Below are 56,830 nucleotides of genomic sequence, written 5' to 3'. Positions count from 1 at the left end.
CCAGTGTCGGCTCAGGGGGAAGTGGCATCCGCCAGCCAAGCCTGTGGGGGGTTGGGCCATCCGGCACTCTTTGCTACCCTGCCTGTTTCACCGATACCGCAGGGAGCCGCATCGATGCGAGCCATTGTCAGCCTGCTGGCCCTGTCACTGCTGAGTGCCTGCAGCGGCCAGTCAACCAAAGAGGATGCCATGTCAGGGAAAGCGCGCCTTCACTACCCCGTTACCCGCCAGAGCGAGCAGGTGGATCACTACTTCGGCCAGGCCGTGGCCGATCCCTACCGCTGGCTGGAGGATGATCGCAGCCCGGAGACCGAAGCCTGGGTCAGGGCCCAGAACCGGGTGACCCAGGATTACCTGGCGCAGATCCCGTTTCGCGATGCCATCAAGGGCAAGCTGGCCGCCTCCTGGAACTACACCAAGGAGGGGGCGCCGTTTCGCGAGGGGCGCTACCACTACTTCTTCAAGAACGACGGCCTGCAGAACCAGAACGTGCTGTGGCGCCAGCTGGCGGGCAAGCCGGCCGAGGTGTTCCTCGATCCCAACCTGCTCAGCCCCGATGGCACCACGGCGCTGGATCAGCTGAGCTTCTCCCGTGACGGCAAGACGCTTGCTTACTCCCTGTCGCTGGCGGGCAGCGACTGGCGCGAGATCCACCTGATGGACGTGGAGAGCAAACAGCCGCTAGAGACCCCCCTCAGGGACGTGAAGTTCAGCGGCATCAGCTGGCTTGGCAACGAGGGTTTCTTCTACTCGAGCTACGACAAGCCGGACGGCAGCGAGCTGTCGGCCAGGACAGATCAGCACAAGCTCTACTTCCACCGGCTCGGCACGGCGCAGGAGGAGGACCGCCTGGTGTTCGGCGCCATCCCGGCCCAGCAACACCGCTACGTGGGGGCGACCGTGACCGAGGATGATCGCTATCTGCTCATCTCGGCGGCGGACTCCACCTCCGGCAACCGCCTCTATGTGAAGGACCTGACCCGGGAGGGGGCCCCGCTGCTGACGGTGCAGGGGGATCTGGCTGCAGACGTGAGTCTGGTGGACAACAAGGGCAGCAGGCTTTACCTGCTGACCAACCGGGACGCCCCCAACCGCCGGCTGGTGACTGTGGAGGCGGACAATCCTGGCCCCGAACAGTGGCGCGATCTCATCCCGGAGCGTCAGCAGGTGCTGACGGTGCACAGCGGCAGCGGCTATCTGTTCGCCGAATACATGGTGGACGCCACCGCCCGGGTCGAACAGTTCGACCATGACGGCAAGCGGGTGCGCGAGGTGGCGCTGCCGGGGCTCGGCAGCGTGAGCGGCTTCAACGGCAAGCAGGATGATCCCGCCCTCTACTTCGGGTTCGAGAACTATGCCCAGCCGCCGACTCTCTACAAGTTCGAGCCCAACAGCGGGGCCATCAGCCTCTATCGCGCCTCGGCTGCGCCGTTCAAACCGGAGGATTATGTCTCCGAGCAGCGTTTCTACCAGAGCAAGGACGGCACCCGGGTGCCGCTCATCATCAGCTACCGCAAGGGGCTGAAACTCGATGGCAGCAACCCGACCATCCTCTACGGCTATGGCGGCTTCGACGTGAGCCTGACCCCGAGTTTCAGCGTCTCGGTCGCCAACTGGCTGGATCTGGGGGGCGTCTATGCGGTGGCCAACCTGCGTGGCGGTGGCGAGTACGGCCAGGCCTGGCACCTGGCGGGCACCAGGATGAACAAGCAGAACGTGTTCGACGATTTCATCGCCGCGGCCGAGTACCTCAAGGCCGAGGGTTACACCCGCACCGACCGGCTGGCCATCAGAGGCGGCTCCAACGGCGGTCTGCTGGTGGGAGCCGTCATGACCCAGCGCCCGGATCTGATGCGGGTCGCCCTGCCGGCTGTGGGGGTGCTCGACATGCTGCGCTACCACACCTTCACCGCCGGGGCGGGCTGGGCCTATGACTACGGCACCAGTGCCGACAGCGAGGCCATGTTCGACTACCTGAAGGGCTACTCGCCGCTACACAGCATCCGGGCCGGGGTCAGCTACCCCTCGACCCTGGTGACCACGGCGGATCACGACGACCGTGTGGTGCCGGCCCACTCCTTCAAGTTTGCCGCCACCCTGCAGGCTGACGGCGCAGGCCCCCATCCCCAGCTCATCCGCATCGAGACCAATGCCGGGCACGGGGCGGGCACGCCGGTGGCAAAACTGATCGAGCAGAGTGCGGACATCTATGCCTTCACCTTGTACGAGATGGGTTACCGGCAGTTGCCGGTCAGCCCCTGAGATCAGGGCCCTGCGGGGCCCTTTTTGTTGTCAGCCCCGGCTGCGACCATCCCTGTCTCGCCGCGATCCGGTTTCGGGCGGCGGGGGCCATCCGCCGCGCCCCCGGTGGTATAGTCAGTCACAGGATCAGCATTCAAGGAGTCCATCGTGAAGAAGATCATCTACATACTGCTGGGGCTTGCGCTGGCCGCCCTGGTATCCATAGTCGCTCTGGTGAGCCTGATCGACCCCAATCAGTTCAAGCCCCAGCTGGTGGAGCAGGTGCGCAAGAGCACGGGCCGCGAGCTGGTGATGCAAGGGGATATCGGCTGGCGTTTCTGGCCAAGCCTGGGTCTCTCCCTCGAGAAGGTGGCGCTGCGCAACCCGGCCGGTTTTGCCGAGCCGGATCTGGTGCGCTTCGAGCTGGGTCAGGCCTCGGTGGCCCTGCTGCCGCTGCTCTCCCACCGGCTGGAGATTGGCGAGGTGACGCTGAACGGGGCACACCTCTTCATCCAGACCAAGGCCGATGGCAGCTCCAACCTGAGCGATCTCATCAAGGCGTCCGAGGCTGCCAAGGGCAGCGAGCCCGCGCCAGGTGGCCAGAGCCAGCCCCCTGCGGGTAATGGCCAGACCTGGCAGATCAGCTTGCAGGGTGTGGTGCTGGAGCAGGCCAGCGCCCTGCTGCAGGACGATCGCGACGGCACCATTTCCCGCCTCGAACAGCTCGACCTCAACCTGGGTCAGCTGGTGGTGGATCAGTGGGTGCCTGTGACCCTGGCCGCCAGGGGCGCGCGCGGGGATCTTGCCTTCGATATCAAGGGACAGACTCAGCTCAAGCTGGCCCGGGAGGAGACAGCCAGCGAACTCAAGGATCTCAGCCTGAGCGGCAGCCTGAGTGCGCCGACACAGCGACTCGATGCCTTCTCCCTCAAGGCCGACCGGCTGGCACTGGGGCAGTGGAGCAGCCTCACGCTCAGTCTGCAGGGCGCTCAGGGAGCGGCAGACCAGCCGACTCTGGCCGGCTCCCTGGAGGGGACCCTCAAGGCGCGGCTCGATCAGGGGCAGCAACTGCTGGAAGTGTCGGATGCGGTGCTGGCCGCCAAGCTGCAAGGCTCGGCTTTGCCGCGCCCGCAACTGGATCTCAAGCTGGCCGGTTTTGCCCGCGCCGAGCTCGACAAGCAGACCATCACCCTGAGCAAGCTGGTGCTGGATGCCGACAAGACACTGCTGAGCGGGGAGGGGGTTGTGCGGCTCGGCGCCGTGCCCAGGGTCGACTTCGATCTCAAGGGCGACAAGCTGGATCTCGACGCCTGGCTCGGCAAACCGGCAGCGACCCAGGCCGCAGCGTCAGCGCCTTCGACTCCCGTGAAGGCGGCGACGGACAAGGAGGCCGCCCCCAAGGTGGCCCAGGCACTCTCGGCGGTGGAGCCGGATCTGAGCGCCCTCATGGCGTTTGATCTGGCCGGTCGGCTGCAACTGGGCAGCCTGCGGCTGAAGGGACTGGACTTGAGCACCGTCGATCTGCAGCTGGCGCTGGCGGGTGGCCAGCTCAGCCTCAAGCAGTTCAGCGCCGGCGTGGCCGGCGGTCAGGTGACGGCGAACGGCGTGCTCGATGCCCGTCAGCAACCTGCCCGCTACCAGGTACACAAGCGGGTGCAGGGGGTGAACGTGCGCCCGTTGCTGCAGACCCTGGCCCAGAGCGATCTGCTGGAGGGCAAGGGGGATCTCGAGGTACAGGCACAAGGTAGTGGCCTCTCCGAGCAGGCGCTGCGCAGCCAGATGCAGGGCAAGGTGAGCCTCAAGTTGAGCGACGGTGCCCTACACGGCATCAACCTGGCGGAGATGATCCGCGAGGCGCGGGCCACCCTGACCGGCAAGGGGGCCGAGCAGGTCAAGGAGGCCCGCAAGACCGACTTCAGCGCCCTCACCGCCAGCTTCCAGATTGCCAACGGCGTGGCCCGCACCAACGACATCCAGCTGTTTGCCCCGGCCCTGCGGGTGAAAGGCGAGGGCCAGACAGCCCTGGTGCCGGAGACCCTGGATTTCCTGTTCCTCACCTCCATCGTCGAGAGCAGCAAGGGCCAGGGCGGCAAGGATGTGGATGAGCTCAAAGAGATCACCATACCGGTGCGCATCGGCGGTCACTGGCAGGCTCCCAGCTACCGGCTCGACGTGAAAGCCTTGCTCGGCAACAACAAGCTGCTGGAGGAGAAGGCCCGCAAGGAGGCCGAGCGCGGCCTGAAAAAATTGCTGGGGGACAAGGCCGACAGCGAAGGCGTCAAGGGGGTTGCGGATCAGCTGCTCAAGGGGCTGTTCAAGTAGTTATCCCTCCTTTCATTGTCATTCAGAGCCCGCCCCGTGCGGGCTCTTTGCTGCCGCTAGTCCATGTGTCTGGGCCTGGCTGTTCACTGTCGGATGGGACTGGCAGTAAGAAAGCCCGGTTGCTTCTGGTTAAAAATAGGGATGTAGCCTTGGCTCAAAGGTGATATCACTGTTGGTTTACCAAGGAGTAGATGAATGAGTCGAAGTGAAGTCGTGAGAGAGATATCCCATCCGGACTGGCCTCTGGTCTGGCAGATCTATGGCAGCAGCTTCCCGCGCTACGAGCAACGCCAGCCGCAGCATCAGCAGGTCAAGATGGCGGATCCTCACTTTCACTGTCAGCTCTTTTATCAAGGCGACGTGCTGCTTGGCTTCATCTTCTGGTGGGCCTGCGACGAGCAGATTTATATCGAGCATCTGGCCATCAATCCGGCCCTGCGCGGCCAGAACCATGGCTCCCGCCTGCTTGCCGCCTTCTGCGAGACGGCGGGGCGCACCGTCATCCTGGAGATAGACCCGCCAGAGGATGAGATTGCCATCCGGCGGCTGCGCTTCTACCAGTCGCTGGGCTTTTGCCTCAACGACCATGACCATGTGCATCCGCCCTATCATCCCGACTATCAGGGGCACGGGCTGCGGGTGCTGAGCTACCCAAATCCCATCAACCCCGCTGAGTACCAGCAGTTCAACCGGATGCTGGTGACGCGGGTGATGGATCATGGCTTGACTGCCTGACCGGCAGCCAGGGTGAAGAACAAGGAGGTTCAATGAACAGGAATGTGCTGATCACGGGTGGCAGCCGGGGGATTGGAGCCGCCACAGCCCGCCATCTGGCGGGGCAGGGTTATCACCTCTGCATCAACTATCGGCGTGATCGGCAGGCTGCCGAGGCGCTGGTGGCCGAGATCCGGGCGCAACATCCGGTCGACTGCATAGCGGTGCAGGCGGATATCAGCGTCGAGGCCGAGGTGGTGCGCCTGTTCGGGGAAATGGACGCGCGGCTCGGGGTGATCACCCATCTGGTCAACAACGCCGGCATCTTGCAGCCCCAGATGAAGGTGCTGGAGATGAGCGCCGAGCGCATCAACAAGACCCTGACCACCAATGTGACCGGCTATTTTCTCTGCTGCCGGGAGGCGGTGCGGCGCATGACCCGTGGCGGCGCTATCGTCAACGTCTCCTCGGCCGCCGCTCGCCTCGGCGCGGCGGGTGAATACGTGGACTATGCCGCCTCCAAGGGGGCCATAGACGTGCTGACCAGAGGCTTGTCGCTGGAGGTGGCGGCGCAGGGGATCCGGGTCAACGGGGTGCGTCCGGGTTTTATCTACACTGAGATGCATGCCGACGGCGGTGAACCCGAGCGGGTGGAGAGGGTGAAAAGCCAGATCCCGCTGCAGCGGGGCGGTCAGCCGGCCGAGGTGGCCGCCGCCATCGCCTGGCTGCTGTCGGATGAAGCCTCCTACGCCACCGGCACCTTTATCGACCTTGCCGGAGGGCGATAGGCATCTGGTGCAGACTTGGTTGAAGGGGGCTGAATTAATCCGCCCCCAAACCAAGATTATTCGTAGACGGCAGTGGCTGTCAGTAACTGGTCGGCGAAGGTGAATATTTCATCGATTGAGCCGATAGGATGCCGGGTTTCTTTTTTATCGGCATCAAATAATCCAAGATATTTCTGCTTCGAATTGAAATGTAATCGGCAAAGCGGCTTGCGGTTATTATCGTCGAGCAGGATGCCAAAATAACTCTGGGTGTCTCTTGCCGCGATCCTGGTTACATCAAATTGTTGTCTCAGGATAGCTTTGACGACGTTGAAGCCTTCTACTTCCTCAATGCTGGTATCTATCTTCGATTTTTCTTCATTATTTGTCTCAGGCTCATTGTTATCGCTTGATGTGGCACTATCAAATGCAGGTGGAATGGCCGAGGCGCTGACACTGCTACCAATCGCAGATTTCAATCTGGCATTGATGCTGTCATTGAGGAATTGGCTGAGAGCCTTCTTGGTGATATCGGTAAAGGACTGTTTTACCCTTGCGGTAAGTACGCCGTCATAGATCCGGGATGCAAAGAACTTAACAAAATCCTCTTCTGGCGAGCCAAACTGCTCGGCTAGCAGTTTCTTGATCTGGCTGAGGTATTTTAGCTCTCCTGCTGCATCGACCACAGATTCAACATCGAAGGAGGTCTTGGTCAGCTTCAATACCTCAGGCACTATGTGTTCATCGATATCTTCCAGATCCAGCGTTAAAAATGGTTTTTCATCCATTTTGTTTGGCGCATCAAGATCTGTATAGAACTCATATTGTGCACCATTGGTCAGAATGCCGATCCGAGCATTGGTGACTGAAAAATAGCGAAAGAGTTGACCCGAGTGCTTGGCTGACAGCTTTTCACTGTATTTTTTGCACTCAACCAGGATTTGTACCTGTCCATCTTTGAGAATGGCGTAGTCAACTTTCTCTCCTTTTTTGATCCCCGTATCTGCGGTGAATTCCGGAATCACCTCCGTGGGATCAAACACATCATAACCGAGAACACGGTTGAGAAATGGCATGACAAACGCGTTCTTGGTTGCTTCTTCAGTGGTGATCATCGATGACTGTTGAGCAATCTTTTTGGCGAGGCTCTGTAGCTGTTCTGAAAAATCCATTTTTTCCTCTCTGCATGGAGACTGGGGCTGGCACTGTTGAGTCGATATTCATCCCCGTCATATCGGGGCAGAAACAGGGTGATGACATAGACACAGGTTGTCTCTGCTTATATTCAGCAAAGTGCCATACGATGCCAAGGTTGGCATGCCTGAAACAGGATCCAGCTCACCGCTATTGAGTTTTACATGAAAGAAAGCTGGGCCAGGGGCTGACATTCATAATGAAAAGGGGCGCCGCAGCGCCCCTTTTCATTGCTCCAGCCGAGCCTTGCTTTACTCCCCCAACAGCAGTTGCCAGACTGCCAGCACATGGCCGCGCTCGGGCTGCAACTGGTCGTCGCCCACCTTGCGGGAGATCTCCGAGAGGTTGAGGCGATGGCCCCGGTTGCGGATCTCCAGATAGGCCTGTTTCAGCCCCTCCGCCTGCTCCAGGGTGAGCACCCCCACCATGACGCACTCATCGAAGATGCGCACGTTATCGGACCAGCGGGTGAGGGCCTCTGGCTCGCCGCAGGCATGGGCCAGCACCAGATACTGGGCGATGAATTCGATATCCACCATGCCGCCGGGGGACTGCTTGAGGTCGAACTCGCCGGCGCCCGCCTTGAGCAGGTGATCCCGCATCTTGTGGCGCATCTCGCGCACCTCTTTGGCCAGGGTCGGCAGATCCCGCTCCTTGGCCAGCACGGCGCGGCGGATGCGGGCAAATTCGGCGATGACCGCTTCGTCCCCGTAGATGGGGCGGGCCCGCACCAGCGCCTGATGCTCCCAGGTCCAGGCCTCGTGCTGCTGGTACTGCTCATAGGCCGACAGCGACGAGACCAGCAGACCCGAATCGCCGGAAGGGCGCAGCCGCATGTCGATCTCGTAGAGGATCCCGGACGGAGTGCGGGTGCTGAACAGGTGCAGGATCCGCTGGGCGAGGCGCAGGTAGAACTGGCGGCTGTCGATGGGTTTGCGCCCGTCTGTATAGCTGTTGGGATCGCCGCCGTGCAGGAAGACGAGATCCAGATCCGAGCCATAGCCCAGTTCTATGCCGCCGAGCTTGCCGTAGGCCACCACGGCGAAGCCGCGCTGGCCGCTCACCGCCACTTCGGGCGGCACCCCGTAGCGTTCGCTCATCTGGGCCCAGGCCTGATTGACCACCTCTTCGGTGATCGCCTCCGCCAGCCAGGTGAGGTGGTCGCTCACCTTCATCAGCGGCAGGGCGCCGGCGATATCGGCCGCCACGATACGCAAGAGCTGCACCTGCTTGAACTGGCGCAGCGCCTCCATCTGCTGCTCCACGTCCTCCTCGGGGATGCGCAGCAGGAACTGGCGCAGCTGGGGCTTGTACTGATCGAGCGGGGTGGGGTGGTAGAGGTGCTGGGGATCCAGCAACTCGTCCAGCAAAATGGGATAGCGGGCCAGCTGCTCGCTCACCAGATGGCTGGCGTCGCACAGCCGTACCAGCTGGCGCAGGGCGGCGGGGTTTTCCGCCAGCAGCTGCAGATAGGCGCTGCGGGTGAAGATGCGGGTCAGCAGCTCGCACACCCGCTCGAACAGGCGGGCGGGTTGCTCGCTGGCCACCACCAGTCGCAGCAGCTCCGGCATCAGCCAGTCCAGCGCGATGCGCCCCTGCGGCCCCACCTGGCGACGTTTGTACTCCTCCTTGAAACGCAGCAGGGCACCGCAGAGCGGAACCGGATCCTGGACGCCCTGCGCTATGAGCAATTTCTCCAGCTCGGCGGCATCGAGCTCGGTGCGCCAGAGATCGAGCCAGAGCTGCTCCAAATGGGCGGGGGCCTCCTTCTCTTCGCCAACAACGGCGGCAAACTCCTGATGGACGGCGGCCATCTCCTCATCCAGATGAGCCATAAAGGCGCCCCAGTCCGTAAAGCCGAGGGAGGCGATCAGCCGCTGGCGATCCCGCTCCTCGGTGGGCAGGGTCTGGGTCTGCTGATCGCCTATCTCCTGCAATATGTTCTCGACCCGGCGCAGGAAGCGATACGCCACCAGCAAGCGGTCGCAATGCTCTGCCTCAAGGGCGCCGCACAGGGCGATGGCGGCCAGCGCCTCGGGCAGGTGGCGCACCCGCAGGGCGGGTTCGCGGCCGCCGCGAATGAGTTGCAGCGCCTGGGCGATAAACTCCACCTCGCGAATGCCGCCAGCCCCCAGCTTGATATTGCCCTCCAGCCCCTTGCGGCGCACCTCGGCGGCTATCATCGCCTTCATCTGGCGCAGGCCGTCGATGACGCCAAAGTCGATGTAGCGGCGAAACACGAAGGGGCGCAGCATCTCGGCGAGTGCAACGGCGTGCTCGCACTGGGGCCCCAGTACCCGCGCCTTGACCATGGCGTAGCGCTCCCAGTTGCGGCCGTGATGCTGGTAGTAATCCTCCATGGCGGCAAAGGAGATGGCGAGCGGGCCCGCGTCGCCGAAGGGGCGCAGCCGCATGTCGACCCGGAACACCTGACCATCCTGGGTGGGCTGGTGGAGGGCGTTGATCAGCCGCTGCCCCAGCTTGATGAAGAAGGGCTGGTTGGCCAGCTCGCGCCGTCCGCCGACCGTGTAGCCGTTCTCGGGGAAGGTGAAGATGAGATCGATATCCGAGGAAAAATTGAGCTCGCCGCCGCCGAGCTTGCCCATGCCGAGGATGAGCAGCGGCTGCGGGTTGCCATCCCCGTCTATGGGGGTGCCCAGCTCGCCGCACTGCTTCTCGTAGAGCCAGTCGCGGGCGGAGCAGATCAGGGCATCCGCCAGCTTGGTGAGGTGGATAAAGCTTTCCTCCACCGCGGCGTGCCCCAGCAGCTCGCGCCAGGCGATCACCAGCATGCGGCCACGACGGAACTGGCGCAGGGTGCGCTTGAGCGCCTCTTCATCGCTCACCTCGGCAAGCAATGCGGTCAGATCGGGCTGATAGGCAGGCCAGCGCTCGGTGCGCTCAAGATCCCCGGAGGCGAGGATCTGCGCCAGCAGCTCGGGCTGCTTGATGAGCGAATCGGAGACGAAGTCGGAGAGGCCGAGCAGGGTCAGCAGGGTCTGGCGAATCGCATCGGGCAGGGCATCATAGTCGGGCGCCAGCTCGACCAGCCGCTGCCACTGGCGTTGGGCCTGATCCTGCAGCAAGGGCACAAGAGAGGAGGGGAGGAAGGGAGAAGCTGAATGCTGGGCCACGGTTGCCGTCCTTGTGGTTAACGGATCTGCAGGGTGAATGAAAATGCTGGCAGCCAATCTAGCACTGTCGAGCGGCTCGGCACAGTGCGACGGGCGAGTCGCTCGCAGGTACTCTCATCAGGCTCAGTCTCGCCCCTGCGCCACAGCGCAGGGGCGAGCTGCATTAACCGGCGAGTGCTGCGTGGCCCTGTTCAGGGGCGCAGATAGATCTCGGGATCGTATTTTTCCATCAGGCTGGCCGGTTTGCGCGGCGGCGCGAAACCAAAGTCGGCGTAGAGGCCGTGGGCATCCGAGGTCGCCAGGCTGAGGTGGCGCAGCCCTTGCAATTGCGGGTGAGCCAGGATGGCCGCCACCAGCGCCTTGCTGTGACCCCGGCCGCGATGGGCGGGCAGCACGAACACATCGGCCAGATAGCCGAAAGTCGCTCTGTCCGTGATGACCCGGGCGAAGGCCACCTGCTGACCGGCGACATAGCCGCCGAAACAGAGGGAGTGGTTGATGGCTCTCTGTACCGTCGCCAGCGGAATGCCGAGGCACCAGTAGGCCTCCTCGGACAAAAATCGGTGGATCAAGGGCACGTCTAGCCGCCCCTTGTCGTCGCTTATCTCAAGTTGGGAGTGATCTTGTGGGTGCTGCATCCTGGCTCCTTGCCGTGACATGAATAAGAAAGGCCCCTCGCGGGGCCTTCCAGTTTACTCAAATCACGGTCTCAGGCCAGTTTGAAAGCCTGGATGATGAACGCTGTCCAGGGTCTGGCTGTGGTGCGTCATCCGCTCCTGTGTCCTGTCTGCGAGGTAACGCCCGTCAGGCCAGCTTGAAAGCCTGGATATGGGTATCCAGGGTCTGGCTGTGGTGCTCCACCAGCTCGGAGGCTTCCTGCAGCTCCCGCAGTACGACCACGGATCCTTCCACCACCTGCTTGACCTGCTCCAGGTTGCCGCTCATCTCCTCGGCCACCGAGCTCTGCTGCTCGGAGGCGGCGGCGATCTGGCGGTTCATGTCGGCCACCCCCTGTACCCGCTGCACTATGGTGGCGAGCTGATCTCCGGCCTGGGTCACCTGCTCCACCCCCTTGTCGGCCTGTTGCACGCTCTTGGCCATCAGTTCGGCGGCCTGGCGGGCATTGCCCTGCAACTGTTCGATCATCTTCTGGATCTCGACGGTGGCGGCCTGGGCCCGGTTGGCCAGCTCGCGCACCTCGGACGCCACCACGGCAAAGCCGCGACCCGCCTCACCGGCGCGGGCGGCCTCGATGGCGGCGTTCAGCGCCAGCAGGTTGGTCTGCTCCGAGATGCCGCGAATGGTATCCACGACGGATCCAATCTGCTCGACCCCCTGTTCCACCTGATTGACCACTGTGGAGGAGCGCTGGATGTTGCCGGAGAGGGTATCTATGGTGTTGACGGTGGCCGCCACGCAGCGGCTACCCTCTTCGGCCAGCAGGCTGGTTTCGGCGGTGGCGTGGGAGGCCTGCTCCGCATGGGCGGCCACCTCGCGAATGGCGCCCACCATCTGGCTCATGGCGCTGGCCAGCTGCTCTATCTGGGTGAACTCCTCGCTGATGGCCTCGTTGGCCTCTTCCATGCAAAGGGTGACCTGGGAGGCGATGTCGTTGAGCTCCTTGCAGGCGACGCGCTGGGTGCCGAATACCTGCTTGAGATTCTCCTGGGAGTGGGCCACCGCCTTGGCGATGTCGCCGAACTCGTCGCGGGACTTGAGCAGCACCTTGTGGCTCAGATCCTTGCGGGCGAAGCGTTCAAGCAGGCCCACCAGGTAGTGCACCTGCTTGACCATGAGGCGGGAGCCGGTCAGCAGCAGCACCACGAAGATGACCCCCATCACGGCGGTTTCCATCACCCCGGTCCAGAGCAGGCGATCGGCAATGGCATTGGCCTTGTCGGCATCTATGCCCTCGCTCAGCAGGGTGGTTTCCAGATTGTTGGCGTCGAACCAGAGTTTGATCAGCAACAAAACAGTACTGAACACCATGAGCAGTACCACTTTGGGTACCAGCCGGATATTGCTCATTCGCCGCTCCAGCGGGTTTAACTGCATAATATTTCTCCTTTTAATGGCCGGTTTTCCTTTGTCCTCAGGACTATCGGCATTATCTTCTTTTTTATTAATTCGCACCGTGCCTAAAGTAGGAAAATGTATGCGACATCACTTAACTCACCTGCGCGCCATGGATCTGCTGATGGCGTTTCTGTCGGTGATCTCCGTTGCGCTGGTCTGTGCCCGCTGGTGGGGCCACTCGGACTGGACCCCCCAGACACTGCAGCTCTTCTATGACGTCGACAGTCTGATCTGCTACTTCTTCCTCGCCCACTTCGCCTATGGCTGGGTACGCGCCCGCGACAAGCGTGCCTTCTTCAAGGCGAACTGGTTCTATCTGCCGGGCAGCCTGCCCATGGTGGAACAGCTGCGCTGGGCGCGCCTGATCCAGCTGTGGCGTGTCTATCAGCTGCTGCGGGATCAGCCGGATCTGCTCGGCATGTTCCGCCGCGAGCGCAACGAGACCACCCTCTCGGGGATACTGTTCCTGTTCTTCCTGCTGCTGGGGGTGGGCTCGGGCGTCATGTATCTGATCGAATCGGGTCAGCCCGGCAGCCAGATCCAGACCCCTTACGATGCCTTCTGGTGGACGCTGGTGACCCTGTCGACCGTGGGTTACGGCGATCTGGTGCCCAAGACGGAGGAGGGGCGCTTCGTCGCCAGCCTGCTGATCCTGTTCGGGGTCGGTCTGTTCGGTGCCATCAGCGGCTTCATGGCCAGCCTGTTTCTGCAGCCGGGGCGGGGGGATGGCGAACTGGAGAAGTGGCGGCATCACCAGAGTGCCCAGCAGGATCTGCTGCTGCAGGAGCTGCGAGCCCTGCGTGCCGAGGTGAAGGCGCTGAAACAGAAGTAGCCTGCGGCGTCTGGAATGGTCGCGTGGGGGAGGGGACAAGTTGCGAGCCAGCTCTCAGCTCGGGGGGAGGCGCTTTTCTTTGCTTGTCCTTTGACCCGCTGGCGGCTTAACATTCGGCCAGTCACCTAACCAAATGAAGAGAATCGATCGACCATGCGCGCCCTTCTCGGGATCCTGATCTGCTTGTGTGCCCAACAGGCACTGGCCGATACCCGTTATGTCTCAGACAACATCTTTACCTTTATCCACAATGGTCCGGGTACCCAGTACCGGATCCTCGGCAGCGTCAAGGCTGGTGAACCGCTGGAAGTAAAGGCGGTGAACAACGAGGCCGGCTTCACCCAGGTGGTGGACGGTCGTGGCCGCGATGGCTGGATCAAGAACAGCGAGCTGCAGGGCGAGATCAGCCTGCGCGAGCGGCTGCCCCAGGTCCAGAAGGAGCTGGAGGAGCTCAAGGCTCGCCTGCAGAACCTCAACGGTGACAACGAGAAACGCTTCACCGAGAAGGATGGCAAGATCGCCGAGCAGAGCAAGGAGATCGCCAGCCTGAAGGCCCAGCTCGCCAGCCAGAGCGAGGAGATGGGGAACCTAAAGGAGCAGAACGACGCCCTGACCCAGAGCTATGACAACCAGGAGCACGACATGCAGATGGACTGGTTCATCCGCGGTGGTGCCATGGTGGGCGGCGGCATACTGCTCGGTATCCTGCTCCCCATGCTGCCCCGTCGTCGCAGCCGCGGCGAGCGCTGGATGAACTGATCCAGGTTCTGCCCCGGTGTTGCAGTCGTGGTGAATGCAGGACAAACGGACCGTTTCTGTCGGTCGGATGAAGAAGGGTCGCAATAGCGACCCTTCTTTTTTGCTCCGCATAAAATTGTATACAAAATAAGGCGATGAAATTGCCCACCTCGCCAGCTCCCGGCTTTAATGTGCGTCAAATGAGCCAATCAGCGATATTTGTTAATATCAGGCAACAATTTCATTTCATCTATGGGTCGATATTGTATACATTGTCGGCGTTTCGGCGGCACGGCCGCCTTCGTCGATATAGCCTGCGGGCGTACAGGAAGACCCCATATGTTCAAAGCCACTCAAGTTCTTGCAGCTGACTACCTTCCCTCCGATCTGGCCGCCCTGCGCGAAGCCATCACCCAGAATTACGTGGTGGATGAAAACGCCTATCTGGCGGAGCTCTCTGCCATGTTGCCGGGGGATGGCGCCTCGCTGGAGCGGGTGACCCAGCGTGCCCGTACCCTGGTGACCAAGGTACGCAAGGAGAGTGGCTCCGGCGATGGCATAGACGCCTTCCTGCAGGAGTACAGCCTGGACACCCAGGAGGGGATCATACTGATGTGCCTGGCCGAGGCCCTGCTGCGCATTCCCGATGCCGAGACCGCCGACGCCCTGATCAAGGACAAGCTCTCCGGCGCCAACTGGTCGTCCCATTTTCGCAAGAGCGACTCCACCCTGGTCAACGCCTCCACCTGGGGCCTGATGCTGACCGGCAAGATCATCAAGCTGGACAAGAAGCTGGACGGCAATCCGGCCAACATGCTGGGCCGCATGGTCAACAAGCTGGGCGAGCCCGTGGTGCGCTCCGCCATGTACGCCGCCATGAAGATCATGGGCAAGCAGTTCGTGCTGGGGCGCGACATGAAGGAGGCGCTGAAGGCGAGCCGCAAGTCCCGGGAGAAGGGTTACACCCACACCTATGACATGCTGGGGGAGTCCGCCCTGACCCTGGCCGATGCGGACAAGTATTTCGGCGACTACCAGCGCGCCATCGAGGCGGTCGGCAATGAGCGCATCAGCGACGGCGGCCCGGCCCCCTCCATCTCCATCAAGCTGTCGGCGCTGCATCCGCGCTATGACGTGGCGAACCGCGAGCGGGTGCTCGGCGAGATGAGCGAGCGACTGGTGGGGCTGGTGCGTCTGGCCCGTGACAAGGACGTGGCCATCAGCATAGATGCCGAGGAGATGGACCGCCTCGAACTCTCTCTCGATCTGTTCGAGCAGCTCTATCGCTCCGATGCCAACCGCGGCTGGGGCAAGCTCGGCATGGTGGTGCAGGCCTACTCCAAGCGTGCCCTGCCTGTGCTCTGCTGGTTGACCGGGCTGGCCCGCGAGCAGGGGGATCTGATCCCGGTGCGGCTGGTGAAAGGAGCTTACTGGGACAGCGAGCTGAAATATGCCCAGCAGGCCGGTCTGCCCGGCTATCCGCTGTTTACCCGCAAGGCGGGTACCGACATCTCCTACCTCGCCTGTGCCCGCTACCTGCTGAGCGAGCCGACCCGCGGCTTCATCTCGCCCCAGTTTGCCACCCACAACGCCAATACAGTGGTCAGCATCCTGGAGATGGCCGGCGATCGCCAGTTCGAGTTCCAGCGCCTGCACGGCATGGGGGAGGAGCTGCACAACGCCGTGCTCAGCGAATGTCCCGGCCTGCACTGCCGCATCTATGCGCCGGTGGGTGCCCACAAGGATCTGCTGCCCTACCTGGTGCGCCGCCTGCTGGAGAACGGGGCCAACACCTCCTTCGTCCACAAGCTGGTGGATCCCAACACCCCGGTGGACAGCCTGGCCGAGCACCCGCTGCGCACCCTGAAGCGCTATGGCAGCCTGGCCAATGACCGCATTCCGCAGCCGGTGAACCTGTTCAGTGACCGCAAGAACTCCAGCGGCGTGAACATGAACATAGTCTCCATCCAGCGCCCCTTCTTCGCCAAGCTGAAGGAGCTGGAGAGCAAGCAGTGGCTGGCGGGCCCCATTGTCGATGGGGAGACCCTCAAGCGCAGCGAGGCTCGTACCGTGCTGAGCCCGCAGGACGTGAGCCAGCTAGTGGGCAAGATCCACTGGGCCGACGAGCAGGCGGTGGAGCAGGCGCTGGCCTCGGCCCATGCTGCCTTCCCGCGCTGGCGCGAGACGCCGGTGAGCGAGCGAGCCGCCGCGTTGGAGAAGCTGGCGGATCTGCTGGAAGCGAATCGCGAGCAGTTCATCTCCTTGTGTACCCGCGAGGCGGGCAAGCTGCTGCAGGATGGTATCGACGAGGTGCGCGAGGCGGTGGATTTCTGCCGCTACTACGCGGTGCAGGCCCGTGGCCTGATGGGGCAGGCGACCCTGCTGCCCGGCTACACGGGTGAGCAGAACGAGTTGTTCCTGCAGGGCCGTGGCGTCTTTGTCTGCATCAGCCCGTGGAACTTCCCGCTGGCCATCTTCCTCGGTCAAATCGCGGCGGCGCTGGCCACCGGCAACACCGTCATCGCCAAACCGGCGGAGCAGACAGGCCTCATCGCTCATCTGGCGGTGACCCTGGCCCATCAGGCCGGCATTCCGGGCGACGTGCTGCAACTGCTGCCGGGTGATGGCGCCACAGTGGGTGCCAAACTGACGGCGGATGCCCGCATCGGCGGCGTCTGCTTCACCGGCTCCACCGAGACCGCAAAGCTGATCAACATGACCCTGGCCCAGCGCGATGGCGCCATACTGCCGCTCATCGCCGAGACCGGCGGTCAGAACGCCATGATAGTCGACTCCACCGCCCTGCCGGAGCAGGTGGTGCGCGACGTGGTGAGCGCCGCCTTCCAGAGCGCCGGCCAGCGCTGCTCCGCCCTGCGGGTGCTCTACCTGCAGGAGGAGATAGCGCCGCGGGTGCTGGAGATCCTGACCGGTGCGCTGCAGGAGCTGAAAGTGGGCAACCCGGCCGAACACAATACCGATGTGGGCCCGGTCATCGATGCCGAGGCCAAGGCCGGGCTGGATGCGCACCTGGTGCACATGATCCCGCGTGCCCGCCTGATCGCCCAGGCGCCGATGCCGGCCGTGACCCTGGGGGGCCACTTCGTGCAGCCGACCGCGCTGGAGATCGGCTCCATCCGCGAGCTGGTGAAGGAGCAATTCGGCCCCATCCTGCACGTGGTGCGCTACGCCGCCAAGGAGCTGGACACTGTGATCGCGGATATCAACGGCACCGGCTACGGCCTGACGCTGGGGATCCACAGCCGCAACGAATCCCATGCCGAGGAGCTGGCCAGCCGCATCAACGTGGGCAACGTCTACATCAACCGCAACCAGATAGGCGCCATGGTCGGGGTGCAGCCGTTCGGTGGGCAGGGCCTCTCCGGCACAGGCCCCAAGGCGGGCGGCCCTCATTACCTGAGCCGCTTTGTGACCGAGAAGACCCGCACCATCAACACCACTGCGGTAGGCGGCAACGCCTCCCTGCTGGCGATGGGCGATGCCTGATCGGCATTGCGATTCCCAAAACCAAGGCCGCCTGCGGGCGGCCTTTCTATTGGCTCTACCTTGCCCTCTGGGCAGCCATCTTGGGGTCGCCAGCGGGCCCATGCGGTCGTAATATGGTCGCGACTCGTCACTTTTCACCGAGCCGCGTCCGGTGCATCATGCCGGGCAAGCCATTCTCATCTGACATCGCAACAAGAGTGTTCATCTGATGCCATTAACCGAACAGGCCCGCTGGTTCGTGCTGGGGGGCGATCACCTCGTCCTGCTGGATGAACAGGGGCGCATTCCACAAGGCCCCCGCGCCAGCCTGCCCGCCCATCTGCAATCCGCCACCTTTGAGCATTTTGATGAGTGGGACGGTCTGCCCTGTTATCTGCTGGATCTGGGGGTCGAGGCCGACCCAGGTCGGCTCATGCCGCTGCGTCAGCTGATGGTGGCTGGCGATGAAGAGGGTTTTCGCCTTGGGGGCCGTGCCTGGCAGCTGGCCACCTTCCGCCGCAGCCATCGCTTCTGCGGCGAGTGCGGCGCCCCCATGGCGCCCAAGAGCGGGGAGTGGGCACAGATGTGCCGGCAGGGTCACGTCGTCTACCCGCGCATCTCTCCCTGCATCATAGTGGCGGTGCGCAAGGGACCGGCCGTCCTGCTGGCGGCCCATCGCCGTCACTATCAGGCGGACGATCCCATGTATACGGTGCTGGCCGGCTTCGTGGAGGCGGGTGAGAACCTGGAGCAGTGCGTGGCGCGGGAGGTGTTCGAGGAGAGCGGCATCCGGGTGCGCAACGTGCGCTACGTGGCGAGCCAGCCCTGGCCCTTCCCCCACAGCTTGATGATGGGCTTCACCGCCGACTACGAGAGCGGCGAGATCCGGGTGCAGGATGAAGAGCTGGTGGCCGCCGACTTCTTCGAGGCAGACCGGCTGCCGCGGCTGCCCCCCCACGGCACCATAGCGCGGCGCCTGATCGCGCTCAGCCTGGGCGAGGCTGGCTGAGGTCGGGTTGAGCCCGGCAAAAAACGGGGCGCTTGTTTGCGCCCCTTCACATCTTTGCACTCCGGCGGCCCTGCGGCGCGTTTGGGCCGCCCGCCGCCGCGCACAAAGTGGTATCATATCCGCCATTTTATGCTGGATATGAACTCAGGAACTGGGATGAAAGAGCTGAAGAACGATCGATACCTGCGTGCCCTGCTGCGCCAGGAAGTGGACATGACCCCGGTATGGATGATGCGCCAGGCTGGCCGCTATCTGCCGGAATACAAGGCGACCCGCGCCGTCGCGGGGGACTTCATGTCCCTGTGCCGCAACGCCGAGCTGGCCTGTGAAGTCACCCTGCAGCCGCTGCGCCGCTATCCCCTCGATGCCGCCATCCTCTTCTCCGACATCCTGACAGTGCCCGACGCCATGGGGCTGGGCCTCTACTTTGAACACGGCGAAGGCCCGCGCTTCGAGCGCCCCATCAAATCCATGGCCGACGTGCAGGCGCTGCCCATCCCGGATCCGGAAGACGAGCTCGGCTACGTGATGAACGCGGTGCGCACCATACGCCGCGAGCTCAAGGGCGAGGTGCCGCTGATCGGCTTCTCCGGCAGCCCCTGGACCCTGGCCACCTACATGGTGGAGGGGGGCAGCGCCAAGGCCTTCACCAAGATCAAGCAGATGATGTATGCAGAGCCCATGACATTGCACCTGCTGCTGGACAAGCTGGCGGACAGCGTGATCAGCTATCTGAATGCCCAGATCAAGGCGGGCGCCCAGTCTGTCATGGTGTTCGACACCTGGGGCGGCGTGCTGACCCCGCGGGATTACCGCGACTTCTCCCTGCAGTACATGCACAAGATCGTCGATGGCCTGATCCGCGAACACGAAGGCCGCCGCGTGCCGGTCACCCTGTTCACCAAGAACGGCGGCCAGTGGCTGGAGCAGATCGCCGCCACAGGTTGTGATGCGCTGGGACTGGACTGGACCATAGACATAGCGGATGCCAAGCGCCGGGTCGGTGACAAGGTGGCACTGCAGGGCAACATGGATCCCTCCATGCTCTACGCCGCGCCAGCGCGCATTCGCGAAGAGGTCGCCACCATCTTGGCGGGCTTTGGCAGCGGCAACGGCCACGTCTTCAACCTGGGTCACGGCATCCATCAGGACGTGGATCCCGAGCATGCCGGCGTCTTCGTCAATGCGGTGCACGAGCTGTCGGCTCAGTATCACGGCCGCTGAGGCGACAACCATAGTTGTAATAACGGGGCCTTCGGGCCCCGTTTTAGTGAGAAACCAAATGAAAAAAGACCAAGAGCTTTCCAATAAAATTGAGGAGCTTGTTCATTTCCATTCCCAAGGTGGAGGTTTTGGTGATCCAGATGCGTTAAAAGAGCATGAATGGAAAATCGAACAGCTAAAGCATGAACGACAAATGTTGATCAGCCGCAAAGTAGAAAGAATCGAGATTTTATCAATTGTTATCGCGATACTGTCTCTCTTGATTGGCGTATTTCAGGTCTATCAAGCATTCCAATAAATGATTTATTTTGCTCCGTGTGGAGCATTGCTGCAGGAGGCTGGATGAGCAAGGGTTCTTGGGATTGGGGTATCGACCTTGGCGGGACCAAGTGTGAATGCGTGGTGCTCGATGGCGACGAGGTGCTGCTGCGCCATCGCATCCCCACCGAGCGCCAGGGCGGCTATCAGCACATGATCGGCCAGATCGCCAAACTGGTGGACGAGTGCGCCGCCAGGCTGGGTCAGCGGCCGACCGTGCTGGGCATGGGAACGCCGGGGGCGCGGGATCCCCAGACCGGGCTGATGAAGAACTGCAACACCACAGAGCTCAACGACAAGCCGTTCAAGGAAGATCTGGAGCGCAGGCTGGGCGTGCCCGTGCTGATCGCCAACGACGCCAACTGCTTCGCGCTGGCGGAGACCCACCTGGGGGCTGTGCGTCAGCACCATCCGGATGCCAAGGTGGTGTTCGGCATCATAATGGGTACCGGGGTCGGTTCCGGCATCGTCATCAATGGCCAGATCCTCAACGGCCACCACGGCATCGCCGGGGAGTGGGGCCACAACGTGCTCTCCCCCGACGGGCCCGAGTGCTACTGCGGCAAGCGCGGCTGCGTCGAGACCTTCATCAGCGGCCCAGCGCTGGAAGCCTGGTATCAGGCCAAGGCCAAGCGTCATCTGTCGCTGGCCCAGATTGCGGCGGCCAGCGCCCACGACCACGTTGCCAAGCTCACCATAGACAGACTGCACCTGCTGTTTGGTCAGGCGCTGGCCAACGTGGTCAACATTCTGGATCCGGATGTGATCGTCATTGGTGGCGGGGTCGGCAATGTGCAGAGTCTCTACAGCGCCGGGCGGCAGACAATTTTGCCCTTCCTCTTTAATCCCCGCTTCGCGACCCCCATTATTGCTCCAGCCCTGGGGGATAGCGCCGGGGTCTTCGGGGCCGCCCTGCTGGCCCGTGGCGTATTCCAGGATGCCCTGCTGTCGTGAGCCATCCATCTGCCCTCTTTGCCGTCGCTAAGGACACACTTTTTCCATGATCAAGATTGCCATCAATGGTTACGGGCGGATCGGCCGCAACGTGTTGCGCGCCCTCTATGAAAGCGGGCGCGATCAGACCATCAAGATAGTTGCCATCAACGAACTGGCGGCGCCCGAAGCCATGGTGCACCTCACCCGTTTCGACACCAGCCACGGCCGCTTCCGGTATCCGGTGCAGCTGGCCGGCAGCAGCATGCTGGTGGGGGAGGATCTCATCTCACTGTTTGCCGAGCGGGATCCTGCCAACCTGCCGTGGCGGGCGCTGGGGGTGGATGTGGTGCTGGACTGCACCGGGGTATTCGGCTCGCGGGCCGATGCTGAGCGCCACCTGGGAGTGGGGGCCGGCAAGGTCTTGTTCTCCCATCCGGCGGATGCGGACGTGGATGCGACCATAGTCTACGGGGTGAACCATCAGGTGCTGACGGGAAGGGAGCGGATCGTCTCCAACGCCTCCTGTACCACCAACTGCGTGGTGCCCGTCATAGAAACATTGCATCGAGAATTCGAGATAAATTGTGGTACTATTACGACAATTCATTCGGCCATGCATGATCAGCAAGTCATCGATGCCTACCACAGTGACTTGCGTCGAACCCGTGCTGCCAGCCAGTCCATCATCCCGGTGGATACCAAGCTGGCAAAGGGGTTGGAGCGAATCCTCCCCCACTTCGCCGGCAAGTTCGAGGCGATCGCGGTACGGGTACCGACCATCAACGTAACCGCAATGGATCTCAGTATTACTGTTCGTAAAAAAGTGACGGTTACTGACGTAAATCAAGCCCTGCAACGGGCATCCAGAGGTACATTAAGCGGTATTCTGGATTACACGGAAGAGCCATTGGTCTCCGTAGACTTTAATCATGATGCACACTCCTGCATCATTGATGGTACCCAGACCCGGGTCAGCGATGCCAACCTCGTCAAGATGTTGATGTGGTGCGATAACGAATGGGGCTTCGCCAACCGTATGCTGGATACCACCCGGGCCATGATGGCCGCAGGCTGAAAGCCTGCACCGGGCGCAAGGTTACTGTTTTTAACATTACCTGAAAATATAGAGGACTGAATATGTCTGTTATCAAGATGACCGACCTGGATCTGGCGGGTAAACGCGTACTGATCCGTGCTGACCTGAACGTGCCGGTAAAAGACGGCAAGGTCACTTCCGACGCACGTATCGTGGCGACGCTGCCGACCATCAAGCTGGCTCTGGAAAAGGGCGCCAAGCTGATGATCACCTCCCACCTGGGTCGCCCGACCGAGGGTGAATACAACGAAGAGTTCTCCCTGGCTCCGGTTGTCAACTATCTGAAAGACGCTCTGTCCTGCCCGGTCCGCCTGGCCAAGGATTACCTGGATGGCGTAGATGTCGCCGCCGGTGAGCTGGTTGTGCTGGAAAACTGCCGTTTCAACAAAGGCGAGAAGAAAAACACCGAAGAGCTGGCCAAAAAATACGCCGCCCTGTGTGACGTCTTTGTAATGGATGCATTCGGTACTGCTCACCGCGCCGAAGGTTCTACCTACGGTGTGGCTCAATTTGCCCCGATCGCCTGTGCTGGCCCCCTGCTGGCCGGTGAACTGGAAGCCCTGGGCAAAGCCATGCTCAAGCCCGAACGCCCCATGGTTGCCATCGTGGGCGGCTCCAAGGTCTCCACCAAGCTGACCGTGCTGGAATCCCTCTCCAAGATCGCTGACCAGCTGGTGGTCGGTGGTGGCATCGCCAACACCTTCATCGCGGCTGCTGGTCACAACGTCGGCAAGTCCCTGTGTGAACACGACCTGCTCGACACCGCCAAGAAACTGGCCGCCGAGACCAACATTCCGGTCACCACAGACGTGGTCGTGGGTACCGAGTTCTCCGAGTCCACTCCGGCCACCATCAAGTCCGTCTCCGACGTGACCGACGGCGACATGATCTTCGACATCGGCCCTGACTCTGCCAAGGCCCTGGCCGACATCATCATGAACGCCAAGACCATTCTGTGGAACGGCCCGGTCGGCGTGTTCGAGTTCGACCAGTTCTCCGCAGGCACCAAGGTGATCGCCGAAGCCATCGCTGCTTCTCCGGCCTTCTCCATCGCTGGCGGTGGTGACACCCTGGCCGCCATCGACAAGTTCGGCATCGCCGACAAGGTCTCCTACATCTCCACCGGCGGCGGCGCCTTCCTGGAGTTCGTGGAAGGCAAGGTACTGCCGGCTGTTGCGATGCTGGAACAGCGCGCCAAAGCCTAATTGACCCGAGACGGGGGGCAAAAGCCTCCCGTTTCGTTTATCATGTGGCCGCTGTGCCGGTTCATGATGAACCCCCCATTTTTTATTAACGGCATACGAGAACAGGACGATTAAACATGTCTAAGAAAATTTTCGACTTCGTAAAACCCGGCGTGATCACTGGTGATGACGTTCAGAAAGTATTCGCCATCGCCAAAGAAAACGGCTTCGCTCTGCCGGCCGTCAACTGCGTTGGTACCGACTCCGTTAACGCCGTGCTGGAAGCTGCCGCCAAGGTCAAAGCGCCGGTTATCGTTCAGTTCTCCAACGGTGGTGCCGTATTCACCGCCGGCAAGGGTCTGAAGCTGGAAGGCCAGAAAGCCGCCATCCTGGGTGCCATCTCCGGCGCCAAGCACGTTCACGCCGTTGCCGAAGCCTATGGCATCCCGGTTATCCTGCACACCGACCACGCTGCCAAGAAGCTGCTGCCGTGGATCGACGGTCTGCTGGAAGCGGGCGAGAAGCACTTTGCCGAAACCGGCAAGCCGCTGTTCTCCTCCCACATGCTGGATCTGTCCGAAGAGTCTCTGGAAGAGAACATCGACATCTGCTGCGAGTACCTGACCCGCATGGCCAAGATGAACATGACTCTGGAGCTGGAACTGGGTTGCACCGGTGGCGAAGAAGACGGTGTGGACAACAGCCACATGGACCAATCCGCCCTGTACACCCAACCGGAAGACGTGGCTTATGCCTACGAGCGTCTGTCCAAGATCAGCCCGCGTTTCACCATCGCTGCCTCCTTCGGCAACGTGCACGGTGTTTACAAGCCGGGTAACGTCAAGCTGACCCCGTCCATCCTGGACGCTTCCCAGAAGTTCGTTTCCGAGAAGTTCGGTCTGCCTGCCAAGTCCCTGGACTTCGTGTTCCACGGTGGTTCAGGTTCCACTCTGGAAGAGATCCGCGAATCCATCTCCTACGGCGTCGTGAAGATGAACATCGACACCGACACCCAGTGGGCTACCTGGGAAGGTCTGTTGCACTTCTACAAGACCAACGAAGCTTACCTGCAAGGTCAGCTGGGCAACCCGGAAGGCGCTGACAAGCCGAACAAGAAGTTCTACGATCCGCGCGTATGGCTGCGTGCCGGTCAGACTTCCATGATCGCCCGTCTGGAGAAAGCCTTCTCCGACCTGAACGCCATCAACGTACTGTAATTCGTTACCGTATCTTGATTGCTGCAAAGGCGCCCTCGGGGCGCCTTTCGTGTTTGTGGGGGCCAGTGCCAGACCCTGATCGCAGCAAAGACCTCCTGCTGTATCCGGGGAAATGGGTCTGTCGATAGCCTGCCTCAAGCCACAAAAACAGCAAAAGGTGTCCTTTGGGACGCCTTTTCCATTTCTGTGATCCACGGAGGCTGGATTGGTGGCGGGGGGCTGGGTATTATCGATGACAGGTTGTTTATTTTAGTAAACGCATGGCTACCAAGGCAGGACGCTGAGTATGCAGGCAGGAAAGCACAACGGACATCAGGAACACGTGGCCTCCTATTACGCGGCCACCCGCAATGACAATCAGCAGTGGCCCGAGCTCAGCGGTGAGTTCAATGCCGACGTCTGCATCATAGGTGGCGGTTTCACCGGCCTCAACACCGCCATCAACCTGGCACAGGCGGGCTACAAGGTGGCCCTGCTGGAGGCGAACCGCATCGGCTGGGGGGCGTCCGGCCGCAACGGCGGCCAGCTCATTCGCGGCATAGGCCACGACACCGGCCAGTTTGCCCGCTGGATCGGCGAGCAGGGAGTACGCGAGCTGGATCTGATGGGGCTGGAGGCGGTACAGCTGGTGCGAGAGCGCATCGAGCACTTCAACATCGACTGCGACCTGACCTGGGGCTATTGCGATCTCGCGACCCGCCAGCGTCATCTGGCCGGGTTTGAAGAGGAGGTGGCGCATCTGGCCAGCCTGGGCTATCAGCACGAGATCAAGCTGGTGCCACGGGAGGAGATCCACTCTGTGGTGGGGTCTGATCGCTATATCGGCGGCATGATCGACATGGGGTCGGGCCACCTGCATCCCCTCAACCTGGCGCTTGGCGAGGCGCGTGCCGCCGCCAGCCTGGGTGTGGCCCTGTTCGAACAGTCCAGGGTGGCGCATATCGATTATGGCGATCGGGTGCAGATCACCACGGCCCACGGCCGGGTCTGCAGCGATTATCTGGTGATCGGCTGCAACGCCTATCTCAACGATCTCAATCCTGAACTAGGGGGGAGGGTGCTGCCGGCCGGCTCCTATATTCTCGCCACCGAAGTGTTGGAGAAGCGGCTGCGCCAGCGGCTGCTGCCGCAAAACATGGCGGTGTGCGATCAGAACGTGGCGCTCGACTACTACCGTCTCTCCGCCGATGGGCGCCTGCTGTTTGGCGGCGCCTGCAACTATTCAGGAAGAGATCCGAGGGATATCAAGGCCTTTATGCAGCCCAAGCTGCAGCGGGTGTTTCCCGGGCTGGCGGATGTGGCCATCGAGTTCCAGTGGGGCGGCATGATAGGGATAGGGGCCAACCGCCTGCCACAGATTGGCCGCTTGCAGGATCATCCCAACGTCTTCTATGCCCAGGCCTATTCCGGTCACGGCCTCAACGCCACGCACATGGCGGCCAAGCTGGTGGCCGAGGCGATCAAGGGGGAGAGCCGGGGTTTCGATCTGTTCAGCAGCGTGCCCCACATGACCTTCCCCGGTGGCCCGGCGCTGCGCTCGCCCTTGTTGGCGCTCGGCATGCTGTGGCACCGGATGAAGGATATTTTATAAATGGCCATTATATTTATTTTGAAATTTGTGACAGAAGACAAATTTAATTTCTTGTCCATGTTCTTATATACATATAGCATTATTCGATCTGTTTTTTAATTTATCAGAGTGTGCTTATGAAAGAATTGGTCATAAAATCAGAAGCAGATTTGTATGCTTCCTTAAGTATCATCAAAAATGATGATCTTGATTTAGATGGATTGGCAATTCGCTTCGATGGTTGGCCAGTTATGTCAATTCATTTACATGGCGAGAAATTTGACTCTACAATTACGCCTGATTTGATGAAAGCATTTATTGAAATGCAATCATCTATATTTAGAGCGTACGCGCTGGCAAGATATAACACTATTCAGATAAGAGGGTTGAAGCAAGCAGAGAAGGATTTGCTAGAAATAAGAGTTAAAGTTAAGCCAGGAAGCTCTTTATTTGAAATTAATTTCCAGGAAATCCTGGAGAATATTTGTAAGTCCATGGTGGGGAAAATGGAAAGCAAGCACTTAGTTATTATGGTGCTCGGCATTGCAGCTATATATGGTTCAAACTCTGCGTTTAATTCTTATTTAGAAGGGCAAAAAGAAGTCCGTCTTGCCGAGATAAAAAATGAAGAACAGCGTAATTTAATAGAGCAACTGAAGCTCAGTCAAGATGGGGAAACAGAACGCCTCAAGATTTTGCATGAAATTATTAGTGATCAACCTAGATTGAAAACCATCAATCAGTACTATGCATCCGCTTCTAATGAAATATTGAAACGTTCTGGTGATGCAACGTTAATAACAATGCAGGGGATGGATATATCAGGTGACATTGCTACTGAGTTAACCAAGACCGAAAGAAAAAAATCTAATGAGGTATATTTGGATGGTAGTTATAGAATTCTAGGTGTTGACTCTTCTAAGACGGGAGAGTTTAAGGTTAAACTTAAAAACACAAGTACTAATGAATCATTCATTGCAATGATTGTAGATGAAAGAATAAATCCAGATTACATAAAATTAATCCAAAAAGCCGAATGGCAACAATTGCCAATTCGGCTACATGTAAACGCAAGAGAAGCCAATGGTGTGATTAAACAAGCTCATATTGTAAGAGCTGAATCAATTCACATAACACCAGCAAATTGATCGTTTACTGAGGGGGCTCGGCCAGGCGCCAGCCCTGCTCGGTTTTCATCATCCAGACGTCGGCCTGTTGCGGCAGCACCTGGCCCGCTTCGAACTCGCCGTATTTGCGCTCAAGCTCCATCAGCCCCATCTCCTGCTGGAAGGGGCCGACCCTGTCATAGACCAGGTCCTCGTCGTGCTGCACCCGCAACTGATCCAGCCCCTGCTTGAAATGGAGCTGGTAGCTCACCTTGATCAGATAGACCCCCTCCATGCGCTCCTCCTTGTCGATAAGGGTGAAGTCGCTGATCTCGAACAGATGGGTATCAGTCTCTGCCTGCAGCTTGGCGGTCACCTGGGTCTGGATCGCCTCTTCACCGGGGCCTGCATAACAGCCATATAGCCAGAGGGCCAGCAGGGGGATGAACCACTTTTTCATCAAAACTCCGGACGAACGAGACGGGAAAGGGCAAATTTTGCCACGGCGCCTGTCATATACAAGGGATTGCCAGAAAAATCAGCGGTTAACGGGCCCAGGCGTCAGACCGGGCCTGCCGTCTTCAGCGCAACTTGTCGAGCTGACCCAAAAACTCGGCGGGCCCCATGAAGCCTGTCACCCGCTGGCCGCTCACCTCGTTGCCGGCGCGGTCGAAGAAGATCAGGGTCGGCAGCCCCAGCACGTTGAGGCCGTTGAGCAGCTCCACATCGGCATCGTCGTTGGCGGTGACGTCCGCCTGCAGTAGCACCATCTGGCCGAAGCGCTCGCGCACGGCGGGATCGCTGAAGGTCTTGTGCTCGAACTCCTTGCAGGCCACGCACCAGTCGGCATAGAGATCCAGCAGCACCGGCTTGCCGCGGGCGGCGGCCAGCTGGGTCTTGAGATCATCCAGCGTCTTGATGCGGATAAACTGCGGCGACTCGCGCTGAGTGTTCGCGGTGGCATCTTGGCTTGGCAGCAGCAGATCCTTGCCCACCACAACGGCGCTGATCATCGCCAGCAGCAGCACGAAGCCGCGCAGGCTGCGAGCCACCGAGTGGCTCTGATGCTGGTTGTGATGGTAGAGGTAGCCGCACAGCACCAATCCCCAACCCAGCCAGGCCAGGGTGGCCATCTGATCGCTCCACAGCCGTGACAGCAGCAGTATGGGCACCGCCAGCAGCGCAAAACCAAAGAGTTGCTTGATCACATCCATCCAGGCGCCGGCCCTGGGCAGCAGCTTGCCGCCCGAGGTGCCGAGCAGCAGCAGCGGCAGCCCCATACCCAGCGACAGGGCATAGAGGGCCGCGCCGCCGAGCCAGAGGTCGCCGCTCTGGGCCACGTAGATCAGCGCGCCGGAGAGCGGAGCCGTGGTGCAGGGGGAGCAGACCAGGCCGGAGATCATCCCCATGATGCCGACTCCGAGCACAGAGCCGCCCTGCTGGCGGTTGGAGAGGCCGGACAGCCGGGTTTGCAGGCTGCTCGGCAGTTGCAGGGTGTAGAGCCCGAACATGGAGAGCGCCAGCAGCACGAACATGATGGAGAGCCCGATCAGCACATAGGGGTGCTGCAACGCCGCCTGGAATTTCAGGCCCGCCGACGCCACCACCAGCCCGAGCAGGGTATAGGTCACTGCCATCCCCTGCACGTAGACGAAGGAGAGCAGGAAGGCGCGGCGGGTGGAGAGGCTATGACCCGCCCCGGCTATGATGCCGGTCAGTATGGGGTACATGGGGAAGACGCAGGGGGTGAAGGCAAGCCCCAGCCCCAGCGCGAAGAAGGCGGCTATGCTGAGCCAGAATCCCTGGCTGCCGAGGGCGGCGGCCAGCTGATCCTGCTGGCTACTGGCCGGGGCACCGGCGGCTTCCTCCATGCTGGCCTGCACGACATCGCTGGTGCTGGTCACCATGGGCTGCACCGCAATCTGTTTGTCGGTGGGCGGGTAGCAGAGGCCGTCGGTACAGCCCTGATAGCTGACGGTGAGGCTGGCCTGCTGGCCCGCCTCGGTCAGGGTGACGGGGATCTGCACCTCCCGGTAGTAGACCCGGGTCTTGCCGAAGAAGTCATCCTGATGCTCGTCACCTGCGGGCAAGACGGGTTCGCTGAAGGCGAGGTTCTCGCCCTTGAAACGGAAGCTGTGGCGGTAGAGGTAGTAGTCATCGGCGATGCGCAGGGTCAGCAGCAACTGCTTGCCCTGCTGTTCACTCTCGAGCACGAAGGCGTCGTCGACTTTCAGAAACTTGGGCTGGGCGTTGGCCTCGATGCCGAGAGCGCTCAGCAGACTGTCACTGCCGGCCTGAACCGGCGTCGCACTCAGGGTGGACAGCAGCAGAGCGGAGAGCACAAGCAGGGGGGAGAGCAGGCGAGACAGCGTCATGAGGTTTCCTCTGTTAACCAGTCGAGATAGGGCTGATGGCCCTGGCTTGTCGGGAGTGCCAGGATCTCCGGCACCTCATAGGGGTGATGGCTGAGGATGCATTGGCGCAAGAGTTCGAACAGGGAGGCCCGCGACTTGATGATGAGCTGGATCTCCCGCGCCCGCTCGATCTTCCCCTGCCAGCGATAGACGGAGGTGAGACCGGGCACTTGATTGATGCAGGCCGCCAGCCGCTGGTTCAGCAGTTGTTCGCTGATGAGGTCGGCACTGGCCTCATCCGGGCAGGTGCAGAGCACCAGAATGGCATCTGTCATGGTGAAATTTCTCGTCCGTGCGGGGCGGCCAGGCGCCCGTAAACCAGTGGCTACTATACCTAGCGACGGGGCAAATAGCATCTGGCGGCCTTTATCGGCGCGACATGAAAATAAGTGGGGGGCATGAGATAGACGCTGTCAAAGGGACAGGGCAGAATGAGCGGGCTTGTTCCCATTCGACGTAAGGAAATGTATGACCCAACAGAATGAGCAGCAGAGAAACCGCATGTTGAGCCTGTTGCGCGAAGGTGAGCGCCGTATGTTGGTACAACTGGCCGGTCTGCTGCGTACCAGTGCCGATGAAATCAATGCCGAACTGGAAAAAGAGGAGCTGCTGGCTGCCCTGGAGCAACCCGTCACGGTGGAGTATCTCAACGGCGTGGTGCAACACCATCTGTTCGAGCGTCTGCACAAGGGTGACATGGTGGCGGCCCAGCGCCTGCTGAACCAGTACCAGAGCGACCTTGAGGCCATGCTGACCCAGGAGTCGGCCGAGGCGGATGCCCCGACCGAAGAGCTGAAGGCGCAAGCCTGAAGGCTGCGGCAGGCCCGACTGGCTTGCCCTCCTCCAGCACCATCATGCCAGTCGCATGATGGTGCCTCCTTGTTCCTGCTCTGTTTTCCTGTCGTTTAACCCAGAGCGTTCTGCTGCACCTGAGCCGGTATCGGGAACACCTTGTCATAGCTCCAGTTGTAGATGAAGGCGTAGACCAGGTAGAACAGCACGAAGCCCAGATCCAGCACCAGTGCCTCCAGCATGCTGATCTCGAGCCACCAGGCCATGACCGGCAGGGCGACAAACAGCAGGCCGCCTTCAAAGCCCATGGCATGCCATACCCGCTGCCACATCGTCTTGTGGGTGTGGCCCTGATACTTGAGCAGCAGTTTGTCCACGCCGATGTTGTAGACGTAGTTCCAGACGGTGGCGAGCACCGAGAAGAACAACGCCAGCGGCCCCATATGGTTGAGTCCTACGCCAGTGATCCAGCTTGCCAGGGGGGCGGCGATCAGCAGGCCAATCAGTTCGAAGCCAATGGCGTGGCGCAGGCGGTCACGGGTATTACGCATGGTCTGTCTCTCTCTATCTATCTGTGTCTGAGTGTTTATGGCGGCTAATTTACCGCGAATCTCTGATAGGTTCACGTTGGTATCTATCGCTAAAATAGATAGATTGGCGTGCTGCCAGGTCATGACAGGAGCAATCGAATGAACCCTTCACTGGAACAACTCAAGGCGCTGCTGGCGGCGGCAGAGACCGGCTCCTTCTCGGCGGCGGCCCGCAAGCTGGGCAAGGCGCAGTCGGTGGTCAGCACCGCCATCGCCAACCTGGAGATAGATCTCGGGCTGGAGCTGTTTGATCGCTCGGCCCGCTATCCCGTGCTGACGGAGGCGGGCACCCGCATCCACCAGGAAGCCTGCATCTTGCTGGCCCAAAGCGAGCGATTGCAGGCGATCGCCGGGGAGCTGGCCGCAGGCATAGAGTCGCGGCTCACCCTGGCCATCGACGACGACTCCCACCTGCCCTGGCTCGGCTCTTTGCTGGAGGAGTTTGCCACTCGTTACCCGGGGGTCGAACTGGAGCTGCTGTTTCCCCTGATGGAGGATGTGACCGAACTGCTCAAGAGCGGTCGGGCCCAGCTTGGCATCAGCTACCAGAAGGAGCTGCCGGAGCGGGAGATAGCCTCTCGTTCGCTGGGCTCCGTCGGCATGCCGCTGGTAGTCTCCCCCGATCATCCGCTGGCCCACAGGACGCCGCTGCGAGAGAGCGATCTGCAAGGGGCCCGCCAGCTGATGGTGACGGGGCGGCGGGAGGGCACGGAGCGCCACCGCTTCCGCCTCTCGCCCCAGGTGTGGTGGATCGAGGGGGATCTCGGCATTCTGGAGCTGGTCAAATTGGGACTGGGGTGGGCGGCGATCCCCGATTTTCTGCTGCATCGGCCGCTGGCGCGGGGGGAGGTGGTGGTGCTCAAGCCGGATTTCATCGCCAAGGCCGCGCTGGAGCTGGAGCTGGAATTGCAGTGGCATCGCGCCCGCCCGCTCGGGCAGGCGGGGCGCTGGCTCAAGGAGGCACTGCTGGCGCGGGTGCCTCGCTAGTGCCTCTTGTTGCCGTTCGGGTCAGTCGTTCAGAGGGTAGGGCAGGGCTTGCAGAGCGAGGCTGGAGGCCTCCTCCTGCTTGAAACGAAAACGGGCATCGGCCTCTGTATCCTTGGGCAGCACGGCCGTGATCCACACCTGACCAGCCTGTTGCCAGGCGTTGAGCACCATGCCGCTGCGCCGCCAGTTGTTACCGAGCTGGATCTCCAGGGCATCGCCACAGGCGACGGGCTCGCTGGCGGTGCCGGCCAGCACGAACAGGGCGCGATTGTTGGCACCGCGATACTTGGCGCGGGCGACTGTCTCCTGCCCCATGTAGCAGCCCTTGGTGAAGCTGATGCCATCCAGTGCCTGCAGGTTCAACATCTGGGGTATGTACTCCCCCTGATGCACGGCTTCCAGATGAGGGATGCCGGCCTTGATATCCAGCCCCCACCAGAGTGATTCGCTGCCGGCAGGCAGGTCCAGCTCCAGCGGTTGCTCGCTCACCAGCAGCCAGCGATCCGCTTCGACCCGTACCGCCATGCCCCCCTCGATGAGCCCGCTCTCGGTCAGGCCGAAGCGGGTGGCGATCCAGCCATCCGACCCCTGACCGGCCACGCCGACTGCCTGACCATGGTTCTCGCCTATCTCGACCTTGGCAAATACCGCAAACTTCTTGAGCTCGGGCAACTGACGCGTCAGCACTGAGGGCTTGGTCAGCAACAGCAGGCGATCGTTCAGGCAGAGCAGACGGAAGTCGCTCCACAGCTTGCCCTTGGCATCGCAGTGGCCGCCCAGCGTGCTTTGACCCGGCTGCAGGGCAGTGACGTCACAGGTGACCTGGCCTTGCAGATACTTGACGCGATCCGCACCGGTCAGGCTGGTGATGGCCAGGTCGGTCAGGGAGAAAAGGGTTGGCTCGGCAGGAAAAACAGGCGTTTGCAGGCTCACGATGGTATTCCAGAGACAGAAAGTATGTGACCTGCATGGTAAAGACGTAAGGAATGTTTGTCAGCCGGAAAATCCAGCTGTTACCATCCCCGGGTCTTTGTAAGGAGAGTTCCATGTTGAGCCCAATTGAAAAATCCCGCCTGAAGTGGGCCTGCCGTCGTGGCATGCTCGAGCTGGATGTGATCTTTATGCCGTTCTTTGAACACGAGTTCGACAGCCTGAGCGATGAGCAGCAGCAGACCTTCATCCGTTTGCTGGAGAGCGATGACCCTGACCTGTTCAAGTGGTGCATGGGCCACGGCGTTCCGGCTGACCCCGCTTTTGCCGCCATGATCCCGCTGATCCTGGAGCGCAATCAGGCGCGCCACGACAGCCTGAGCTGATCCCGGATGCGGGTGGTTATGCCCGTCATTCCCTCCCGGCAGCAGCGCGTCCTGCTGCTGATCCTGTTTCTGCTGTTGTGGTGGCCGGTTGCCAGTCTGATCCATGGCTGGCAGTGGGCTCTGTGGTTGCCCTGCTGGCTGATAGGGGGCTGGCTGGCCTGGCGCAGCACCCGTCACAGTGCCGGTTCGCTGGCGTGGGATGGGCAATGGCTGGAATGGCAGGGCCATCGCTACCAGCTAGGCGCGCGCAGCCGCATCCTGCCAGGGGCACTCTGGTTGCAACTGGTGACAGGGGATGGGCTCTATGCTCGTCTCTGGCTCTTCTCCGATGCGCTCGCGCCGGAACACTACAGGGCACTGGCCCGTGCCATCCGGCTCGCTCCGCCCGCCCGTTAATCGTGTCGCCTGTTTCTCCCCTTCTCCCTCATAACAAATGACCCCGCCGGTGCGAGGTCATCTGGGTGACGGCTAGCGGGCCATTACTCCCGCTCCGGGGTCAGCACCGTCGGCTTGGAGTCCGGCTGCATGTCCGGGTAGTCCGGGATATGGGGTGCAGGATCACTCCCGCTCCGGGGTCAGTACCGTCGGCTTGGAGTCCGGCTGCATGTCCGAGTAGTCCGGGATATGGGGTGCAGGTTGCGAATCTCCCTTGGCTCATCACTGGTGCAGATCACTCCCGCTCCGGGGTCAGCACCGTCGGCTTGGAGTCCGGCTGCATGTCCGGATAATCCAGGTTGTAGTGCAGACCGCGGGACTCCTTGCGCTGCAGTGCGCAGTTGACGATGAGCTCGGCCACCTGCAGCAGGTTGCGCAGCTCCAGCAGGTTGTTGGAGACGCGGAAGTGGGCGTAGTACTCCTGCACCTCCTGCTTGAGCAGATCGATGCGGCGCTTGGCGCGGGCCAGGCGTTTGTTGGTACGCACTATCCCCACATAGTCCCACATCATTAGCCGCAGCTCGTGCCAGTTGTGCTGGATAACGACCTGTTCGTCCGAGTCGTCCACCTTGCTCTCATCCCAGGCGGGCAGATGGGGCGGTTCCACGCTCATGGGCAGCTTGGCCATGATGTCGGCTCCCGCCTGATGGGCATAGACCACGCACTCGAGCAGGGAGTTGGAGGCCATGCGGTTGGCGCCGTGCAGCCCCGTATAGGTTACTTCACCTATGGCGTAGAGACCGGGTATGTCGGTCTGGCCGTTGTTGTCGATCATCACGCCGCCACAGGTGTAGTGGGCCGCCGGGACTATGGGCATCGGCTCCTTGGTGATGTCGATGCCGACTGCAAGGCAGCGCTCGTGGATGGTCGGGAAGTGTTTGATGATGAAGTCGGCCGGCTTGTGGCTGATGTCCAGATACATGCAGTCGGCACCGAGGCGTTTCATCTCGTGGTCGATGGCGCGGGCGACTATGTCCCGCGGGGCCAGCTCGGCCCGCTCGTCGAACTCCAGCATGAAGCGGCTGCCGTCGGGACGGCGCAGATAGGCCCCTTCCCCGCGCAGGGCTTCGGTCAGCAGGAAGTTGGGGTCATCGGGGTGGAACAGGCTGGTGGGGTGGAACTGGTTGAACTCCAGGTTCGCCACCCGGCAGCCGGCGCGCCATGCCATGGCGATGCCGTCGCCTGAACTCACGTCCGGGTTGGAGGTGTACTGATACACCTTGGAGGCGCCGCCGGTGGCCAGCGCCACGAAGCGGGCGCGGATCACCTCGACCTGCTCGGCGTTGCGGTTCCAGACGTAGGCGCCCAGCACCTTGTTGCCCGGCAGATTCAGCTTGCGGGTGGTGATGAGGTCGACCGCGTTGAAGCGCTCCATCAGCTGTATGTTGGGGTGGGAGCGCACCTGATCGATCAGGGTGAGCTGCACCGCCTTGCCGGTGGCATCGGCCGCGTGGAAGATACGGCGGTGGCTGTGGCCCCCTTCGCGGGTCAGGTGATAGTGGGACTCGCCCTCGGCGTCCTCCTCCTGATCGAAGGGAACCCCCTGCTGGATCAGCCACTGGATGGATTCGCGGGCGTTGCGGGCGGTGAACTCCACCACGGCCGGGTCACACAACCCGGCCCCGGCGTTGAGCGTGTCGCTCACGTGGGATTCGATGCTGTCGGTTTCGTCGAAAACGGCAGCGATGCCTCCTTGCGCATAGAGAGTGGCCCCCTCACTGATGGGCCCCTTGCTCAGAACCAGGACTTTGGCCTGGTCTGCCAACCGCAACGCGAGGGACAGACCAGCGGCACCGCTGCCAATGATCAGTACATCGCAAAGGTATTCAACACTTGCTTTCATAAGTATCATTGGCCTGGATTAAGAACTGGCACCATGGTAGCCCAAGCGAGGGCGGTGATGCAGCCTGCGTCACATTTTTTTCAATGCAACCGAACTTTCCCTGATTCCTCCTGTCTGAACTTGTGCGCTTAGGAAGGGCCGGAAAAGAAAAACGATAACCTGATGGGGGTTTTACGGCTCTGATGAGCGACCAGAATCTACTGGACGAACAGCTGGTTGAACGGGTCCAGCGTGGCGATAAAAATGCATTCAACCTGTTGGTAAAAAAATACCAGCATAAAGTGGTCAACCTGGTTGCCAGGTATGTCAACAATCCGGGCGATGTGCCGGATGTGGCGCAGGAGGCATTTATCAAAGCCTACCGGGCGTTGCCGACATTCCGTGGCGAGAGCGCGTTTTACACCTGGTTGTACCGAATCGCCGTGAATACGGCCAAAAATTATCTGACCTCTCAGGGGCGCAGGCCGCCCAGCAGTGATGTAGAGGCGGACGAGGCAGAATACTATGGTGGTGGCGAAGCCTTGCAAGAGGTCGCAACACCGGAAAACCTGGCGCTGACCGACGAGATCAAGCGCACCGTGTTTTCCGCCATAGAAGCTTTGCCTGAAGACTTGAGGACAGCCATCACCCTTCGTGAACTGGAAGGGCTGAGCTATGAAGAGATTGCCGAAATCATGGATTGCCCTGTGGGTACGGTGAGATCCCGTATTTTCCGGGCGAGGGAAGCAATCGATAAAAAGCTGAAACCTCTGATCGAGAATTAACTGGGGAAAGACAGGTTAACTTATGGCAACTAAAGAGCAACTCTCGGCCCTGATGGATGGTGACTTGAGCGATGTTGAGGTTCTGAGCGAGCTGGGAATGGATCCGGCGTTGCAAGATACCTGGTCTCGTTACCACCTGATCGGTGATGCCATGCGGGGGGACCTGCCGGTCAATCTGCAGCTGGATCTCAGTGACAGCATAATGGCTGCGCTGGAAGACGAGCCCACCATACTGGCGCCCAAGCCGGTGGAGAGCAAGCCAGCTGCACCGCAGGTTCATACCGGCGCCAAGGTGGTTCCGCTGTTTCGTCGGGTCGGTCAACAGGTGGGGCAATACGCCATCGCCGCGTCGGTCGCCGCCGCCGTCATCTTCGGGGTGCAGCAGTATCAGGGCCATGACGGTATACCGACCAACCCTGTGCTCAACACCATTCCTGTCGGTGGCAGTGCCTCGCCGGTGAGCGTGCACTACCCACAGGATGGCAACCGGGCGACCGCCCGCCAGCAAGGGTTGAGTGAGCAACAGATGCAGGAGCAGCGTGAGCGCATCAATGCCTTCCTGCGTGACCATCAGTTGCAACAGCGTCTGCTGCAAGACAAGCAGATTCAGGAATAACGCATTTTTAGGGATCAGATCGTGCGCCAGTCCAGCCGTATTTTGCTGGCCTCTCTCCTGCTGATTTGTGCCAAGGCCTCGGCCGACGATAAGTCGGCCGAGGCCTTGTTGCAGCAGATGCAGAGTGCCGTCTCGCAACAGAATTTCGAATTATCCATGGTCAAGGCCCGTCAGGGGCGCCTCGAACCCATGCGTTTCAGTCATGGGGTGATCGATGGCAAGGAGGTGGCCCACCTGAGCTACCTGGACGGCAAGACCATAGAGTACCTGCAGCGCCAGGACGAGTTCACCTTCTTCGAAAATACCCACGAACCCTACACCCTCAAGGGCGCCCGTTTCCCCGGTGTCTGGGCCACTCTGGTGAAGATGCCGCTGCCTCGTGTGCTGGAAAGCTATGATCCCGTGCTGGCCGGTCGCAGCCGGGTAGCCGGTCTGGTGGCGCAGGTGGTCAGGCTGGTGCCCAAAGAGGCGGACAAGTATGGCTTCGTGCTCTGGGTCGATGAGCAGAGCCAGCTGTTGCTGCGGGTGGACATGGTGGATCGGGAAGGCAACCTGGTCGAGCAGGTGCTGGGCGTGGATCTGGACAGGCAGAGCGCCCCCGCGCCCTGGCTGGTGAAATTGGCCGGCAGCAAGCTGCCCCAGGCACTGGCGCTGGAGGATGCCTACCCGGCGCCGCAGCAGACGCTGAACTGGCATCTCACCTGGTTGCCGGATGGTTTCAAGGTATTGTCTCAGGACAGGCACCAGCTGGTGACCACCAGCCTGCCGGTGGATTACATGATGCTCTCCGATGGTCTGGTGGATCTCTCCGTCTATGTGGCCAGGGTCGATCCCAAGCAGGCGGTGCGCCAGCAGTTGATCCGCCAGGGGGCGACCTCGCTGGTGAGCTACGTCAACGACGTGGGCGTCGAGATTACAGTGGTGGGCGAAGTGCCGGCCGAAACGGCGAAACGCATCGCCGAGTCGGTGCAGCCTCTGGCCCGCAATGAGACTGTACAGTAGTCGTATTTGCACTCCCGCTTGCTCAAGCGGGGCAGTCATGTTCAGATTGGGTCAATCTGTCCCTCGTTATTGTGGAAACGTCTTGTGAGTGAAATGAGCGAAGAGCTGGCGACCGTGGTGGCCATTGATGGACAACATGCCTGGGTGGAGTGCGAACGGCGCTCCGCCTGCAGCGGTTGTCATCAACAGTCCAACTGCGGTACCGGCACGGTTGCCAAGGCGTTTCCGATAAAGCAGCAACGGCTGCGGGTTGCCCTTACCGCTGAGGTGAGCGTCGGTCAGCAGATCCGGCTCGGCATTCCCCAGGCGAGCATACTGCGGGGCGCCGCCCTGGTTTATGTGTTGCCACTGTTTTGTCTGCTGGCGGGCGCCCTGCTTGGTCAGCTCTGGTTGGCACCCTTGTTGGCGGGCGGGGAGGGGATCACCATCCTCAGCTGCCTGCTGGGTGGCCTAGTCGGATTTTCACTGGTTCGTTACTTTTCCACTCGACTCGATCAGGGGGCATATGGCCCTCGCATGCTGGGTGTGGTACTCCATACCCGCAACCTCTCCTGACCGTGCAGGCCTGTATTTCTGGTGCTCCGTCGACTAAAGATTGGCCGTCGACCGGGTTATCCAGTAAAATCCTGCCTCCATATCCGGCCCTAACCTAATTTTGAGTGATTCTTGCTCGATGAAACACATTCGTAACTTTTCGATTATTGCGCACATCGACCACGGTAAATCGACCCTGTCGGACCGTCTGATCCAGACTTGCGGCGGCCTGTCCTCCCGCGAGATGCAGGCTCAGGTGCTTGACTCCATGGACCTGGAGCGCGAGCGCGGCATTACCATCAAAGCACAGAGTGTGACCCTGAACTACCAGGCACAAGACGGTAACACCTACCAGCTGAACTTTATCGACACCCCGGGCCACGTAGATTTCTCCTACGAAGTTTCCCGCTCATTGGCGGCCTGTGAAGGGGCGCTGCTGGTGGTAGATGCCGGCCAGGGGGTTGAGGCACAGACTCTGGCCAACTGCTACACCGCCATGGAAATGGAGCTGGAAGTGGTGCCGGTGCTGAACAAGATTGACCTGCCGGCCGCAGAACCCGAGCGGGTTGCCGAGGAGATCGAAGACATAGTCGGCATCGACGCCATCGATGCGGTGCGCTGCTCCGCCAAGACCGGCTTGGGTGTCGATCTCGTGCTGGAAGAGATAGTGGCTCGCATCCCGGCGCCGGTCGGTGATCCCGATGCACCGCTGCAGGCGCTGATCATCGACTCCTGGTTCGACTCCTATCTGGGCGTCGTCTCTCTGGTGCGGATCAAAAACGGTTCGCTCAAGAAGAACGACAAGATCAAGGTGATGAGCACCGGTCAGGTGTGGGGTGTCGATCGTATCGGTATCTTCACGCCCAAGCAGGTGGATACTCAGGGCCTGGGTTGTGGCGAGGTAGGTTGGGTCGTCTGCGGCATCAAGGACATCCACGGCGCCCCTGTGGGCGATACCCTGACGCAAGCCAAGAACGGCGCCGAAAAAGCGCTGGCGGGTTTCAAGAAGGTGAAGCCGCAGGTGTATGCGGGTCTGTTCCCCATCTCCAGCGATGACTACGAGTCGTTCCGTGATGCCCTCGACAAACTGTCCCTGAACGATGCCTCCCTGTTCTTCGAACCTGAGAGCTCCACCGCGCTGGGCTTCGGCTTCCGTTGTGGCTTCCTCGGCATGCTGCACATGGAGATCATCCAGGAGCGTCTGGAGCGGGAATACGATCTGGATCTCATCACCACGGCGCCGACCGTGGTCTATGAAATCGAGCTGAACAATGGCGACACCATCCATATCGACAGCCCGTCCGCCATGCCTCCGGTCAACAACATCAAGGAGATGCGTGAGCCTATCGCCGAGTGCAACATTCTGTTGCCGCAGGAGTATATGGGCAACGTCATCACCCTCTGCATCGAGAAGCGTGGCGTGCAGACCAACATGGTCTATCACGGCAACCAGGTCGCACTGACCTATGAAATCCCGATGGCGGAAGTGGTGCTCGACTTCTTCGATCGCCTCAAATCCACCAGCCGTGGTTACGCCTCGCTGGATTATGGCTTCAAGCGCTTCGAAACCTCCGAGATGGTGCGTCTGGACATCATGATCAACGGTGAGCGCGTCGATGCGCTGGCCATCATCACCCACAAGGAGAACGCCCAGTATCGCGGTCGCCAGGTGGTGGAGAAGATGCGTGAGCTGATCCCGCGCCAGATGTTTGATATCGCCATTCAGGCTTCTATCGGCAACCAGATCATTGCCCGCAGCACAGTCAAGGCGCTGCGCAAGGACGTGACCGCCAAGTGCTACGGTGGTGACGTGAGCCGTAAGAAGAAGCTGCTGAACAAGCAGAAAGAAGGCAAGAAGCGGATGAAGTCCCTGGGCCGTGTCGACGTGCCGCAGGAGGCGTTCCTCGCAATTCTCCATGTAGGAAAGGATTAATCGATGGCAAGCACGTTTTCCCTGATCCTGGTGGTGGTCTGCGCGATCACCGGTGTTATCTGGTGTCTGGACAAGATGATCTGGTCCAAGCAGCGGGCCGCCAAGATTGCCGTGGCCCGTGCCCATGGCGGCGCCCATCTGGATGAGAAAACCCTGGCCAAGGTTGCCCCCATGCCGGTCTGGATCGAACAGACCGCTGGTGTCTTCCCGGTCATCACGCTCGTGCTGATCTTGCGTTCGTTCATCTTTGAACCGTTCCAGATCCCGTCTGGCTCCATGATGCCCACCCTGCTGGTGGGCGATTTCATCCTGGTGCAGAAGTTTGCCTATGGCCTCAAGGATCCGGTGACCAACACCAAGTTCCTCGAGACTGGCGAACCCAAACGCGGCGATGTGGTGGTGTTCAAGTATCCGCTGGATACCCGGGTGGACTACATCAAGCGGGTGGTCGGCATGCCGGGTGACAGAGTCATCTATCGCAACAAGGAGCTGATGATCCGGCCCAAGTGCGAGGAGCAGGAAGGGAAAACGTGCCCGGGCTTCCAGAAGCTCGACGTCAAGTTTGAACAAAGGGGTGAATTTACCCAGATGGGGATCCCGCTTGACCGCTATACCGAGCAGCTGGGTGAGGTGTCTCACGAGACTCTTCGCAACCCGCTGATGCCCGATATGGTCGGCCGTTATTATCGCCAGCCCGGCACTTACCCAGACGAGTGGGTGGTGCCGGAAGGTCAGTACTTCGTGATGGGTGATAACCGTGACAACAGTACCGACAGCCGTTTCTGGGGCTTTGTGCCCGAACAGAACCTGGTCGGCAAGGCGGTCGCCATCTGGATAAGTTTTGAATTCGAGCGCGAAGAAGGCTCCCTGCTGCCAAGTTGGGTACCGACAGGTGTGCGCTTCAACCGCATTGGCGGAATCAAGTAAATGAATATCAAAATGAACAGACTGCAGTCCCGTCTCGGGCATGTCTTTCGCGATCAGGAATTGTTGACCCGGGCGCTGACTCACCGTAGCGCTGGTTCCCGTCACAATGAGCGACTGGAATTTTTGGGAGACTCCATTTTGAGTCTGGTGATTGCCGATGCTCTGTTCCACCGCTTCCCGCAAGCGGCGGAAGGGGATCTCAGCCGGATGCGCGCCACCCTGGTGCGCGAGAAGACCCTGGCCGAACTGGGCCGGGAGTTTGACCTCGGGGATCACCTGATCCTCGGGCCCGGCGAACTCAAGAGCGGCGGTTTCCGCCGCGAATCCATTCTGGCCGATACGGTCGAGGCGGTGATCGGCGCCGTCTATCTGGATACTGATCTTGAGGCGGTGCGGGTGCTGCTGCTGAGCTGGTATGCCAGCCGTCTGGACGAAATCAAACCAGGCATAGAGCAGAAGGATCCCAAGACCCGCCTGCAAGAAATTTTGCAGGGAAGCCGCAAATCCCTGCCGACCTACACAGTGACCAACGTCAAGGGCGAGGCCCACAACCAGGAATTCACAGTCCAGTGCGACGTGGAAGGCCTGGATGGTCCGCTGGTCGGGGTCGGTACCAGTCGTCGCAAGGCCGAACAGGCGGCGGCGCAGCAAGCATTGGAAAGACTGTCATGACTGCTATTGATGCAAGAGGCCGCGGTCTTTCAACACAACAGGCATTGGAAAAACTGTCATGACAGATACAGATACCACCTATTGCGGCTTTGTCGCCATCGTGGGCCGCCCCAACGTGGGCAAGTCCACCCTGCTCAACAAGCTGCTCGGCCAGAAGGTCAGCATCACCTCGAAGAAACCCCAGACCACCCGTCACCGGATTTTGGGGATCGACACCGAGGAGAACCATCAGACCATCTATGTGGATACCCCGGGCCTGCACATCGAAGAGAAGCGGGCCATCAACCGTCTGATGAACCGCGCCGCCACCAGTTCGCTGGGGGATGTGGCCATGGTGGTGTTCGTGGTCGACGGCACTCACTGGACCAAGGATGACGAGATGGTGCTCGGCAAGTTGCGCCATCTGCCCTGTCCCGTGGTGCTGGCGGTCAACAAGATCGACAACGTCAAGGACAAGGAAGACCTGCTGCCCCACCTGGAGTGGCTGGGCCAGCAGATGAAGTTCTCCCATATCCTGCCCATCAGCGCCGAGAAGGGCACCAACGTGGAGAAGATCCGCGAGTGGTCCAAGGATCTGCTGCCGGAGAACAACTTCTTCTTCCCGGAAGATTACGTGACCGACCGCTCTTCCCGCTTCATGGCCTCCGAGATCATCCGCGAGAAGCTGATGCGTTTCACCGGTGAGGAGCTGCCTTACTCCGTGACCGTGGAGATCGAGCGCTTCAAGGTGGAAGAGAGCGGCATCTATCACATCAACGCCCTGATCCTGGTGGAGCGCGATGGCCAGAAGAAGATGGTCATCGGCAACAAGGGTGAGAAGATCAAGACCATAGGCACAGAAGCACGCATCGACATGGAACGCCTGTTCCAGAACAAGGTGTTCCTTGAGCTGTGGGTCAAGGTCAAGGCGGGCTGGGCCGACGATGAGCGCGCCCTGCGCAGTCTCGGCTATGGCGATGACTGATTGCTGAGTCCAGCCTTCGTCATCCACAGTCGGCCCTATCGGGAGACCAGTCAGCTGGTCGAGGTGTTTACCCAGGATAGTGGCCGATTTACCCTGGTGGCTCGCGGTTCTCGCGGGCCACGCTCCCCTCTGAAGGGGCTGCTTCAACCTTTTTCCCTGCTCACCATCAGCTGGCGCGGCAAGGGGGACCTCAAGAATCTCGCCCAGGTCGAATGTCCGGATCACTCCTTGCGACTCGGGGGCGATCGCCTCTTCTACGGCCTCTACCTCAACGAGCTGGTCTACTACCTGCTGGAAGCCCATACCCCCTTTCCCGAGGTGTTCGACGCCTATGCCCGTGCCCTGATGGCGCTGGCGGATGGCGAGACGCCCGAGCTGCCGCTGCGCCGCTTCGAGTTCCTGCTGTTGCAGGCGCTTGGCTATGCGGTGGACTTCGAGTACGCCGCCGATGACGAGTCCGCGATCCAGCCCGAGCAGCTCTACGGCTTCGAGCGCGAATTGGGCTTTGTCGCTTGCGAGCGGGCGCCGGATCCCCGTACCCTGTTCCTCGGTGCCCACCTGCTGGCCTTCGCCGAGGGGCGATTCGATACGCCTCCCTTGCTGCAGGCGGCCAAGCGTTTCAGCCGGCTGGCGCTGCAGCCCTATCTGGGAAAGCGCCAGTTGAAGAGCCGGGAGCTGTTTTTGAAGCGCAAAGCCAGCACACAGTGACATATGGATATCCGCGCTGGCGCCAAGGCGGCAGCCGCACAGTTAACAGATGAAGTGTTTCAAGGAGTCATCAATGAGCGAAATCTATCTGGGTGTGAACATCGATCATATCGCCACCCTGCGCAATGCCCGTGGCACCCAGTATCCGGATCCGGTGCAGGCTGCCTTCGTGGCCGAGCAGGCCGGTGCCGATGGCATTACCATCCACCTGCGGGAAGACCGTCGCCACATCACGGATCGCGATGTCGAGGTGCTGCGCCAGACCATACAGACCAGAATGAATCTGGAGATGGCGGTGACCGAGGAGATGATCGGCATCGCCCAGCGCATCCAGCCCCAGTTCGTCTGCCTGGTGCCGGAGAAGCGCACCGAGGTGACCACAGAGGGCGGCCTGGACGTGGCCGGTCAGCTCGACAAGATCACCGATGCAGTGACCCGCCTCGCCGCCGTCGGCGCCCAGGTGTCGCTGTTCATCGATGCCGATCCGCTGCAGATCGACGCGGCTGCCGCGAGTGGCGCCCCCTTCATCGAGATCCACACCGGCCGTTACGCCGATGCCACCACGGATGCCGAGCGCAACGCCGAGTTCAAGCGCATCGCCGCCGGTGCCTCCTATGCCGCCGGCAAGGGGCTCAAGGTCAATGCCGGCCACGGTCTGCACTATCACAACGTCAAGGCCATCGCCGCCATCCCCGAGCTCTATGAGCTCAACATTGGCCACGCCATCATAGGCCGCGCCGCCTTCGACGGCCTGACCAAGGCGGTCAGCGACATGCGCCTGCTGATGCAGGAAGCCCGTCAGGGGATCTGACCGACCTGGGTTGATGAGAGATGAAAAAGGGACGCTGCGGCGTCCCTTTTGTATGGCATCAGCCACCGGCTGATTGGATCCATGCTTATTTGATGGGCGTCAGCTCCAGGGTGATGAGCTCCAGTGGCGCCAGCTTGATGACCATCCCATCGCTGATTGACGTCGGCACGGTTTTGTTGTCGCCATATAGTGGCTTGATATTAAAGCCTTTCGCCTCTGTGGTGGGCACTTCAAGCTGGCGAGTCGGTTCCAGGAAGAACTGTTGAGGCTGGCTCGAAGGGTTGCGCAGGGTAATGAAAGACTTTGCTGGGCTCCACGCCGCCCAGCCATAGACGGCCAGCAGGGTGGGGTCGCCGCCAATCCAGTGGCTGTCAAACAGCACGGCCTGGTTCTGCTGCGACCAGAGCGCGGCCTTGGCCAGCAGATCCCAGTTCTCGCCGCTCAGCAGCTCCGGGGTGATATAGAGCTCCTGCAGCTGGGTGCCGGTGGCAAAGTAGCTCCAGGCCTGATCGGCAAAATCTTGTGGCGACTGCTGATCCAGATGTTTGGCCTGCTTGGCATAGACAAGCCCGTGCAGCATCAGGGAGTTGAGCGGAAACAGCGGGCCTTGCTTGACGATGGAGCGGTAGGTCTCCGCATCCCGGTAGGTGATCCACTGCTGGACCCTGGAGCCGGAGCCATAGAAGTTGATGTCATCGCCACCGCGCCAGATGGAGTCGGCGAAGAAGAGCCAGGAGGGGGAGGCCGTGGTGCCCGTAGTCAGGTTGATGAAGACCTCCTTGTTGGCGGTGCGGGCATCCGAGATCAGGTGGATGGCGGCATCGAAGTCGCTGGTGAACTGGCTGCCCTTGATCTGCTTGTTGGCGTTGCCTGTGCCGTCGAACTTGAAGTGGGTGACGCCTTGATCCTGAATGAGCGACATCACCTTCTGATGGAAATTTTTGTAGTAGACGGGGCCCGAGAGGGCGAACTTGCCATCGCTCAGCTCGTAGCCGAATTCGGCGGCATGGGAGACCCGTTCATCCCTCGGCTTGTTGTAGCCACCCCAGGGAGAGAACCAGATGCCGAGCTGGGCGTGATACTGCTCGGCCGCGGTTTTGAGCTTGCGAAAGCCGTCCGGGAAGTCCTTGCTGAAGCCCCAGTTGCCCTTGCGATCGTCCCAGCCATCGTCGAACAGGAAGCCGCTCATGGTCACGCCGCGCCGGGTGACCAGTGCCTCGCCAAACTGCTTGATGCGGGTCAGAGCGTCGGCTTCGGTGTAGGGGTTGAAGAAGCCGATGTCGAGCCAGGAGTTGTAGTGCAGATAGGGGGCGTAGGGTCTGTCGCGGGCGTCGTTGATGAACTCGTTGAAGTCACGTCTGAGCTGACCCTCGTCGAAGGTGCCGACATAGGTGCGATAGGTAAGCGGCTTGCCCTGCTCCAGCGGCAGCGTGAGCGGGATCAGCTGGCTGACGCCCCCCTCGTAGGCGCGGGTGTTGACCAGTGGATTCTGCGGCGTGATGAAGAAGCTGTCGCTGACAATGGGCGAGCTGTTGATGGCGCCGTAGACAAAGGGTGCCTGGGAGTGGAACGGCAGCATGGAGAAGCCGTTGATCCGCTTGCCATTCTTGAGGGTGTCGAGGGAGAAGTCGATGCTGGCGTAGCGCTTGTCTTTGGCCAGCCGGATCTCGCTCTTGATCAGGAAGTCGGCGTTGCTCAGTGCGATGTCAATGTGGTCCTGCTCTTTGGCAAACGCATCTACAGTGAAGTCGGCCGACGAGGTCAGCCTGTCATCCAGCCCCTTGATATCGAACAGGGTATTCGAGTGGATGACATCCCCGTTCGCCCTGTTGGTGAAGGTGATCTCCTGGAATTTTCCGGCATCCGTTTTGACGCTGATCTGGTACTGGTTGCCCTGCAGCGACATCACCTCGGCCCGGGCGAGGGCGGGCAGGGTCAGCAGGACCAGCAGCGTCATGGCGGTACGTGCGTTCATATTTATCTCCGTATAGATGATGAATGGCGGTGTGACTGGGGTGATGGGGCTTGGCGTCCTCCTGAGGCTGGCGGATTTGCGGGATCTGGTGCGGGCTCACCAGGCTGGCGAGCCCGCAGGCCGGTTACAGCTTGCTGTCGCTCATGCACATGCGGATCTTGGCGGCGACCACCTCCTCCATGGCGGCCATGGCGGGCACCAGATACTGGCGCGGATCGCTGGCATCCGGGTGGGTGGCGAGGAAGGCCTTCATGGCGTCGGAGAAGGCGATCTTCAGCTCGGTGGCCACGTTGACCTTGCACACCCCGAGCTCGATGCAGCGGCGCACGTCCCGGTCGGGAATGCCGGAGGCGCCGTGCAGCACCAGCGGAATGGAGACTCGGTCCCGGATGGCGGCGAGGCGATCGAAGTCGAGGCGCGGCTCCTCCTTGTAGAGACCGTGGGCCGTGCCGATGGCCACTGCGAGGGAGTCGATGCCGGTGCGCGCCACGAACTCGGCCGCCTTGTCCGGATCGGTCAGATGGGCGTTGGCGGCGTCCACTATCAGGTCATCCTCCTGTCCGCCGAGCTGGCCCAGCTCGGCCTCCACGCTCGCCCCCATGCGGTGGCAGAAGGTGACGACCCGTTGCACCTTTGCGACGTTCTCCTCGAATGGCAGGTGGGATGCGTCGATCATGGCGGAGTGGATGCCGGATTCGACCTTGAAGTGGATGTCCTGTTCATCCTCGTGGTGGTCCAGGTGCAGCACCAGCGGTATGCGGTACTGGTGGGCTGCCGAGGCGCAGATGGAGACCAGGTATTCGACCCCGGCGTGGCGATAGGTACCCGGCGTGGCGGCCAGGATGACGGGGGATCTCAGCTGGGCGGCGGTGCGGGCCACCACCTCGACGGTTTCCAGGTTGTGGATGTTGAAGGCCGGTACCGCGTAGCCGCGGCGCTGGGCATCTTTGAGCATTTCGTGGGACGAGATCAGATACATGAGGACTCCTTGGCGCCTTGAGTGGCGTCGGGTTCAGAGAAAGAGGCGGGGGTGCGGGCGGGAGTTATCTCCCTGCCGGCGACCCAGATATGTTGCTGGTAGAGGGCCGGTGTGAGGGCGAGCAGGTTGGCCCGCTTGCCGACGGCCAGCGAGCCGAGCTGGTCGTCGATGCCGAGCATGCGGGCGGGGGCCAGCGATGCCATCTGGATGGCTTCGGCAAGGGGCACGCCGGCCAGATGCACCATGTTGCGCACGGCCCCGAGCAGGGTGAGGGTGCTGCCTGCCAGGCCGCCGGTGGCGGTGCGCACCACCCCGTCCTTCATCTCCACCCGGTAGTCCCCGAGCAGGTAGTGGCCGTCCGGCATGCCGGCGGCGCGCATGGCATCCGTGATGAGCAGCAGGCGATCCCCGGCGCAGCGATGGCACAGCTTGAGTACGGTCGGATGCACATGATGGCCATCGGCGATGAGCTCCAGCCAGGCGGTGGGATGCACCAGGCCGGCCCCTACCATGCCGGGTTCCCTGTGGTGCAGTCCGCGCATGCCGTTGAAACAGTGCACCAGACCGGTTGCGCCGGCCGTCAGTGCCGCCTGTGTGGTGTCGTGGCTGGCGGCGGAGTGACCCAGCATGACCCGGATGCCGGCCGCCTTGAGGTGGCAGATGGCCGCCAGGGCGTTGGCCTTCTCGGGGGCGAGGGCGACGACCTTCAGGGTGCCGCGTGCCTGGCGCTGCAACTGCGCCAGCTCGGCCAGGTCGAGTTCCCGGAACAGGGCAGGATCGTGGGCGCCCTTGTTGTCGGGGGTGAAGTAGGGGCCCTCCAGATAGCTGCCGAGCAGCTGGGCGCCCGGCATGCCGCTCTCCATGGCATCGGCGACCCGGCTCAGGGCGCGCGCTATGGCGGGTAGCGGTGCCGTGACAGTGGTGGCGAGGAAGGCACCGACCCCTTCCGCCGCCTTGGCGAGGGAAAGCTGGGCCAGCACGCCGGTCTCCTCGTCCATCACGTCGACGCCGGCCCCGCCGTGCACGTGGCCATCGATGAGGGCGGGCACCAGCAACTCGACCTCCCGCACCGGGTCGTCGGCCGGGATGGGGGCGATGGCGGTGATGATGCCGTCCTCATGGGAAAGCATTTGATGTTCCAGCCAACCCTGCTCGGTCAGCAGGCGACGGGCCCGGATCCGTGTTGCCATCTAGATACCCTCCTCGACCCGCGACTCGGCCCGCTCGCGCGCCAGCTCGTCCACCAGGCTGGTGAGGCCGCGATGGCCGCAGCACAGGGCCTGCTCGCGAAACTGGGACGGGGTCAGCTCGCCGCGATCCATCGTCATCTCCAGCAGCAGCTGCAGATTGGTGCCGGTCACGACTTCCCGGTCTGGCTGGCGCAGTGCCAGGGTGGAGGCGACCCGAAACGGGGTGCCGCCCAGCAGATCGGTCAGAAAGACCACGCCGTCGCCACTGTCGACCCGGGCCAGCGCCGCCTCGCACTGGCCCTGCAGCAGGGCCGTGGTGGAGGACTCCGGAAAGTCGATGGCGACCACCGCCTCCTGCTCGCCGAGGATCTGGTTCATGGCCTGCTCCATGCCGCTGGCGAAGCCGCCATGACCGCAAATGATGATGCCCAACATAAGGTGTTCCTTTACAGCAAAGGGGGCCGGCCTGTCGCCGGCACCGGATTAGAGGAAGCCTGCAAACTTGCCGACGATACCGAGCACGACCGTGATGACGATGAGGCGCAGCGGACTCCAGCCGCGGCGGATCAGCGCATACATGGCCAGGGTGTAGAGCAGCGGCAGGAAGGCCGGCATCAGCTTGTCGAGCACGTCCGCCTGCAGCTTCACCACGGCATCACCGGCGGTGATCTCCAGGGTGGTGCCGAGCCGCACATAGGTAGCGACCAGGGCGCCGATCACCGTCATGCCGACGATGGAGGCGGCATGCCCCACCTTGCGGGTGTTGGCCTTGATGAGCGGAATGGCGGCGACCCCCATGCGGTAGGCGTAGTGCGCCAGTCCGAAGCGCAGGCCGAAGTGCACCACATTGAACAGCAGGAAGAAGAACACTGCGCCCATGATGGAGCCCTGCAGCGCCAGATCGGCGCCGATCCCGCCGCAGATGGGCAGCAGGGTGAGCCAGAACATGGCATCCCCGATCCCGCCGAGCGGCGCACCGACCGCGATCTTGGTGCTCTGTATGCTGTTGACGTTCTGCTTGGAGCGCTCCATCGCCAGCACTATGCCCATCACGAAAGTGACCAGGAAAGGGTGGGTGTTGAAGAAGCCCATGTGCCCCTTCATGGCCCGGGAGAGATCCTTGGGGTTGGTGTGGATCTTCTGCAGCGCCGGCAGCAGGCCGTAGAGCCAGCCGGAGGCCTGCATCCGCTCGTAGTTGAAGGAGGCCTGCAACAGCAGGGAGCGCCAGGCGAAGCGATTGATGTCCTGGCGGGTCAGCTCGGCCCCCAGTTGCTGATCTTCGTAGACGTCGTCGGAGACGGTGCGGGTCGGTTGCGGCTCGGCCGCCGGGGCGATCTGCCGGGCTGTGTTGTTAGATACCATCTTCAGTTTCCTCCTGGGTGGGGCGGGCTTGCGGCGCCGGGTCCTTGCGCATGAAGTCGATCAGGGCCATGGCCAGAGCGGCCGCGGCTATGGCCAGCACCGGCAGCTTGAGCCAGGCGGCGGCGACGAAGCCGAGGATGAAGTAGGGGATGTAGACGTTCTTCATCATGATCTTGAGCAGCACGGCGAAGCCGATGGCGGGCATGATGCCGCCGGCGACCCCGAGGCCGTCGATGAGGCGGGCGGGCAGCACGTCGATGGCGGTCTTGGCGTGTTCGGCCCCGAAGTAGGTGGGCAGGAAGGCGCACAGGAAGTAGAAGGTGCCGAGTGCCAGCAGGGCCAGGTAGTTGACCCGCTCTATGCCGCGGGTATCGCCAGCTTCCGCCATCCGGTCACAGCGGGACATGACCCCCGACATCACCGAGAAGAGGAAGGTGATCCCCATCTGGACCGCCACCGCGAACGGCACCGCAACCCCGACCGCCACATCCGGCTTGACCCCGGTGGTGATGGCGAAGGTGGCGCCGACTATGGTGCCTATGATGACGTTGGGTGGTTGTGCCCCCGCCAGCGGGGCCAGCCCCATCCAGACCAGCTCCAGGGTGCCGCCCACCAGTATGCCGGTGGGCAGGTCGCCGAGGATCAGGCCCACCAGCGGACCCAGTACCACGGGCCTGTGGAAGTGAGTCAGGCCGTTGAACAGGTCAAGTCCGGCGAAGAACGCCAGCATGCCCAGCAAGAGCCCTTGCAATAAACTGATTTCCATCACAATTGTCCTTAATCAGATGAGGTTGAAAATGTCCTGTGCCGGTTCGGTCGGCACGCCCTGGACAAAGCACTCGACGTGGGCGTCCTGCAGGGCGCGAAACGCCGCTATGTCCGTCTCATCCACGGATACCGTCTTGTGGATCTGACGCTTGCCGTCGGCGTAGTGCATGTTGCCGACGTTGATGCGGGGGATGGGCACGCCCCCCGCGACCAGGGTGCGAAAATCCGTCGGGTTCTTGCACACCAGCAATATTTTCTGGCGATCGGCGGCCTTGCCTATGTTGTCGATCACCTTCTGCAGCGGCCAGAAGCGCACCGCTATCCCCTCCGCCAGCACCATCTCCATCAGGTTCTGCTGTATGGGGTCTTCCGCCACCTCGTCATTGGCCACCAGCACCAGGTTGGCGCCGGCAAACCCGACCCATTGCACCCCGACCTGACCGTGGATCAGGCGCTCGTCGATACGGCTCAGCACTATGTTGGGCATCAGACACCTCCTTGCTGGTTGAACGGATAGATGTTGACGCCCTGCACGACCCGGTTGACCCGGCCGCTCGGGCAGGGATTGTCCGGGGTGATGCCCAGCGCCAGCGCCGTGTGGAAGGCGTAGTACTGGGCGTAGAGCAGGTAGCAGAACGCCAGTTCGGCATCGTCGCCGTTGAGGGGGGTGGGCAGGTAGATATGCTCGCCTTCCTCGATGGCGGGATGGTGCCGATCGGCCAGGGCGACGACCCGGGCGGCGTGGCCCTCCTGGCGCAGCTCGCCGAGCAGGTCCAGATCGTACTGGCGGGTGTAGGGATCGTTGGAGATCATCAGCACTATCAGGGTCTGGCGGTTGATGGCCGACTTGGGCCCGTGGCGAAAACCTGTGGGGGAGTCGTACATGGCCATCAGCTGACCCGAGGTGAGTTCAAGCAGCTTGAGCGCGGCCTCCTGGGCCACCCCCTGCAGGCTGCCGCTGCCGAGGTAGATGACCCGCTCCGGCAACGGTTGATTCCACTCGGGCACGCTCAGTTCGGCCTGGGGCAGAATGGCTTCCCCCAGGGCGATGAGCGGCTGGCTGGCGGCGGGATTGAACTGGCGCGGCAGGAACACAGCCAGGCAACTCAGCATCATGCTGGTCAGGCTGCTGGTCATGGCGAAGCTGCGGTCGTGGGTCTGGGGCGGCATCAGCAGCGCCAGGGAGCGGGCATCCTTCTGGCAGCGACGATAGAGTTCCCCCTCGCCGTTGCAGGTGAGCACCAGGTGGTGGCACTCGCTCAGCAGCTGGCTGGCCAGCTCGACCGCGGCCACGCTCTCCGGGCTGTTGCCGGAGCGGGCGAAGGAGATGAGCAGGGTCGGGCAATCCTGCGCCAGGTATTCGCCAGGGTCTGTGACTATGTCGGTGGTGGCGATCGCCTCGAAGCGGCCATTGAGCCTGGCGCAGAGGTAGGGTGCCAGGGCCCGGCCGGCAAAGGCGGAGGTGCCGGCGCCGGTCAGGATCACCCGCAGGTTGCCCCGGGACAGCAGGGGCAGCAGGAAGCGTTCTATGGTGGCGCGGCACTCCTCCACCATGGTGAGAGTCTCCCGCCAGGCGGCGGGTTGCTGGCAGATTTCGCGGGCGGTGGCCAGGCCGTTGGCCCTGCGCAGTGTCTCTTCTGGATAACCGAGGATCATCTCTACAACTCCTTATGCAACCGGGGTGAGCCGGGAATGACTGGCGGGGGTGGTGCCACAGGCATTGGCGTATTGGCGCAGCACCTCCTGCACCTGATCGAGAATGAGGTCGTGGGCCCTGGCCGACAGCGTGCCCTGGCGTACCTTGCGGTATTGCAGCGGCAGATGCTGGCTGAGCAGCGGCAGGGGAATGGGCTCGGCGGCCAGGTTGGCGAGCAGCCGGGCGTAGCAGTCGTCGACCCGGCTGTCGGGCCAGTAGTAGCGAATGCGGTCGGAATAGCTGTAACCGCGGGCCAGCCGGCACTCGTTGGCATTGCCCTGATAGTGGCTGCGCCAGAAGTCGGGGCGATCCAGCATTGTCTCCTCCAGCACCTGGCGCAGACCCGAGCAGGCGCGGGCTACCACCAGCTCCTCCTCGATGGCGGCGAGGGCGAACAGCGCCTCCCGCAGGGCGAAGGTGAGGGCCGGGCCGACCTTGAGGATGGCGAAGTGATCGCGCACCAGCTGGCAGTAGGCGTCCGGTGTCTGGTAGTCGGTGGAGTGCGCCTCGAACACCAGATGGGGATAGGCTTCGATCATCCGGCTGAGAGGGGCGGCCTTGTCGGATCGGTAGTCGATGACATGGGTGTGATCGAACTCCACCCCGGGTTGCACCACCAGACCGATCACCCTGGGCCAGATGGCGTCGAGCCCGACCCTGGCGAAGGCCTGCTGGTGGGTGTTCAAGGTATGGCGGGCGGCTTCCGGTGTGGTCGCGGCCAGCTCGGCCAGTTGCTCATGGGCGCCGCCCGGTACCGGCACCTCTGTGCCTATCACATAGACCAGATCGCAACAGCCAAACTCGGCCTGGCAGGTCTGCTCGGCGACCAGGGCCAGCCGGGCGGCCCGCTCGGCGACCAGCTCATCGGGGAGCGGCACAGGATCCCCCAGGCAGGACATGCTGCAATCGAGGTGGATCTTCTTGAAGCCGGCGGCGACATAGCTGGCGATCAGCACCTCGGCGTGTTCCATGGCCTGCTCGGCCGGCTCACTCTGCCAGCGGTTGGGGCCCAGGTGATCGCCTCCCAATACCAGTCGCTGCAAGGGAAAGTCGCACTCGGCGGCGAGCCGGTGCAGGCGATCGCGAAAATCCACTGGTGTCATGCCGGTATAGCCGCCGAATTGATCCACCTGATTGGAGGTGGCCTCGACCAGCAGCAGATCATCTCCTTGTGCCGCCAGCCGCAGGGCGGCCTCCAGCACCAGCGGGTGGGCAGAGCAGACGGCATGGATCCCGACCGGTTCCCCCTGCTTGTGTCGTGCGATCAGTGCCAGCATTGATTTCATTTCCCTCTTCCTCATGGCTGAATGCGATTTTAATCTTTCGATGTCTTTCTTTACCCTAGGCGTCTCGCCCCTTTAACGAAACAAAAGCGTGCTCGCATCTTGAGCAAGATCACAAAAAGAAATGAATCGAAAGGTTTTTGACGTTCCGGAAGAGTCTCGTGAGGCTTTTTAAACCAATGAAAGCTTGATTTGGCATAAAGGCTGGGTGTTAATAGGCAAACGTAACGAAGTGAAAGCCCCGGTTTTCACCACAGCACTCCGGCAGAGAGACTATGCAAACAACCGAAAAAAGCGTGCTCGGCACCAGCGAGCGGCGGGAACGCATCATTCAGCAACTGCGCAGTAATGGCAGCGTCCAGGTCAACGAGCTGGCCAGTCACTATCAGGTATCCACAGTCACCATTCGCAACGATCTGGCGTTTCTGGAGAAGCAGGGGGTGGCGGTACGCGCCTATGGCGGCGCCCTCTTGTGCGAACCGAATCAGGCGGTGCCCGAGCGCACCATAGCCGACAAGAGCGTGCTCAATACCCCGGTCAAGCAGCGTATCGGTGCCATGGCGGCGAGCCTGGTGCAGGCGGGGAGTCGGCTCATTCTCGACTCGGGGACCACCACCCTGGAGGTGGCGCGTCATCTGCGCGAGCATCAGGAGATAGTGGTGATGACCAACGGCATGAACGTGGCCAATGCCCTGCTGGAGGCTGAGGGGGTGGAGCTGCTGATGACGGGGGGGCACCTGCGCCGCAAGTCGCTCTCTTTCTACGGCGCCCAGGCGGATTTGTCCCTGCAGAACTACCACTTCGACCTGCTGTTTCTCGGGGTGGATGGCATCGATCTGGAGCGCGGCGTCAGCACCCATCATGAGGATGAGGCGCGCCTCAACCGCTGCATGTGCCACGTGGCCGAGCGCATCATAGTGGTGACGGATTCCAGCAAGTTTGGGCGCTTGAGCCTGCACAAGATAGTCGACACCCGGCGCATCCACACCCTGATCACGGATGACGCCATTGCGGCCGAGACCCTGGCCGGGCTGCGCCAGGCGGGGATAGAGGTGCTGCTGGTGCCAGCCTGATCCGGGCCGCGAAAAGGGATTGAGAAAGAGGGACGCCATGGCGTCCCTCTTTCGTTGTCAGGAGAGGCGCTCAGCCCGGCTCGGGGAAGTAACGCTCCAGCAGGGCTGTGAGTATGGCCTGGCTCTGTTCATCGGGCTCGCCGCTGACCAGGGCGGGGCGGAAATGGAGCTGGAAGGCGCGCAGGGCGGCCCGGCTCTGCTCATCCCAGGCGCCGCTTGAGGCGACCCCATAGCCGTAACGGGCGAGCTGCTGTTGCCAGGTGAGGGCATCCCAGGCGGGGGCCGGTTGTTGGCGCAGGGCCGTGACTCTGGCCTCGTCTGGCCAGGCACCGACCCCGTAGTGCAGGGCGAGCTCGCGCCAGGGGAAGTGGGGGCCGGGATCCTGCTTGCGCTCGGGGGCGACATCGCTGTGGGCCAGCACCTGGGTTGGCGGTATTTGATAGCGCTGCACCAGCTCCTGGGTGAGGGCGCCGATGGCGGCAATTTGCGCCCGGGTGTAAGGCTGCCAGCGTCGCTGGTGGGCGGGTAGCAGCTCATCTTCCGGCGGATAGCCCAGGTTGACGATTTCGATGCCGAGGGAGCTGGCGTTGAGCCCCGCATACTGGTGCCAGCGACTGCGGCCCGCATGCCAGGCGCGCTGGCTGTCGGGCACCAGCTGGTAGACGGGGAGCGGCGTCTGGTCGGTGTCGCGGGGGATCAGGTAGTGGGCGCTCACCTGGTGGGCCGGTTCGGTCAGCAGGCGCAGTGAGTGGGCATCGTCCTCATCCGTGTAGTGCAGGATCAGGAAGGCGATGCGTTCATTCTGGTTGGCGCTGGGGTAACGGGACGAGAGCTGATAGGGGGCTGGCTGGCAGGCGCTCAGCAGCAGTATGAGGCAGAGTGGCCATAGCCGCAGCCACCTGGCCCTGTTCGCGCCCGGAGCGGGAAGGCGCAACGGCCAGCGCCGCCCACTGGCCAGCGAGAGGCGGGCTGACAGTGAGCGGAGACGCTGGCCCATGACTCAGGCGCGGTACTTGGCGGTGAGGCCGATGAGGAAGTTGCGCAGGATCTGATCCCCGCAATCCTGATAGTGCTTGTGATCCTTGGAGCGGAACAGGGCACTCAGTTCGGACTTGGAGAGGTTGAAGTCGGCGAGCTTGAGGGTGCCGAGCATGTCCTCTTCTTTGTAGTTCAGGCCGATGCGCAGCTTGCGCAGTATCATGTTGTTGTTGATCCGGTTCGGGATCACCTGGGCCGGGGCATCTTCCCGCACACCGCGGCGCGCTATGATGAAGCCGTCGAGGAACTGGCTCAGGGCCGCATCGGGGCAGGCGACATAGCCAGCCTCCTGCTCTTCCCCTTCGGCGGCTTCTTTCATCAGCCAGCTGTGCAGCTGGGCGTGAGTGACCGTCAGGTTGCCCTTGGCAAACATCTCGACCATCTGGTCATTGCTGATGGTGAGGGCGTAGCGCAGACGGCGCAGAATATCGTTGTTGGTCATGTTGACTCCTGTAGAAACGGCGCAACTTTACCATCTGGCGCGCCCCGCGTCAGAAAAAGCGGGGCAGGCCCTGTCAGGAAAAGGGGGCAAGGGACTGCTGCCAATGGCGGGCAGCCCTGCATCCCGCTCATTCAGACGAGGTAGCGTGGCGCCTCCTGACGCACCTGCTCCATCGCATCCTGCAACTCCAGCAATTCGGGTTCCAGCTCGCTGACCGGCACCCCGTCGCGCAGCTGCTGTTCCAGCTGGGAGAGCAGCCGTTGCAGGCCGGGCACCCCGGAATAGGCGCAGCCGCCGTTGAGGCGGTGCAGCTGGGCCAGCACCTCGGCATCCTCCACCTGACCGGCGAGGGCCGCCTCCAGCACGGGATCCACCTCGTCGAAACTGGCCATCAACATGGTCAGCATCTCCTTGGCGAGATCCAGCTTGCCGGCGGCCTGACGCACCGCCAGAGACCAGTCTATCTGCTGATCCGCGTGGTTCTGGTGGCGACGGTGGGCGAAGTCGGTGATCAGCTGGGCCAGCATGCTCTCGTCGATGGGCTTGGCCAGATAG

Annotated in this window: 53 protein-coding genes (1 of these 53 cut by a window edge); 31 read left to right on the top strand and 22 right to left on the bottom strand. The window is 61.6% G+C overall.

Translation table 11 applies throughout. From position 1 onward, the window contains the following. Positions 1 to 114 precede the first annotated feature (114 nt). The 4 genes from AACQ95_RS03300 (at position 115) to AACQ95_RS03285 (ending at position 6,065) form a co-directional block, all read left to right on the top strand. Positions 115 to 2,262: a prolyl oligopeptidase family serine peptidase gene (locus AACQ95_RS03300; protein WP_241280564.1), complete on the top strand. Its 2,148-nt coding sequence runs from the start codon at positions 115 to 117 to the stop codon at positions 2,260 to 2,262. A gap of 147 nt (positions 2,263 to 2,409) precedes the next feature. Next, entirely contained in the window at positions 2,410 to 4,563 is a 2,154-nt protein-coding gene (locus tag AACQ95_RS03295; protein WP_241280563.1) for an AsmA family protein, read from the top strand. A gap of 195 nt (positions 4,564 to 4,758) precedes the next feature. After that, the gene (locus AACQ95_RS03290) at positions 4,759 to 5,298 is read left to right on the top strand and encodes a GNAT family N-acetyltransferase (RefSeq protein ID WP_241280562.1); all 540 of its coding nucleotides are present in this window, start codon (positions 4,759 to 4,761) and stop codon (positions 5,296 to 5,298) included. Between the two features lie 32 nt (positions 5,299 to 5,330). Then, complete coding sequence (locus AACQ95_RS03285) at positions 5,331 to 6,065, top strand: SDR family oxidoreductase (protein ID WP_241280561.1); 735 nt, start codon at positions 5,331 to 5,333, stop codon at positions 6,063 to 6,065. A gap of 56 nt (positions 6,066 to 6,121) precedes the next feature. Here the strand turns inward: AACQ95_RS03285 and AACQ95_RS03280 are convergent, their stop codons facing one another. The 4 genes from AACQ95_RS03280 to AACQ95_RS03265 form a co-directional block, all read right to left on the bottom strand. Then, positions 6,122 to 7,216, bottom strand: a complete 1,095-nt coding sequence (locus AACQ95_RS03280) for a type I restriction endonuclease (protein ID WP_098980718.1) — start codon at positions 7,214 to 7,216, stop codon at positions 6,122 to 6,124. Between the two features lie 273 nt (positions 7,217 to 7,489). After that, entirely contained in the window at positions 7,490 to 10,372 is a 2,883-nt protein-coding gene (glnE, locus tag AACQ95_RS03275) for a bifunctional [glutamate--ammonia ligase]-adenylyl-L-tyrosine phosphorylase/[glutamate--ammonia-ligase] adenylyltransferase (protein ID WP_241280560.1), read from the bottom strand. A 191-nt stretch (positions 10,373 to 10,563) separates the two neighbouring features. Then, positions 10,564 to 11,010, bottom strand: a complete 447-nt coding sequence (locus AACQ95_RS03270) for a GNAT family N-acetyltransferase (protein ID WP_241280559.1) — start codon at positions 11,008 to 11,010, stop codon at positions 10,564 to 10,566. A 166-nt stretch (positions 11,011 to 11,176) separates the two neighbouring features. Beyond that, the gene (locus AACQ95_RS03265; RefSeq protein WP_241280558.1) at positions 11,177 to 12,427 is read right to left on the bottom strand and encodes a methyl-accepting chemotaxis protein; all 1,251 of its coding nucleotides are present in this window, start codon (positions 12,425 to 12,427) and stop codon (positions 11,177 to 11,179) included. Positions 12,428 to 12,458: 31 nt separating this feature from the next. Between AACQ95_RS03265 and AACQ95_RS03260 the strand changes: the two genes are divergently transcribed. From AACQ95_RS03260 to AACQ95_RS03205, 12 genes are all read left to right on the top strand, one after another. Next, complete coding sequence (locus AACQ95_RS03260) at positions 12,459 to 13,280, top strand: potassium channel family protein (RefSeq protein ID WP_098984950.1); 822 nt, start codon at positions 12,459 to 12,461, stop codon at positions 13,278 to 13,280. A 153-nt stretch (positions 13,281 to 13,433) separates the two neighbouring features. Beyond that, positions 13,434 to 14,039 (top strand): TIGR04211 family SH3 domain-containing protein, encoded by a 606-nt coding sequence (locus AACQ95_RS03255; protein ID WP_043554990.1) that lies wholly within the window; start codon positions 13,434 to 13,436, stop codon positions 14,037 to 14,039. A gap of 318 nt (positions 14,040 to 14,357) precedes the next feature. Continuing rightward, positions 14,358 to 17,522, top strand: a complete 3,165-nt coding sequence (gene putA, locus AACQ95_RS03250) for a bifunctional proline dehydrogenase/L-glutamate gamma-semialdehyde dehydrogenase PutA (RefSeq protein ID WP_241280557.1) — start codon at positions 14,358 to 14,360, stop codon at positions 17,520 to 17,522. A 208-nt stretch (positions 17,523 to 17,730) separates the two neighbouring features. Next, positions 17,731 to 18,510 carry an NAD(+) diphosphatase gene (gene nudC / locus AACQ95_RS03245; protein ID WP_241280556.1) on the top strand — a complete coding sequence of 260 codons (780 nt, stop codon included), beginning with the start codon at positions 17,731 to 17,733 and terminating at the stop codon, positions 18,508 to 18,510. A gap of 156 nt (positions 18,511 to 18,666) precedes the next feature. After that, positions 18,667 to 19,734, top strand: coding sequence for a uroporphyrinogen decarboxylase (gene hemE, locus AACQ95_RS03240; protein WP_241280555.1), 1,068 nt, complete (start codon positions 18,667 to 18,669; stop codon positions 19,732 to 19,734). Positions 19,735 to 19,792: 58 nt separating this feature from the next. Continuing rightward, a complete protein-coding gene (locus AACQ95_RS03235) occupies positions 19,793 to 20,032 on the top strand; it encodes a hypothetical protein (RefSeq protein ID WP_241280554.1) in 240 nt (79 codons plus the stop codon). A gap of 44 nt (positions 20,033 to 20,076) precedes the next feature. Next, a complete protein-coding gene (locus AACQ95_RS03230) occupies positions 20,077 to 21,006 on the top strand; it encodes an ROK family protein (RefSeq protein ID WP_241280553.1) in 930 nt (309 codons plus the stop codon). A 46-nt stretch (positions 21,007 to 21,052) separates the two neighbouring features. Continuing rightward, entirely contained in the window at positions 21,053 to 22,063 is a 1,011-nt protein-coding gene (gene epd / locus AACQ95_RS03225; protein WP_241280552.1) for an erythrose-4-phosphate dehydrogenase, read from the top strand. A 62-nt stretch (positions 22,064 to 22,125) separates the two neighbouring features. Then, entirely contained in the window at positions 22,126 to 23,289 is a 1,164-nt protein-coding gene (locus AACQ95_RS03220) for a phosphoglycerate kinase (protein WP_005318809.1), read from the top strand. 116 nt (positions 23,290 to 23,405) lie between these two features. Next, positions 23,406 to 24,485 carry a class II fructose-bisphosphate aldolase gene (gene fbaA, locus AACQ95_RS03215; RefSeq protein ID WP_042872748.1) on the top strand — a complete coding sequence of 360 codons (1,080 nt, stop codon included), beginning with the start codon at positions 23,406 to 23,408 and terminating at the stop codon, positions 24,483 to 24,485. A gap of 286 nt (positions 24,486 to 24,771) precedes the next feature. Further along, positions 24,772 to 26,076, top strand: coding sequence for an NAD(P)/FAD-dependent oxidoreductase (locus tag AACQ95_RS03210; RefSeq protein ID WP_241280551.1), 1,305 nt, complete (start codon positions 24,772 to 24,774; stop codon positions 26,074 to 26,076). A 116-nt stretch (positions 26,077 to 26,192) separates the two neighbouring features. Then, positions 26,193 to 27,203, top strand: a complete 1,011-nt coding sequence (locus tag AACQ95_RS03205; RefSeq protein WP_241280550.1) for a hypothetical protein — start codon at positions 26,193 to 26,195, stop codon at positions 27,201 to 27,203. A 4-nt stretch (positions 27,204 to 27,207) separates the two neighbouring features. On the opposite strand, the gene AACQ95_RS03200 is transcribed toward AACQ95_RS03205, so the two are convergent. From AACQ95_RS03200 to cutA, 3 genes are all read right to left on the bottom strand, one after another. Beyond that, entirely contained in the window at positions 27,208 to 27,621 is a 414-nt protein-coding gene (locus AACQ95_RS03200) for a hypothetical protein (RefSeq protein WP_043142210.1), read from the bottom strand. A 121-nt stretch (positions 27,622 to 27,742) separates the two neighbouring features. Continuing rightward, the gene (locus tag AACQ95_RS03195) at positions 27,743 to 29,536 is read right to left on the bottom strand and encodes a protein-disulfide reductase DsbD (RefSeq protein WP_241280549.1); all 1,794 of its coding nucleotides are present in this window, start codon (positions 29,534 to 29,536) and stop codon (positions 27,743 to 27,745) included. After that, the gene (cutA, locus tag AACQ95_RS03190) at positions 29,533 to 29,850 is read right to left on the bottom strand and encodes a divalent-cation tolerance protein CutA (RefSeq protein WP_241280548.1); all 318 of its coding nucleotides are present in this window, start codon (positions 29,848 to 29,850) and stop codon (positions 29,533 to 29,535) included. Before cutA ends, AACQ95_RS03195 begins: the two co-directional genes overlap by 4 nt. Positions 29,851 to 30,043: 193 nt before the next feature. Between cutA and AACQ95_RS03185 the strand changes: the two genes are divergently transcribed. Further along, on the top strand, positions 30,044 to 30,385 hold the full coding sequence (locus AACQ95_RS03185; RefSeq protein WP_042872738.1) for a hypothetical protein: 342 nt from the start codon (positions 30,044 to 30,046) through the stop codon (positions 30,383 to 30,385). Between the two features lie 95 nt (positions 30,386 to 30,480). Here the strand turns inward: AACQ95_RS03185 and AACQ95_RS03180 are convergent, their stop codons facing one another. Further along, positions 30,481 to 30,918: a PACE efflux transporter gene (locus AACQ95_RS03180; RefSeq protein WP_241280547.1), complete on the bottom strand. Its 438-nt coding sequence runs from the start codon at positions 30,916 to 30,918 to the stop codon at positions 30,481 to 30,483. 138 nt (positions 30,919 to 31,056) lie between these two features. Here AACQ95_RS03180 and AACQ95_RS03175 point away from each other — a divergent pair, with 138 nt between their 5' ends. After that, positions 31,057 to 31,944 (top strand): LysR family transcriptional regulator, encoded by an 888-nt coding sequence (locus AACQ95_RS03175; protein WP_098980707.1) that lies wholly within the window; start codon positions 31,057 to 31,059, stop codon positions 31,942 to 31,944. 21 nt (positions 31,945 to 31,965) lie between these two features. Here the strand turns inward: AACQ95_RS03175 and ygfZ are convergent, their stop codons facing one another. Beyond that, positions 31,966 to 32,877 (bottom strand): tRNA-modifying protein YgfZ, encoded by a 912-nt coding sequence (ygfZ, locus tag AACQ95_RS03170; protein ID WP_241280546.1) that lies wholly within the window; start codon positions 32,875 to 32,877, stop codon positions 31,966 to 31,968. A gap of 113 nt (positions 32,878 to 32,990) precedes the next feature. On the opposite strand from ygfZ, the gene sdhE reads away from it, so the two are divergent. Next, complete coding sequence (gene sdhE, locus AACQ95_RS03165; RefSeq protein WP_042033786.1) at positions 32,991 to 33,260, top strand: FAD assembly factor SdhE; 270 nt, start codon at positions 32,991 to 32,993, stop codon at positions 33,258 to 33,260. A gap of 18 nt (positions 33,261 to 33,278) precedes the next feature. Then, positions 33,279 to 33,656 (top strand): protein YgfX, encoded by a 378-nt coding sequence (locus AACQ95_RS03160; RefSeq protein WP_172955194.1) that lies wholly within the window; start codon positions 33,279 to 33,281, stop codon positions 33,654 to 33,656. Positions 33,657 to 33,930: 274 nt separating this feature from the next. Here the strand turns inward: AACQ95_RS03160 and nadB are convergent, their stop codons facing one another. Next, positions 33,931 to 35,538, bottom strand: coding sequence for an L-aspartate oxidase (gene nadB, locus AACQ95_RS03155; RefSeq protein ID WP_043142188.1), 1,608 nt, complete (start codon positions 35,536 to 35,538; stop codon positions 33,931 to 33,933). Between the two features lie 182 nt (positions 35,539 to 35,720). Here nadB and rpoE point away from each other — a divergent pair, with 182 nt between their 5' ends. The 10 genes from rpoE (at position 35,721) to pdxJ (ending at position 44,469) form a co-directional block, all read left to right on the top strand. Beyond that, positions 35,721 to 36,302 (top strand): RNA polymerase sigma factor RpoE, encoded by a 582-nt coding sequence (gene rpoE, locus AACQ95_RS03150; RefSeq protein ID WP_042033782.1) that lies wholly within the window; start codon positions 35,721 to 35,723, stop codon positions 36,300 to 36,302. Between the two features lie 22 nt (positions 36,303 to 36,324). Further along, entirely contained in the window at positions 36,325 to 36,918 is a 594-nt protein-coding gene (locus AACQ95_RS03145; protein ID WP_043142185.1) for an RseA family anti-sigma factor, read from the top strand. Positions 36,919 to 36,939: 21 nt separating this feature from the next. After that, positions 36,940 to 37,920: a MucB/RseB C-terminal domain-containing protein gene (locus AACQ95_RS03140; protein WP_241280545.1), complete on the top strand. Its 981-nt coding sequence runs from the start codon at positions 36,940 to 36,942 to the stop codon at positions 37,918 to 37,920. 93 nt (positions 37,921 to 38,013) lie between these two features. Beyond that, on the top strand, positions 38,014 to 38,475 hold the full coding sequence (locus AACQ95_RS03135; RefSeq protein WP_241280573.1) for a SoxR reducing system RseC family protein: 462 nt from the start codon (positions 38,014 to 38,016) through the stop codon (positions 38,473 to 38,475). Between the two features lie 118 nt (positions 38,476 to 38,593). Further along, positions 38,594 to 40,387 carry a translation elongation factor 4 gene (gene lepA / locus AACQ95_RS03130; RefSeq protein WP_043142180.1) on the top strand — a complete coding sequence of 598 codons (1,794 nt, stop codon included), beginning with the start codon at positions 38,594 to 38,596 and terminating at the stop codon, positions 40,385 to 40,387. A gap of 3 nt (positions 40,388 to 40,390) precedes the next feature. Then, entirely contained in the window at positions 40,391 to 41,314 is a 924-nt protein-coding gene (gene lepB / locus AACQ95_RS03125; RefSeq protein ID WP_043142178.1) for a signal peptidase I, read from the top strand. Next, positions 41,315 to 41,986 carry a ribonuclease III gene (gene rnc / locus AACQ95_RS03120; protein ID WP_043142176.1) on the top strand — a complete coding sequence of 224 codons (672 nt, stop codon included), beginning with the start codon at positions 41,315 to 41,317 and terminating at the stop codon, positions 41,984 to 41,986. 58 nt (positions 41,987 to 42,044) lie between these two features. Then, the gene (gene era, locus AACQ95_RS03115) at positions 42,045 to 42,950 is read left to right on the top strand and encodes a GTPase Era (RefSeq protein WP_043142174.1); all 906 of its coding nucleotides are present in this window, start codon (positions 42,045 to 42,047) and stop codon (positions 42,948 to 42,950) included. Continuing rightward, positions 42,951 to 43,658, top strand: coding sequence for a DNA repair protein RecO (recO, locus tag AACQ95_RS03110; protein ID WP_125608707.1), 708 nt, complete (start codon positions 42,951 to 42,953; stop codon positions 43,656 to 43,658). A gap of 73 nt (positions 43,659 to 43,731) precedes the next feature. Further along, entirely contained in the window at positions 43,732 to 44,469 is a 738-nt protein-coding gene (pdxJ, locus tag AACQ95_RS03105) for a pyridoxine 5'-phosphate synthase (protein ID WP_241280544.1), read from the top strand. Positions 44,470 to 44,554: 85 nt separating this feature from the next. Here pdxJ and AACQ95_RS03100 read toward each other — a convergent pair whose 3' ends face one another. From AACQ95_RS03100 to kbaZ, 9 genes are all read right to left on the bottom strand, one after another. Then, the gene (locus tag AACQ95_RS03100; RefSeq protein ID WP_241280543.1) at positions 44,555 to 46,444 is read right to left on the bottom strand and encodes an enterotoxin; all 1,890 of its coding nucleotides are present in this window, start codon (positions 46,442 to 46,444) and stop codon (positions 44,555 to 44,557) included. Between the two features lie 124 nt (positions 46,445 to 46,568). Further along, on the bottom strand, positions 46,569 to 47,423 hold the full coding sequence (locus AACQ95_RS03095; RefSeq protein ID WP_241280542.1) for a tagatose bisphosphate family class II aldolase: 855 nt from the start codon (positions 47,421 to 47,423) through the stop codon (positions 46,569 to 46,571). Beyond that, positions 47,414 to 48,613 carry an N-acetylglucosamine-6-phosphate deacetylase gene (gene nagA / locus AACQ95_RS03090; RefSeq protein WP_241280541.1) on the bottom strand — a complete coding sequence of 400 codons (1,200 nt, stop codon included), beginning with the start codon at positions 48,611 to 48,613 and terminating at the stop codon, positions 47,414 to 47,416. Before nagA ends, AACQ95_RS03095 begins: the two co-directional genes overlap by 10 nt. After that, on the bottom strand, positions 48,614 to 49,048 hold the full coding sequence (agaF, locus tag AACQ95_RS03085; RefSeq protein WP_241280540.1) for a PTS galactosamine/N-acetylgalactosamine transporter subunit IIA: 435 nt from the start codon (positions 49,046 to 49,048) through the stop codon (positions 48,614 to 48,616). 48 nt (positions 49,049 to 49,096) lie between these two features. Continuing rightward, the gene (gene agaE / locus AACQ95_RS03080; RefSeq protein WP_241280539.1) at positions 49,097 to 49,975 is read right to left on the bottom strand and encodes a PTS N-acetylgalactosamine transporter subunit IID; all 879 of its coding nucleotides are present in this window, start codon (positions 49,973 to 49,975) and stop codon (positions 49,097 to 49,099) included. Next, positions 49,965 to 50,741, bottom strand: a complete 777-nt coding sequence (gene agaW / locus AACQ95_RS03075; protein ID WP_241280538.1) for a PTS N-acetylgalactosamine transporter subunit IIC — start codon at positions 50,739 to 50,741, stop codon at positions 49,965 to 49,967. The genes agaE and agaW overlap by 11 nt, the downstream gene beginning before the upstream one ends. Before the next feature lie 15 nt (positions 50,742 to 50,756). Then, positions 50,757 to 51,230 carry a PTS N-acetylgalactosamine transporter subunit IIB gene (agaV, locus tag AACQ95_RS03070; protein WP_042872688.1) on the bottom strand — a complete coding sequence of 158 codons (474 nt, stop codon included), beginning with the start codon at positions 51,228 to 51,230 and terminating at the stop codon, positions 50,757 to 50,759. Beyond that, positions 51,230 to 52,399, bottom strand: a complete 1,170-nt coding sequence (locus tag AACQ95_RS03065; protein WP_241280537.1) for an SIS domain-containing protein — start codon at positions 52,397 to 52,399, stop codon at positions 51,230 to 51,232. The genes agaV and AACQ95_RS03065 overlap by 1 nt, the downstream gene beginning before the upstream one ends. Before the next feature lie 12 nt (positions 52,400 to 52,411). Beyond that, positions 52,412 to 53,725 (bottom strand): tagatose-bisphosphate aldolase subunit KbaZ, encoded by a 1,314-nt coding sequence (kbaZ, locus tag AACQ95_RS03060; protein WP_241280536.1) that lies wholly within the window; start codon positions 53,723 to 53,725, stop codon positions 52,412 to 52,414. Between the two features lie 272 nt (positions 53,726 to 53,997). Here kbaZ and AACQ95_RS03055 point away from each other — a divergent pair, with 272 nt between their 5' ends. Next, positions 53,998 to 54,795, top strand: a complete 798-nt coding sequence (locus AACQ95_RS03055) for a DeoR family transcriptional regulator (protein ID WP_043142143.1) — start codon at positions 53,998 to 54,000, stop codon at positions 54,793 to 54,795. Between the two features lie 70 nt (positions 54,796 to 54,865). On the opposite strand, the gene AACQ95_RS03050 is transcribed toward AACQ95_RS03055, so the two are convergent. The 3 genes from AACQ95_RS03050 to barA form a co-directional block, all read right to left on the bottom strand. After that, entirely contained in the window at positions 54,866 to 55,792 is a 927-nt protein-coding gene (locus AACQ95_RS03050) for an N-acetylmuramoyl-L-alanine amidase (RefSeq protein ID WP_241280535.1), read from the bottom strand. Positions 55,793 to 55,795: 3 nt separating this feature from the next. Beyond that, a complete protein-coding gene (locus AACQ95_RS03045) occupies positions 55,796 to 56,275 on the bottom strand; it encodes a YehS family protein (protein ID WP_005318863.1) in 480 nt (159 codons plus the stop codon). 131 nt (positions 56,276 to 56,406) lie between these two features. After that, on the bottom strand, positions 56,407 to 56,830 hold the end of the coding sequence (gene barA / locus AACQ95_RS03040; RefSeq protein WP_098980698.1) for a two-component sensor histidine kinase BarA. Its footprint extends 2,288 nt past the window's final position; 424 of the gene's 2,712 nt are visible here — the last part of the coding sequence; its start codon lies off the right edge, out of view; the stop codon is at positions 56,407 to 56,409.

It is taken from the genome of Aeromonas sp. MR19, from assembly GCF_963899305.1.
GTDB classification, from domain to species: Bacteria; Pseudomonadota; Gammaproteobacteria; order Enterobacterales; family Aeromonadaceae; genus Aeromonas; species Aeromonas bestiarum.
This window is presented reverse-complemented; position numbering and strand designations above follow the sequence as displayed.

Bases quoted from the DNA above. Each gene is read 5' to 3' on its own strand.
- AACQ95_RS03175 (WP_098980707.1), top strand. From the start codon at position 31,057: ATGAACCCTTCACTGGAACAACTCAAGGCGCTGCTGGCGGCGGCAGAG.
- agaE (WP_241280539.1), bottom strand. From the start codon at position 49,975: ATGGTATCTAACAACACAGCCCGGCAGATCGCCCCGGCGGCCGAGCCG.
- AACQ95_RS03200 (WP_043142210.1), bottom strand. From the start codon at position 27,621: ATGAAAAAGTGGTTCATCCCCCTGCTGGCCCTCTGGCTATATGGCTGT.
- AACQ95_RS03270 (WP_241280559.1), bottom strand. From the start codon at position 11,010: ATGCAGCACCCACAAGATCACTCCCAACTTGAGATAAGCGACGACAAG.
- AACQ95_RS03205 (WP_241280550.1), top strand. From the start codon at position 26,193: ATGAAAGAATTGGTCATAAAATCAGAAGCAGATTTGTATGCTTCCTTA.
- AACQ95_RS03045 (WP_005318863.1), bottom strand. From the start codon at position 56,275: ATGACCAACAACGATATTCTGCGCCGTCTGCGCTACGCCCTCACCATC.
- cutA (WP_241280548.1), bottom strand. From the start codon at position 29,850: ATGACAGATGCCATTCTGGTGCTCTGCACCTGCCCGGATGAGGCCAGT.
- AACQ95_RS03065 (WP_241280537.1), bottom strand. From the start codon at position 52,399: ATGATCCTCGGTTATCCAGAAGAGACACTGCGCAGGGCCAACGGCCTG.
- nadB (WP_043142188.1), bottom strand. From the start codon at position 35,538: ATGAAAGCAAGTGTTGAATACCTTTGCGATGTACTGATCATTGGCAGC.
- AACQ95_RS03220 (WP_005318809.1), top strand. From the start codon at position 22,126: ATGTCTGTTATCAAGATGACCGACCTGGATCTGGCGGGTAAACGCGTA.
- nudC (WP_241280556.1), top strand. From the start codon at position 17,731: ATGCCATTAACCGAACAGGCCCGCTGGTTCGTGCTGGGGGGCGATCAC.
- AACQ95_RS03145 (WP_043142185.1), top strand. From the start codon at position 36,325: ATGGCAACTAAAGAGCAACTCTCGGCCCTGATGGATGGTGACTTGAGC.
- sdhE (WP_042033786.1), top strand. From the start codon at position 32,991: ATGTTGAGCCCAATTGAAAAATCCCGCCTGAAGTGGGCCTGCCGTCGT.
- hemE (WP_241280555.1), top strand. From the start codon at position 18,667: ATGAAAGAGCTGAAGAACGATCGATACCTGCGTGCCCTGCTGCGCCAG.
- AACQ95_RS03180 (WP_241280547.1), bottom strand. From the start codon at position 30,918: ATGCGTAATACCCGTGACCGCCTGCGCCACGCCATTGGCTTCGAACTG.
- fbaA (WP_042872748.1), top strand. From the start codon at position 23,406: ATGTCTAAGAAAATTTTCGACTTCGTAAAACCCGGCGTGATCACTGGT.
- AACQ95_RS03135 (WP_241280573.1), top strand. From the start codon at position 38,014: ATGAGCGAAGAGCTGGCGACCGTGGTGGCCATTGATGGACAACATGCC.
- AACQ95_RS03210 (WP_241280551.1), top strand. From the start codon at position 24,772: ATGCAGGCAGGAAAGCACAACGGACATCAGGAACACGTGGCCTCCTAT.
- AACQ95_RS03185 (WP_042872738.1), top strand. From the start codon at position 30,044: ATGACCCAACAGAATGAGCAGCAGAGAAACCGCATGTTGAGCCTGTTG.
- AACQ95_RS03095 (WP_241280542.1), bottom strand. From the start codon at position 47,423: ATGTATCTGATCTCGTCCCACGAAATGCTCAAAGATGCCCAGCGCCGC.
- pdxJ (WP_241280544.1), top strand. From the start codon at position 43,732: ATGAGCGAAATCTATCTGGGTGTGAACATCGATCATATCGCCACCCTG.
- AACQ95_RS03050 (WP_241280535.1), bottom strand. From the start codon at position 55,792: ATGGGCCAGCGTCTCCGCTCACTGTCAGCCCGCCTCTCGCTGGCCAGT.
- lepB (WP_043142178.1), top strand. From the start codon at position 40,391: ATGGCAAGCACGTTTTCCCTGATCCTGGTGGTGGTCTGCGCGATCACC.
- AACQ95_RS03265 (WP_241280558.1), bottom strand. From the start codon at position 12,427: ATGCAGTTAAACCCGCTGGAGCGGCGAATGAGCAATATCCGGCTGGTA.
- putA (WP_241280557.1), top strand. From the start codon at position 14,358: ATGTTCAAAGCCACTCAAGTTCTTGCAGCTGACTACCTTCCCTCCGAT.
- agaF (WP_241280540.1), bottom strand. From the start codon at position 49,048: ATGTTGGGCATCATCATTTGCGGTCATGGCGGCTTCGCCAGCGGCATG.
- AACQ95_RS03055 (WP_043142143.1), top strand. From the start codon at position 53,998: ATGCAAACAACCGAAAAAAGCGTGCTCGGCACCAGCGAGCGGCGGGAA.
- AACQ95_RS03290 (WP_241280562.1), top strand. From the start codon at position 4,759: ATGAGTCGAAGTGAAGTCGTGAGAGAGATATCCCATCCGGACTGGCCT.
- nagA (WP_241280541.1), bottom strand. From the start codon at position 48,613: ATGGCAACACGGATCCGGGCCCGTCGCCTGCTGACCGAGCAGGGTTGG.
- agaW (WP_241280538.1), bottom strand. From the start codon at position 50,741: ATGGAAATCAGTTTATTGCAAGGGCTCTTGCTGGGCATGCTGGCGTTC.
- AACQ95_RS03280 (WP_098980718.1), bottom strand. From the start codon at position 7,216: ATGGATTTTTCAGAACAGCTACAGAGCCTCGCCAAAAAGATTGCTCAA.
- AACQ95_RS03195 (WP_241280549.1), bottom strand. From the start codon at position 29,536: ATGACGCTGTCTCGCCTGCTCTCCCCCCTGCTTGTGCTCTCCGCTCTG.
- AACQ95_RS03300 (WP_241280564.1), top strand. From the start codon at position 115: ATGCGAGCCATTGTCAGCCTGCTGGCCCTGTCACTGCTGAGTGCCTGC.
- AACQ95_RS03160 (WP_172955194.1), top strand. From the start codon at position 33,279: ATGCCCGTCATTCCCTCCCGGCAGCAGCGCGTCCTGCTGCTGATCCTG.
- AACQ95_RS03100 (WP_241280543.1), bottom strand. From the start codon at position 46,444: ATGAACGCACGTACCGCCATGACGCTGCTGGTCCTGCTGACCCTGCCC.
- AACQ95_RS03235 (WP_241280554.1), top strand. From the start codon at position 19,793: ATGAAAAAAGACCAAGAGCTTTCCAATAAAATTGAGGAGCTTGTTCAT.
- AACQ95_RS03255 (WP_043554990.1), top strand. From the start codon at position 13,434: ATGCGCGCCCTTCTCGGGATCCTGATCTGCTTGTGTGCCCAACAGGCA.
- era (WP_043142174.1), top strand. From the start codon at position 42,045: ATGACAGATACAGATACCACCTATTGCGGCTTTGTCGCCATCGTGGGC.
- lepA (WP_043142180.1), top strand. From the start codon at position 38,594: ATGAAACACATTCGTAACTTTTCGATTATTGCGCACATCGACCACGGT.
- kbaZ (WP_241280536.1), bottom strand. From the start codon at position 53,725: ATGAAATCAATGCTGGCACTGATCGCACGACACAAGCAGGGGGAACCG.
- rpoE (WP_042033782.1), top strand. From the start codon at position 35,721: ATGAGCGACCAGAATCTACTGGACGAACAGCTGGTTGAACGGGTCCAG.
- rnc (WP_043142176.1), top strand. From the start codon at position 41,315: ATGAATATCAAAATGAACAGACTGCAGTCCCGTCTCGGGCATGTCTTT.
- AACQ95_RS03230 (WP_241280553.1), top strand. From the start codon at position 20,077: ATGAGCAAGGGTTCTTGGGATTGGGGTATCGACCTTGGCGGGACCAAG.
- agaV (WP_042872688.1), bottom strand. From the start codon at position 51,230: ATGCCCAACATAGTGCTGAGCCGTATCGACGAGCGCCTGATCCACGGT.
- epd (WP_241280552.1), top strand. From the start codon at position 21,053: ATGATCAAGATTGCCATCAATGGTTACGGGCGGATCGGCCGCAACGTG.
- AACQ95_RS03285 (WP_241280561.1), top strand. From the start codon at position 5,331: ATGAACAGGAATGTGCTGATCACGGGTGGCAGCCGGGGGATTGGAGCC.